The organism is Peristeroidobacter soli (genome assembly GCF_004138485.1).
Lineage (GTDB): Bacteria > Pseudomonadota > Gammaproteobacteria > Steroidobacterales > Steroidobacteraceae > Steroidobacter > Steroidobacter soli.
Window position 1 is genome coordinate 115,344 of sequence record NZ_RYEV01000009.1, and the last position, 57,671, is coordinate 173,014.

General features: G+C 61.5%; 52 protein-coding genes (2 of these 52 cut by a window edge). 14 read left to right on the forward strand and 38 right to left on the reverse strand.

What is annotated here, in order from left to right; all coding sequences use genetic code 11:
- The 3 genes in view from EKO19_RS33455 to EKO19_RS33465 are tightly spaced (at most 52 nt apart) and all read left to right on the forward strand, a layout consistent with a single transcriptional unit that may run on beyond the window.
- Positions 1 to 48, forward strand: partial view of a prolyl oligopeptidase family serine peptidase gene (locus EKO19_RS33455; protein ID WP_217705765.1) — the end only. Its footprint begins 2,115 nt before the window's first position; only the last 48 of its 2,163 coding nucleotides appear in the window; its start codon lies off the left edge, out of view; its stop codon occupies positions 46 to 48.
- Positions 49 to 100: 52 nt separating this feature from the next.
- Positions 101 to 1,015, forward strand: coding sequence for an MBL fold metallo-hydrolase (locus tag EKO19_RS33460; RefSeq protein WP_129781780.1), 915 nt, complete (start codon positions 101 to 103; stop codon positions 1,013 to 1,015).
- Entirely contained in the window at positions 1,012 to 1,806 is a 795-nt protein-coding gene (locus tag EKO19_RS33465; RefSeq protein ID WP_129781781.1) for a sulfite exporter TauE/SafE family protein, read from the forward strand. The genes EKO19_RS33460 and EKO19_RS33465 overlap by 4 nt, the downstream gene beginning before the upstream one ends.
- Here EKO19_RS33465 and EKO19_RS33470 read toward each other — a convergent pair.
- Complete coding sequence (locus tag EKO19_RS33470; RefSeq protein ID WP_407676675.1) at positions 1,763 to 2,236, reverse strand: Lrp/AsnC family transcriptional regulator; 474 nt, start codon at positions 2,234 to 2,236, stop codon at positions 1,763 to 1,765. The genes EKO19_RS33465 and EKO19_RS33470 overlap by 44 nt on opposite strands.
- A 320-nt stretch (positions 2,237 to 2,556) precedes the next feature.
- Here EKO19_RS33470 and EKO19_RS33475 point away from each other — a divergent pair, with 320 nt between their 5' ends.
- A complete protein-coding gene (locus EKO19_RS33475; protein ID WP_129781783.1) occupies positions 2,557 to 3,717 on the forward strand; it encodes an aminotransferase class V-fold PLP-dependent enzyme in 1,161 nt (386 codons plus the stop codon).
- A 455-nt stretch (positions 3,718 to 4,172) separates the two neighbouring features.
- Here EKO19_RS33475 and EKO19_RS33480 read toward each other — a convergent pair whose 3' ends face one another.
- The 17 genes from EKO19_RS33480 to EKO19_RS33565 all read right to left on the reverse strand — a co-directional run bounded on the left by EKO19_RS33480 (position 4,173) and on the right by EKO19_RS33565 (position 25,563).
- Complete coding sequence (locus EKO19_RS33480; protein WP_129781784.1) at positions 4,173 to 4,676, reverse strand: hypothetical protein; 504 nt, start codon at positions 4,674 to 4,676, stop codon at positions 4,173 to 4,175.
- A complete protein-coding gene (locus EKO19_RS33485; RefSeq protein WP_129781785.1) occupies positions 4,673 to 5,080 on the reverse strand; it encodes a helix-turn-helix domain-containing protein in 408 nt (135 codons plus the stop codon). The genes EKO19_RS33480 and EKO19_RS33485 overlap by 4 nt, the downstream gene beginning before the upstream one ends.
- Positions 5,077 to 5,532: a hypothetical protein gene (locus EKO19_RS33490; RefSeq protein WP_129781786.1), complete on the reverse strand. Its 456-nt coding sequence runs from the start codon at positions 5,530 to 5,532 to the stop codon at positions 5,077 to 5,079. The genes EKO19_RS33485 and EKO19_RS33490 overlap by 4 nt, the downstream gene beginning before the upstream one ends.
- A 401-nt stretch (positions 5,533 to 5,933) precedes the next feature.
- On the reverse strand, positions 5,934 to 6,116 hold the full coding sequence (locus tag EKO19_RS33495) for a hypothetical protein (RefSeq protein WP_129781787.1): 183 nt from the start codon (positions 6,114 to 6,116) through the stop codon (positions 5,934 to 5,936).
- Positions 6,117 to 6,396: 280 nt separating this feature from the next.
- Positions 6,397 to 7,302 carry a sulfite exporter TauE/SafE family protein gene (locus EKO19_RS33500; RefSeq protein ID WP_217705766.1) on the reverse strand — a complete coding sequence of 302 codons (906 nt, stop codon included), beginning with the start codon at positions 7,300 to 7,302 and terminating at the stop codon, positions 6,397 to 6,399.
- A complete protein-coding gene (locus tag EKO19_RS33505) occupies positions 7,299 to 8,738 on the reverse strand; it encodes an aldehyde dehydrogenase family protein (protein WP_129781788.1) in 1,440 nt (479 codons plus the stop codon). Before EKO19_RS33505 ends, EKO19_RS33500 begins: the two co-directional genes overlap by 4 nt.
- Before the next feature lie 21 nt (positions 8,739 to 8,759).
- Positions 8,760 to 10,058 carry an MFS transporter gene (locus EKO19_RS33510; protein WP_157995563.1) on the reverse strand — a complete coding sequence of 433 codons (1,299 nt, stop codon included), beginning with the start codon at positions 10,056 to 10,058 and terminating at the stop codon, positions 8,760 to 8,762.
- Positions 10,059 to 10,062: 4 nt separating this feature from the next.
- Entirely contained in the window at positions 10,063 to 10,971 is a 909-nt protein-coding gene (locus EKO19_RS33515; protein WP_157995564.1) for a dipeptidase, read from the reverse strand.
- 223 nt (positions 10,972 to 11,194) lie between these two features.
- Positions 11,195 to 12,667: a serine hydrolase domain-containing protein gene (locus tag EKO19_RS33520; protein WP_129781791.1), complete on the reverse strand. Its 1,473-nt coding sequence runs from the start codon at positions 12,665 to 12,667 to the stop codon at positions 11,195 to 11,197.
- Between the two features lie 21 nt (positions 12,668 to 12,688).
- A complete protein-coding gene (locus EKO19_RS33525; protein WP_175597283.1) occupies positions 12,689 to 15,397 on the reverse strand; it encodes a TonB-dependent receptor in 2,709 nt (902 codons plus the stop codon).
- Between the two features lie 111 nt (positions 15,398 to 15,508).
- A complete protein-coding gene (locus tag EKO19_RS33530) occupies positions 15,509 to 16,552 on the reverse strand; it encodes a FecR family protein (RefSeq protein ID WP_129781793.1) in 1,044 nt (347 codons plus the stop codon).
- Between the two features lie 7 nt (positions 16,553 to 16,559).
- Positions 16,560 to 17,081, reverse strand: coding sequence for an RNA polymerase sigma factor (locus EKO19_RS33535; protein ID WP_157995565.1), 522 nt, complete (start codon positions 17,079 to 17,081; stop codon positions 16,560 to 16,562).
- Between the two features lie 63 nt (positions 17,082 to 17,144).
- Positions 17,145 to 18,110, reverse strand: coding sequence for an MBL fold metallo-hydrolase (locus EKO19_RS33540; RefSeq protein WP_157995566.1), 966 nt, complete (start codon positions 18,108 to 18,110; stop codon positions 17,145 to 17,147).
- 1,471 nt (positions 18,111 to 19,581) lie between these two features.
- Positions 19,582 to 22,281: a TonB-dependent receptor gene (locus EKO19_RS33550; protein ID WP_129781796.1), complete on the reverse strand. Its 2,700-nt coding sequence runs from the start codon at positions 22,279 to 22,281 to the stop codon at positions 19,582 to 19,584.
- Positions 22,282 to 22,574: 293 nt separating this feature from the next.
- On the reverse strand, positions 22,575 to 23,636 hold the full coding sequence (locus tag EKO19_RS33555) for a FecR family protein (RefSeq protein ID WP_175597284.1): 1,062 nt from the start codon (positions 23,634 to 23,636) through the stop codon (positions 22,575 to 22,577).
- Positions 23,633 to 24,208 carry an RNA polymerase sigma factor gene (locus EKO19_RS33560; RefSeq protein ID WP_157995567.1) on the reverse strand — a complete coding sequence of 192 codons (576 nt, stop codon included), beginning with the start codon at positions 24,206 to 24,208 and terminating at the stop codon, positions 23,633 to 23,635. The genes EKO19_RS33555 and EKO19_RS33560 overlap by 4 nt, the downstream gene beginning before the upstream one ends.
- A gap of 188 nt (positions 24,209 to 24,396) precedes the next feature.
- A complete protein-coding gene (locus EKO19_RS33565) occupies positions 24,397 to 25,563 on the reverse strand; it encodes a 2-methylaconitate cis-trans isomerase PrpF family protein (RefSeq protein ID WP_129781799.1) in 1,167 nt (388 codons plus the stop codon).
- A gap of 220 nt (positions 25,564 to 25,783) precedes the next feature.
- On the opposite strand from EKO19_RS33565, the gene EKO19_RS33570 reads away from it, so the two are divergent.
- Genes EKO19_RS33570 through EKO19_RS33595 form a run of 6 tightly spaced genes read left to right on the forward strand, consistent with a single transcriptional unit; the run spans position 25,784 to position 32,576 of the window.
- Positions 25,784 to 27,208 carry an aldehyde dehydrogenase family protein gene (locus tag EKO19_RS33570; RefSeq protein WP_129781800.1) on the forward strand — a complete coding sequence of 475 codons (1,425 nt, stop codon included), beginning with the start codon at positions 25,784 to 25,786 and terminating at the stop codon, positions 27,206 to 27,208.
- A 49-nt stretch (positions 27,209 to 27,257) separates the two neighbouring features.
- A complete protein-coding gene (locus tag EKO19_RS33575) occupies positions 27,258 to 27,755 on the forward strand; it encodes a nuclear transport factor 2 family protein (RefSeq protein WP_129781801.1) in 498 nt (165 codons plus the stop codon).
- Entirely contained in the window at positions 27,748 to 29,703 is a 1,956-nt protein-coding gene (locus tag EKO19_RS33580; protein WP_175597285.1) for an enoyl-CoA hydratase-related protein, read from the forward strand. The genes EKO19_RS33575 and EKO19_RS33580 overlap by 8 nt, the downstream gene beginning before the upstream one ends.
- A 34-nt stretch (positions 29,704 to 29,737) precedes the next feature.
- The gene (locus EKO19_RS33585; RefSeq protein WP_129781803.1) at positions 29,738 to 30,547 is read left to right on the forward strand and encodes an enoyl-CoA hydratase; all 810 of its coding nucleotides are present in this window, start codon (positions 29,738 to 29,740) and stop codon (positions 30,545 to 30,547) included.
- A gap of 17 nt (positions 30,548 to 30,564) precedes the next feature.
- On the forward strand, positions 30,565 to 31,440 hold the full coding sequence (locus tag EKO19_RS33590) for a beta-keto acid cleavage family enzyme (protein ID WP_129781804.1): 876 nt from the start codon (positions 30,565 to 30,567) through the stop codon (positions 31,438 to 31,440).
- Entirely contained in the window at positions 31,437 to 32,576 is a 1,140-nt protein-coding gene (locus EKO19_RS33595; RefSeq protein ID WP_129781805.1) for a M24 family metallopeptidase, read from the forward strand. Before EKO19_RS33590 ends, EKO19_RS33595 begins: the two co-directional genes overlap by 4 nt.
- A gap of 36 nt (positions 32,577 to 32,612) precedes the next feature.
- On the opposite strand, the gene EKO19_RS33600 is transcribed toward EKO19_RS33595, so the two are convergent.
- Genes EKO19_RS33600 through EKO19_RS33645 form a run of 10 tightly spaced genes read right to left on the reverse strand, consistent with a single transcriptional unit; the run spans position 32,613 to position 41,760 of the window.
- Positions 32,613 to 33,614, reverse strand: coding sequence for a CobW family GTP-binding protein (locus EKO19_RS33600; protein ID WP_129781806.1), 1,002 nt, complete (start codon positions 33,612 to 33,614; stop codon positions 32,613 to 32,615).
- Complete coding sequence (locus EKO19_RS33605) at positions 33,611 to 33,934, reverse strand: hypothetical protein (RefSeq protein ID WP_129781807.1); 324 nt, start codon at positions 33,932 to 33,934, stop codon at positions 33,611 to 33,613. The genes EKO19_RS33600 and EKO19_RS33605 overlap by 4 nt, the downstream gene beginning before the upstream one ends.
- A 1-nt stretch (position 33,935) precedes the next feature.
- Positions 33,936 to 35,318, reverse strand: coding sequence for an amidase (locus tag EKO19_RS33610; protein ID WP_129781808.1), 1,383 nt, complete (start codon positions 35,316 to 35,318; stop codon positions 33,936 to 33,938).
- The gene (locus EKO19_RS33615) at positions 35,315 to 35,518 is read right to left on the reverse strand and encodes a hypothetical protein (protein ID WP_129781809.1); all 204 of its coding nucleotides are present in this window, start codon (positions 35,516 to 35,518) and stop codon (positions 35,315 to 35,317) included. Before EKO19_RS33615 ends, EKO19_RS33610 begins: the two co-directional genes overlap by 4 nt.
- Positions 35,519 to 35,548: 30 nt before the next feature.
- Positions 35,549 to 36,988, reverse strand: a complete 1,440-nt coding sequence (locus EKO19_RS33620) for a dihydroorotase (RefSeq protein WP_129781810.1) — start codon at positions 36,986 to 36,988, stop codon at positions 35,549 to 35,551.
- A gap of 5 nt (positions 36,989 to 36,993) precedes the next feature.
- Complete coding sequence (locus EKO19_RS33625) at positions 36,994 to 38,214, reverse strand: CaiB/BaiF CoA transferase family protein (RefSeq protein WP_217705767.1); 1,221 nt, start codon at positions 38,212 to 38,214, stop codon at positions 36,994 to 36,996.
- A 32-nt stretch (positions 38,215 to 38,246) separates the two neighbouring features.
- Complete coding sequence (locus EKO19_RS39615; protein ID WP_129781812.1) at positions 38,247 to 38,669, reverse strand: Zn-ribbon domain-containing OB-fold protein; 423 nt, start codon at positions 38,667 to 38,669, stop codon at positions 38,247 to 38,249.
- A gap of 5 nt (positions 38,670 to 38,674) precedes the next feature.
- Positions 38,675 to 39,802, reverse strand: coding sequence for a thiolase family protein (locus EKO19_RS33635; protein ID WP_175597286.1), 1,128 nt, complete (start codon positions 39,800 to 39,802; stop codon positions 38,675 to 38,677).
- Between the two features lie 2 nt (positions 39,803 to 39,804).
- Complete coding sequence (locus tag EKO19_RS33640; protein ID WP_129781813.1) at positions 39,805 to 40,578, reverse strand: enoyl-CoA hydratase/isomerase family protein; 774 nt, start codon at positions 40,576 to 40,578, stop codon at positions 39,805 to 39,807.
- A 3-nt stretch (positions 40,579 to 40,581) separates the two neighbouring features.
- Positions 40,582 to 41,760 (reverse strand): acyl-CoA dehydrogenase family protein, encoded by a 1,179-nt coding sequence (locus EKO19_RS33645; RefSeq protein WP_129781814.1) that lies wholly within the window; start codon positions 41,758 to 41,760, stop codon positions 40,582 to 40,584.
- A 232-nt stretch (positions 41,761 to 41,992) separates the two neighbouring features.
- Here EKO19_RS33645 and EKO19_RS33650 point away from each other — a divergent pair, with 232 nt between their 5' ends.
- Both EKO19_RS33650 and EKO19_RS33655 read left to right on the forward strand, forming a co-directional pair.
- The gene (locus tag EKO19_RS33650; protein WP_129781815.1) at positions 41,993 to 43,297 is read left to right on the forward strand and encodes a spinster family MFS transporter; all 1,305 of its coding nucleotides are present in this window, start codon (positions 41,993 to 41,995) and stop codon (positions 43,295 to 43,297) included.
- A gap of 24 nt (positions 43,298 to 43,321) precedes the next feature.
- Positions 43,322 to 44,563, forward strand: a complete 1,242-nt coding sequence (locus EKO19_RS33655; protein ID WP_129781816.1) for a CaiB/BaiF CoA transferase family protein — start codon at positions 43,322 to 43,324, stop codon at positions 44,561 to 44,563.
- A 3-nt stretch (positions 44,564 to 44,566) separates the two neighbouring features.
- Here the strand turns inward: EKO19_RS33655 and EKO19_RS33660 are convergent, their stop codons facing one another.
- The gene (locus EKO19_RS33660; protein ID WP_129781817.1) at positions 44,567 to 45,490 is read right to left on the reverse strand and encodes a hydroxymethylglutaryl-CoA lyase; all 924 of its coding nucleotides are present in this window, start codon (positions 45,488 to 45,490) and stop codon (positions 44,567 to 44,569) included.
- Positions 45,491 to 45,978: 488 nt separating this feature from the next.
- On the opposite strand from EKO19_RS33660, the gene EKO19_RS33670 reads away from it, so the two are divergent.
- Positions 45,979 to 47,910, forward strand: a complete 1,932-nt coding sequence (locus tag EKO19_RS33670) for a M61 family metallopeptidase (protein ID WP_217705769.1) — start codon at positions 45,979 to 45,981, stop codon at positions 47,908 to 47,910.
- A gap of 553 nt (positions 47,911 to 48,463) precedes the next feature.
- Here EKO19_RS33670 and EKO19_RS33675 read toward each other — a convergent pair.
- Entirely contained in the window at positions 48,464 to 49,489 is a 1,026-nt protein-coding gene (locus EKO19_RS33675; protein WP_129781818.1) for an aldo/keto reductase, read from the reverse strand.
- A 98-nt stretch (positions 49,490 to 49,587) separates the two neighbouring features.
- Positions 49,588 to 50,262, reverse strand: a complete 675-nt coding sequence (locus tag EKO19_RS33680; protein WP_129781819.1) for a type 1 glutamine amidotransferase domain-containing protein — start codon at positions 50,260 to 50,262, stop codon at positions 49,588 to 49,590.
- A 229-nt stretch (positions 50,263 to 50,491) separates the two neighbouring features.
- Here EKO19_RS33680 and EKO19_RS33685 point away from each other — a divergent pair, with 229 nt between their 5' ends.
- Positions 50,492 to 50,968 carry a DUF3237 domain-containing protein gene (locus EKO19_RS33685; protein WP_129781820.1) on the forward strand — a complete coding sequence of 159 codons (477 nt, stop codon included), beginning with the start codon at positions 50,492 to 50,494 and terminating at the stop codon, positions 50,966 to 50,968.
- A gap of 8 nt (positions 50,969 to 50,976) precedes the next feature.
- Here EKO19_RS33685 and EKO19_RS33690 read toward each other — a convergent pair whose 3' ends face one another.
- The 7 genes from EKO19_RS33690 to EKO19_RS33720 form a co-directional block, all read right to left on the reverse strand.
- A complete protein-coding gene (locus EKO19_RS33690; protein ID WP_129781821.1) occupies positions 50,977 to 51,549 on the reverse strand; it encodes a hypothetical protein in 573 nt (190 codons plus the stop codon).
- Positions 51,550 to 51,570: 21 nt separating this feature from the next.
- Positions 51,571 to 52,233: a response regulator transcription factor gene (locus EKO19_RS33695; protein ID WP_129781822.1), complete on the reverse strand. Its 663-nt coding sequence runs from the start codon at positions 52,231 to 52,233 to the stop codon at positions 51,571 to 51,573.
- 152 nt (positions 52,234 to 52,385) lie between these two features.
- The gene (locus EKO19_RS33700) at positions 52,386 to 53,441 is read right to left on the reverse strand and encodes an NAD(P)-dependent alcohol dehydrogenase (protein WP_129781823.1); all 1,056 of its coding nucleotides are present in this window, start codon (positions 53,439 to 53,441) and stop codon (positions 52,386 to 52,388) included.
- A 54-nt stretch (positions 53,442 to 53,495) separates the two neighbouring features.
- Positions 53,496 to 54,869 carry an NAD-dependent succinate-semialdehyde dehydrogenase gene (locus EKO19_RS33705; protein ID WP_129781824.1) on the reverse strand — a complete coding sequence of 458 codons (1,374 nt, stop codon included), beginning with the start codon at positions 54,867 to 54,869 and terminating at the stop codon, positions 53,496 to 53,498.
- A gap of 10 nt (positions 54,870 to 54,879) precedes the next feature.
- On the reverse strand, positions 54,880 to 55,302 hold the full coding sequence (locus EKO19_RS33710) for a GlcG/HbpS family heme-binding protein (protein WP_129781825.1): 423 nt from the start codon (positions 55,300 to 55,302) through the stop codon (positions 54,880 to 54,882).
- A 146-nt stretch (positions 55,303 to 55,448) separates the two neighbouring features.
- A complete protein-coding gene (locus EKO19_RS33715) occupies positions 55,449 to 57,545 on the reverse strand; it encodes a right-handed parallel beta-helix repeat-containing protein (protein WP_129781826.1) in 2,097 nt (698 codons plus the stop codon).
- 9 nt (positions 57,546 to 57,554) lie between these two features.
- A protein-coding gene (locus EKO19_RS33720) for a TonB-dependent receptor (RefSeq protein ID WP_129781827.1) crosses the window boundary here: on the reverse strand, positions 57,555 to 57,671 show its final stretch. The gene runs 2,568 nt beyond the window's last position; the window shows 117 of its 2,685 coding nt (coding positions 2,569-2,685); the start codon falls outside the window, past its right edge — the gene reads right to left on this strand; its stop codon occupies positions 57,555 to 57,557.

Sequence of the window (57,671 nt, forward strand, 5' to 3'; positions counted from 1 at the left end):
TTCCTATTCGACGAATTGAGTCGCGGCCGGCGGCAATCGTCAGAATGAAAGTGTCATCGCACCGGTGCGGTTCGCTCGACCGCTTGCGTCCAGAGGGATCATGAACGACGCGATACTGGCTCAGGCTGCCAAAACCATCCGTGCCGCGCAGCCTGGCGTGCCGATCGTGCAGGCGTTCTTTCACGAACCTTCATGCACGGCGAGCTACGTCATCCACGACCCTGCGACGAAGGCGGCAGCGATCATCGACAGCGTACTGGACTACGACGCCGCTTCGGGACGCACGGCCACTCGCTCGGCGGACATGATCCGCTCCTATATCCATCAGCAAGCGCTGTCAGTGCAATGGTTGCTGGAAACGCACGCACACGCGGATCACCTCTCCTCCGCGCCCTACCTGCATTCGATCCTGGGCGGTAAGCTAGCGATCGGACGCAATATCATTCGGATCGGACGAACGCTCGGCGCACTCTTCAACATGGCGGCCACCGACGGGATCGAGTTCGACCGTCTGTTCGACGATGGCGACTGCTTCAGCATCGGAGAGCTGACAGCCACGGTCCTGCACGTGCCCGGGCACACTCCCGCGGACGTGGCCTATGTGATCGGCGATGCAGCGTTTGTTGGCGATACGATCTTCATGCCCGACTATGGCACCGCCCGAGCCGATTTTCCCGGGGGCGACGCTCGTCAGCTCTACCGTTCGATCCGCCGCTTGCTCGCTCTGCCGGCCAGCACCCGAATATTCGTTGGCCACGATTACAAGGCTCCGGGCCGCGATCGGTATGCGTGGCAAACGACCGTCGGCGCACAGCGCAGCGACAACATCCACGTGCGCGATGGCGTCAGCGAAGAGGATTTCGCGCTGATGCGCGAGCAGCGTGATGCCACACTTTCGGTTCCTCAACTCTTGCTGCCCGCCGTCCAGGTCAACCTTCGAGGCGGTCGACTGCCCCAAGCGGAGACGAACGGCATCCGCTACCTGAAAATTCCTCTGGACGCTTTCGGCAAATGAGCTTTGAACTGGCGTACAGCGCACTGACTGTGGCTTCCGGTGCACTGGTCGGTTTCATTTTGACGCTCGTGGGTGGCGGCGGATCCATTCTCGCGGTGCCGTTGATGGTTTATGTCCTCGCTGTGCCGGATGCGCACCTAGCGATAGGAACGAGCGCATTCGCCGTGGGCCTGAGCGCCGCTGCGGGACTTCCGAAGTACGCTCGTGCCGGACAGGTAAAGTGGCGTTGCGCCGGACTCTTTGCCGCCATTGGCGTCATCGGCGCATTGCTTGGTTCGACACTGAGCATGGCGCTCGACGCTCGCAAATTACTCGGCGCATTTGCAGTCATGATGATGCTCGCCGGCATATTCATGCTGAAGAAACGTTGCGTGCCTGGCAATCCGGACGCGCATTGCGGCCGCAAGCAACTGCCAAAAGTGTTGGGCTTTGGCGGCGCAGCTGGGATCTTCTCGGGATTCTTCGGTATCGGCGGTGGCTTTCTGATCGTGCCGAGCCTGGTGGCCGCCACCGGCATGCCGACGCTGCATGCCATCGGCTCATCGCTCGTGGCGGTCGCGGCGTTCGGACTCACGACAGGTCTGAACTACGCGCGCGTGGACCTGGTCGATTGGCGACTGGCGCTGCTGTTCGTTGCCGGGGGAATCGCCGGCGGCTCAGGCGGCACTCACATCGCACGCCGCTTGTCGAATCGCACGGGCGCTCTGGAAACCCTGCTCGCGGTGCTCACCTTCCTGGTGGCAGCGTTCATGATTTGGCAGTCAGTGCGCCCAGCAGCGGCAGCGCCGTAGTGTGTTTGAGCTCTTCCATCGCGAACGCAGCGCTCACATCCGTCAGCCGCACCGCTTTGATGAGCTGTTTGTAAACCGCATCATAGGCCGTGATGTTCTGCACGCGCAGTTTCAGCAGATAGTCGATCTCACCGGTCATCCGATAGAACTCAACGACCTCCGGGATCGATCTCACCACCGTTGCAAAGCCCTGTAACCATTCCTCGGAGTGCTCGCTCGCGCGGATGGTCACGAAGATCGTCATGTCGAGGCCCAGTGCTGCTGGATCGAGCAGCGTCACGCGTCGACTGATCACGCCCACCTCTTCCAGACGCTTGATCCGGCGCCAGCAGGCATTGTGAGACAGATGAACATGATCGGCGACCGCCGCGACCGATAGCGTCGCGTCCTCCTGCATCACGCGCAGAATGCGGATATCCGCTTCGTCCAGACTCACCTTGCTCGACATTTCGTAATCTTCCGGAAGTGGGATCGCGACTCGACTGACATCGCCGCGCTTTCTGCAGAATGCTGCAAGCCAGACCGGAATTGCAACCTGGCGGCGTGGTGGTGGATGAACATCCCAAGACTGACCCGGATTCGAAAAATCTCGGTAAGGTTTTTTCAACGCCAACATGTTTCCATGCGACGCTCGAAAACATGGGGCTTGAGACATGCCGGCAAGCAGCTGGCAATTGCATTTTCATCCAACGGACGACGTTGCCAGGCCCTGCGAACCCTCTCAGCAACTCCAACCAACGACACGTCGCCATGACCACGGAATTTCCAATCTACCTGGACTACGCCGCCACTACGCCCATCGATCTACGAGTCGCTGAGCGCATGATCGAATGCCTCGGCGCGAGAGGCGCGCACGGCAACCCCTCGTCCACCGGGCATGAATATGGGCGGCGTGCGCGTAACCTCATCGAGACCGCGCGAGTACAAGTAGCGAAGGCGATCGGCGCCCAGCCTGCTTCGATTATCTGGACCTCGGGTGCCACTGAATCGAACAATCTGGCATTGTTCGGCTCGGCGCGTTTCAACCGCGGACGCGGACGGCACATCATATCCTCCCTGACCGAACACAAAGCCGTGCTCGATCCTCTCAGGCAGCTGGAGCGCGAAGGCTTCGAAGTCACGTATCTCAGGCCCGCCCCCTCGGGGGCAGTCAGCCCGGCGCAGGTCATTGACGCGCTCCGTGCAGACACTGTGCTGGTATCTCTCATGCATGTGAACAACGAGATCGGCGTCATTCAGGACGTGGCCGCTGTAGGGCGGGCATGTCGAGAGCGAGGCGTCGCGTTTCACGTCGATGCGGCCCAGAGCGCCGGCAAACTGCCGATCGACGTCGAGTCGGCGTGCATCGATCTCATGTCGTTGACGGCGCACAAGTGTTACGGGCCCAAAGGCATCGGCGTGTTGTATCTGCGTCGTCAGCCGGGACTTGGACTGCAACCGCTGTTCTTCGGCGGCGGCCAGGAATACGGTCTGCGCTCGGGAACGCTCGCGACACATCAGATTGTCGGCATGGGCGCGGCACTGTCGGTGGCGGTCGCCGACATGGCCACCGACAGTGCAAGAATCCGTGAGCTGCGCGACCGCCTCTGGGCAGGCATTCAGGCGCTCGGTGGCGTCGAATTGAACTGCGATCCGCGGCATCAAGTAGCCCACCTCCTGAACATCTCGTTTCACGGCGTCGCTGGTGGAAGCCTCCAGTTCGCGTTACGCGACCTCGCCGTCTCGGCCGGCTCCGCCTGCTCCTCCGGTTCAGATGCGCCATCGCATGTTTTGCATGCGATGGGTCGATCCAATGAATTGGCGCACAGCTCGCTACGCTTCAGCCTCGGCCGGTTCACGACCGCAGCGGAAGTAGACGCCGCCATCGCGACCCTGAGACGCGAGTTGCCACGACTGCGCTCGAGTATGTAGCGCCATAGTCACGACGACCGAAGGGGGCTTTGCTGTCGAAGCTCCTGAATCATTGCGCCTGGGAGTCAGGGCGTTCGTGGTCTCGTCACGAATAGCGTTGAATCGGTTGGTACAGAATTAACCGATTGATCTGCTAACTCGCAGCGCGAGTGCCGGTCCAGTCCATCATCGGCGCAATGGAAACGCGGCGATCTAACTCATTCATAACAAAGCATATTCTCGTGGCGGTCGGTGTAGTTGACGACCGGACCGACAATGGGACTCTAGGGGAATTCGCGCTTACGAACTAGCCGCGCCTTCGGAAGACCGGAAGACCTGGCATCCCCTACGCTTCTAATTTTTCGGCGATTTCTCTGATTGTGAACGGGAACGACAAACGACAATCAAGACAGGGCTGGACATTGCGAGGAAGCGAACACCTTACTACGACCACGCGGGCCGAGGTCGCGTCAATGTTAGGTGTCGCCAGTCGCAATCTTCGGGGCACTTTTTTTGGGTTGGAACATCGGCAGCACCGCACTTGGCAGCCTGAGGCGCGCGCAAGTGCTGTGGATGAACTCTCTCCAATAGGGCCATATGTGGTATGTCACGTTTTGAGCGAAGGCGGACATCGCCTCTTCTGTGATGACTTCCTCGTTGCTTACAACGTAATCTGCAGAAAAGGTGGCGCTGATTTCAGCTCGAATGGTCGGCTCAGCGGCTTCAAGGGAGTCAGTAACTACGAAGCGTACCCCCGTATCTACTGAGTATCGAAGCACACTGATCTTCCGGTGAGGCTCACTGTCTTCCGTTAATTCAAAGCGCTCGATGTCCGCAGAATTCGTGAACTTTATCTGGACGCCAAGCAAATCCTTCGAATACTTCGGGTCGAAACCATCCTCAGTGTGGGCTTCCGCTCGACGAACGAAGACATCTTGCAGCACAAGGGCCTGCTGCATCTGCCAAAGGAGGTCGCTCATGCAGCCTTGCAGCTCTCTTTGTGGAGAGGGATTACGTTGCTCCAGCGCGGATCGTTGCTCACTTCAACTTCTGCGAACCCAGCAACGCGCCTGCTGATAAGTACAGCATCGACGGATTGCCATGCATTTGACTCGTGGGCATCTAACAGGCGCACGCAGACCTTTTTCCCTAACGATGACGCGATGTCGGCGAGCGTTCGCAACGTCATGTTTCTCGAACCGGTGAGAATCTGGCTGACAAACGCCTTGCTCTTTCCCAAAGAGGCAGCCAGCTGGGCCTTCGAGACCTCAAGCTTGTCCATGGCTTCCCAGATCTCTTCAGCGGTGTCAACGATGAGCTTCTCCTGAGCATAGATTCGCTCGCGCTCGGGGGACGCTTCCACCCAATCGTTAAGCTTGCTCATTTCGACTCCTTACTCAATCTGTAACTGTCTTTCCGAGCGCTGGCCTTTGCCAGATCAGCTGGATCCAACTTCTGTTTCTTTTTCAGAACGACGTGACTAATGATGAATGCTCGGCGACCGCTCACCCGATCGAACCATCCATATGCACGCAAACCCGTATTGCCCTTAACCGCGTGAATCCCATCACCCTCGGAATTCATGTGGTCCGGCACACGTAACCGCCCGAACTCCGCCAATCGAGCTAAACGCGCTCGAAATTGCGCTTGATGCGCTTCCATGACCCCCACTTCCGCTTCGGCCCATGACGCCTCAGCACCCTCCCACAGCCAAATCGTCAAGCTACTTCCGCTGTGGTACTCGTCCATCGGTTGGCTGGAGTTAATATATAGATTAACGAGCAGATTTCTACTGATGTTTTCGACAGCGTGAGCTATTCGCAGGCTGTAGGCCATTCTTGTACGACCTGACAGCCCGCCTTCGTTCATATTGACCGGCGCTCTTCGGCGACCACGCCCCATTTCTCCCCAATTTTCTGGATACGACACCAGCCAGAGCGGGCGAGATACCGCTAGTTATCAATGGCTTGACCTCGTCATAACCAGGTAGCACGCAGCCCAAGTGTGATTATTGTTAAATCGAGTATCCTCAAAACTGCCCACCTTGGCAGGCAACCTCACCCCCAACCTCCAAGCCGTAAAAGAATCATGGCTCGCCACCTGGCCACCGGTGGCGACCATCGAAGCGGTCGTCGAGCTCGAAGTTCGGCCGCCAACATTGGGCGCTGTGGGCGATTCCATTTCGCATGAGGTCGCGCGCGTCGAACGCGATCTCTATTTTCAATGCATTCCTCCGATCAATGGGCCGCTTCGGACAGATGACGCTCAAGCCTCGGCCGTTCGTGAGCTGCCGCATAGTCGAGGACAGCGACATCACTTGCCGGCCAGCGCACCTCGCGATCCACCACGCAGCGCTGATCAATGCCAAAATGGTTCATCGCGTCCACGAAGCGCTGCGCGCTGAGCAGCCCTTTATCCACTGCCGCCGCCCATGATGATGATGATGCCGAACGCAGCCCTGGCTCAAACATCGCGTTGATCTCGGCGACCCGCGATCCTGCGGGGAGGCGCCGTTTATGCCGCGAAAGCTCGGCGGCCTTCGGTTGACGGCGAGTACGGTGTGGCAAGCTGATTAAGCAGGCAGCTTGACTGTCCTCCGGGCTCTCAGACGATCTGGGTGCGCGGTGTAGCTTCCGGATCTTCACGTGAATTCGGCCGCCCAGCCTCACTCAAATGCGTAATCGAGGAGTTGCGCGATCTTTAAGCAGATGCACTTGGTGCGCTCTTGGGGCGCGCCGAATACAGCATGAGCATGGCGGTATAGGCCACTACCACAGCCACCAGCCAACGCAGCCAGCCGATCGGAAGCGACTTGACGATGAACGCGGCGATCAACACGCCGGGGATCCCGCCGATGGCGAGCCCCAGCGCAGCCTTCAGGTCGTACCGGCCCACGCGGATGAAACGCACTCCACCGATTGGCATCAAGAAGGCGCACGAGCCCATCATGATGGGAAAGGCTGCCAGCGGATTCATTCCGAGAAGACTGATCAACATGAGACACGGCGCATACAGTCCCACTCCCAGCGTCATCAGGGCGCCCAGAAGGAAATTCACTGCTATTGCCGCAGCCAACTGAGCACCAGTGAGTCCGAGAGCGTCACCTCCGCCGGGCAGCCAACCCAAATTGGTTGCGACGAAGACGAGCGCCGCGACGAGCAGCGCCGCGCCCATGCCCGTCTGAATCAGCCTCCGCGGCAAACGCGCGACAACGTCCGCCCCGATCCACGCCCCCACGACTGCCGCAACGATCATGCTGATGAGAGTCGCGGGATCGAGCTTGACGACACCGACGAAGATCAATGCCTGCACCAGCGTCGGAAGCGCGTGTCCAGTGTTCAGAGTTCCGGGAATCTGCTCGTCCGGCATGCGAACGCAGAGCTTGAATACTGCGGTGGTAGGTGCGAATGAACCGATCCCGAGTGTGTCGAAGAAATTAGTGACGAACCCGAGCAGCGTGTCGCCCGGCCGCGGCTTGCGTGTGACCGCGACAGGCCTGCCGCGTTCAGTAGACCACCAGCGCCATGCATACCACACCGCAGTAAGCGAGAGCGCTCCGATCAACCCGTGCGTTGCGATTGTCGTTTGTTGCAACTGTGCCGTCACTGCTCGCGGGCATCCGAAACGTAGCCCAACACCGCCTTGACCTCGAGAAACTCATTGAAGCCGTACTCGCCCCATTCCCGGCCATTGCCACTCTTCTTATATCCGCCAAACGGCGCCAGCAAATCACCCCCAGCCCCATTGATCGACACGCGGCCCGCACGCACTTGCGCGGCTACCGCACCAACCCTCGCCATGTCGGCGCCCCAGATGTAAGCGGCCAAGCCATATTCTGTGTCATTGGCGATTTCGATCGCCTCATCGACCGAGCTATAGCTGATGATTGAAAGAACCGGGCCGAATATCTCCTCCCGGGCGATCGTCATGTCGTTCTTCACGTGCGCGAAGATCGTGGGCTTGACGTAGCAGCCCGCATTCAATCCTTCCGGACGACCCAACCCGCCCGTGACAAGAACGGCTCCTTCTTCGATTCCGCTGGCAATCAGCTCCTGAATTTTCAGCCAGTGTGCCGGCGAGACCACCGGCCCCATGTCCGCGCCGCTACGCGGATCGCCCACCCGCATGCCCTCGGCGACCCTTTTTGCTATGGCAGTCACCTCGTCCAATTTGTCGGCGGGCACCAGCATCCGACTCGCCGCATTACAGGACTGGCCGGAATTTCCCAACACGTGCTTGACTCCCGCCGTGACTGCCCGCTCGAGATCGGCATCGTCGAGAATGATGTTCGGTGATTTCCCGCCCAGCTCCTGCGCGACCCGTTTCACGCCGGGCGCCGCGGCCCTCGCCACCTCCACCCCTGCCCGCGTAGAGCCGGTGAATGAAACCATGTCCACTCCCGGATGGGAGGCGATAGCCGCTCCAACGCTAGCGCCCGCACCGTTGACGAGATTGAAAACACCCGCGGGAATCCGCGCTGCGTGGAGTATTTCGGCAAACAGATAGGCCGAGAAAGGCGCAACTTCAGAAGGCTTGAGCACGATCGTGCAGCCGGTTGCGAGTGCTGGAGCCACCTTGCAGGCGATCTGGTTCATGGGCCAGTTCCACGGAGTGATCAGCCCACAAACTCCGATCGGCTCCTTGACGATCCGCGTAGTTCCGCGCATCTGCTCGAAAGCGAAATTCCTCAGCACGGCGAGACCTGCCTCCAGATGCGCCAAGCCACTGCGCGCTTGCGCCTGTCGGGCCAGGGATATCGGGGCGCCCATCTCTTCGGTGATCGCGTCTGCCAGCTCATCGTGACGACGTCGATATTCCTCGATGACCCGCTCGAAAGCTTCGATACGCTCTGCGCGGGTGGTCCTGGACCAGCTGACGAACGCGCGGCGGGCGGCCTGCACCGCGCGGTCGACGTCTGCAGCCGAACCCATGGAAATCCGACCCGCGATGTTCCCGTTGGCGGGATTGATCACGTCCAATGTTTCGGGGCGTGCGGGCTCGACCCAACCGCCGTCAATATAGAATCCAAGATACTCGCGCATGTCGCCCCTTTGAGCCGCTACTTATCTCTTAACCGGGACCGTCCGATTGTCGCCGGTGGCGCAAAACAATCGTCGTTGACAGGGCGCGGTCTCGGGCATGGCGCGCATGGCGACCAAACCGACGATCACGCCGCCAATCATGTACCACGCCGGTGTCAGCGGGTTTCCAGTGACGCGAGTGAGCCACGCAACGGTGAACTGCGCGGATCCGCCGAAGATCGAAACGGCTAGTGCGTAGACCAACCCCAGCGCGCCGGACCGCACCCGTTGCGGCAAAGCTTCAGCGATGACGACGAAAAACACTGATGTGGAAAGCGTCGACGCAGTCGCGAGCACAGCACAGGCGGCATAGAGCGCCACAGCGGTCCGCTCGCGCTCGAGCATCTCGAAGCACGGAAACACCAGGATCGCCAGGAATAGCCACGGGATGAGCATCACTCGCTTGCGCCCATATCGGTCGGAGAGTGAGCCGGCCAATGGAGCGCATATCGCGCCACATAATCCAACAACCACCGTTGCACCGAACGCGAGTCGGGAAGTCATCCCGAGTGTCGAGTTGGCGTAAGTGGTCATGTACTTCAGCAAGTAGTTTGTCGTGGTTGCGGCGGCCACGAGGCAGACACCGGCCACCGCTACGCGCGCGTAGCTTTGCATCGGCGGAGACTCCAGAGAAACGCCAACCGGTTGTAAGGTTTCATCGAGCGTCCGACGTAGCATCAGTCCGACAGGAATGATCACCGCACCGAGGAGTAGCGCAACCCGCCATCCCCATGCATCGAGCGCCGCGGGCTCCAGCACGCTCGCGAGCGCGACGCCGACAATTCCAGCGGTGAGCGCAGACATGTCCGCGCTCATGGCTTGGAGCGACGCATATAAGCCGCGACGCGAAGCCGGAGCCGCCTCCACCAAAAATGCGGTACTCGCGCCTACTTCGCCGCCGATCGCGAAGCCCTGTAACAAACGAAACATCAACACCAGGATCGGCGCGGCGATGCCGATCGATGCATAGGAAGGAATCAATGGCAGGGCGAGCGCGGCGATACCCATCAGCGCGAACGATAGGAGCATCGCCGGCTTGCGGCCGGCCCGGTCGGCGAACCTGCCGAGCATCAACGCGCCGAGCGGTCGCGTGAAGAATCCCATGCCAAACGTCGCGAGCGATGCCAGCAAGCTCACGCCGGGTGTCTCAGAAGGGAAGAAGGTTCTTCCGATCTGCGCGGCGAAATAGGCATACGTCACGAAATCGTAGAACTCGATCGCATTGCCGAGGCAGACACCGGCGACCTGGCGGTTCGAAATCCGTATTCTGGTTTGATCCACGATGTCAGGCACCCCACACCGCTTCATAGACGCGCAACCAGTTCTCACCCAGCACTTTGCGCAAATCTGCGTCGGACCATCCTCGTTGCAGCAGGCCCTGCGCGACGTTGGGTAATTCGTCGATGCTCTCGAATCCCTCGATGTAGAACCAGGGTGTTTCCTGGCTATAAGCTTCCGCCGCCATGACCAGCTGATCGGCGGCCGACAGGCGTCCCGGATCATTGCGGCCGCTCAGGAAATCCGGGCCAAGGCCGATGTGATCCGTACCCACGAGCCGCTTGAGATAATCATACTGATCGAGATGGCGATCCAGGCTTGCCTGCGGTGTGCGCATCACCTGCGCGTCGCTCGCTTTCCTGACGTGAAAGTCGCTGAAGGCCGTAACGCCGATGACGCCACCGGTCCTGGCGATTGCTTCGAGCATTCGGTCGGTGGAGCAACGTGGATTGTCGTTCAGCGCCCGCACATTGGTGTGGCTGCAGATGACGGGGACGCCGGCTGAGATCGCGATCGCATCGAAGGACGTTTGCTCGTTCGTGTGTCCGCCGACGTCCAACACGATCTGCGATCGGTGGATCTCCTCGACCAGACGGTGCCCGGCGCGCGTCAGGCCGACCTGAGGGTCGAGACACCCTCCTCCGAACTGATTCGCGACGTTGTAGGCGATGCCGCAGATCCGCAGGCCCAGTTCGCGATACGCGCGCAGGTTTCCGAGCTCAGGCTCACCGGCGACGATCAGTCCCTCCGCGGATTGCCAACCGGACACGAGCGAAATGATGCCTTGATGGTGGAACTCCCGAATGTCACGCACGCAGCCTGCAGGGGCGATGTTCGTTTTGTATTCGTCGCAGAAGCTCAGCAGCGAAGCGAAGCTAGCGAAATCGTCGCCGACACTGCGGTGCCAGCAGCTCACTCCACCCGCTCTGAGATGATCGAGGTACTCCGCGCTGAGGCTCGAAGGATCGAGCCCGTTGACTACAAGCGCGAAACGCCGCAGCCCCAGAGCATCGCCTTCTTGCGTGCTCGGTCGTGCGGCATCTCCTGCCCAGAGCGTTGAAGTCGCGCCTGCCGCGCCGATTGAGAGCGCGCCACGAATAAACTCACGCCGGTTCGTTCCGATCATAGCGTTCGCGGCCTTATCGGCTTCGAGCCAGCAGCCGGTCTCCGCTAGCGAGAAACCGCATTTGCCCGCGAACGTCAGGCCGGACGAAGCGGATTGCCAGCTCCGAGCCGGTCGCCGTCATTCCTTCGAACGTATCGTTGCCGACCGGATAGAGCGCCGCCGCCGGCCTTTGCTGATTGGAATTGTCGAACGTGCTCAATTTGTCCGCGGTGCGCAGAGCGAGCCCGCCTTCACGGGCAGTGACGATGTAACGATCCGCATTGTTTTCGTAGGTCCCTTGGTAAGGCCTGGGGTCGACTTGCCCCTTCAGACGATGCGGCCGGGAATGTTTGATGCCGGTCCAGGATTCGAGAATCGGATCGAGGAAGGCCGACTTCAGAGCCTCGCCCTTGTCGCAGTTGGTCAGCAGAGCCAGGGCACGGCCGCTGGCAGGATGCGCATACAGCTGCGAGCGCACGCCCGGCCCGCCGCCGCCATGGCCGAGCACGCCGCCCGCCGAGATCATCCATCCCAGCCCGACCTTCAAGACCGAAGTGCCGATGGCTACAAATTCCGCCGTAGGTTCCATCATGCGTTTGGACGAAGCGTCGGCGAGAATCCGAGTGCCGTTCACGCCTACCCCGCCGTTGATCATCGCGCGAGCGAACATCACCAGATCCGCAGCCGTGGTCATTTGCGTGGATCCGGCTGGCGCAAAGCTCGGAGCGAGAAACGGCCGCGTCGTTTGCACGAACTTTCCCGTTGCGACGTCCGTCAAGTCGCCGATACTTGCGCGAAAGCGCGGCACCTCCAGAGGATCCACGAGAGCATGATGCATGCCGAGCGGCTCATAGATGCGAGTCTTCATCAGCGTGTACCAGCTCTTGCCGCGCAACCTCTCGGTCATATGGCCTGCGATGACGGTTGCGAGGTTGCAATATGAAGTCGCTTCTCCCGGCGCATACAACTGGCCCAGATCAGCGCAACGCTTGACCGCATCGACGATGCGCTCCCGGTCCGGTCCGTATTCCGGTAGCCATTCGCCATCGATGCCGCTGGTGTGGTTCACGAGCATCCCGCAGGTAATTCGCTGCAACGCCTGCATGTCGCGCAGTCGCAGCTCGGGGAGATGCTTCAGCACCGGATCGGCAAGTGCGATGACGCCGTCGTCCACCAACTGCATCATCAATGCAGCGTTCATGACTTTGGTGATGGAGCCGACGTGCATCACGGTGTCGACGGTCACCGGATCCCGGGTCACGCTGTTGCGCAGACCAGAGACGGCAGTGTGAAGCGCTCTGCCATCCCAATAGGCAAACGAGGCTCCAGTGATCCCGGTAGCGACGCGCGCCGCCTCGAGCCGCTGCGCGTAGTTATCGGTTGCGTCGACCTTCGTGCGCCCCTTGGGCTCGAACTGTGAGTCCGCCGCGGCTGCTGATTGACCCAACGGTAATGCAGCTGCCGCGACGCCAACCGTCCGCTGCAGGAAGTCGCGACGAGTAGACATGGATACCTCGGGGGCGAATTCCTAGAACGCCTTCGTGAAGCGCAGCCCGACCAGCCGAGGTGGCAGGACGCCGGTGGAGAAGCGTCGATCGTAGACCGGATCACCGAACACATCCGAGACGACTTGATTGAAAAGCGGCGTGCCGCGCTCGCTAACCTCGACGAACTTGTTGAACACATTGTCGGCGTAAAGCGTTACCGAAAATTCGTTCTGCGTGTCGGTGAGACCGATCCGCGCGTAGCTGATCGAGTAGGACGGGAGGGTTACGCTGTCGCCGCGCGCACCGGCCATGCTCAGCACATTGCCGGAGAAAACCGTCCTCCAGCCAAAGTCGAGATCGAACCTGGCACTGATCGGCTCTACATAGGAAGCGGCAATGCTGCCGCGGTGCCTGGCTGAGCCGGGCAACCGGTCACCCGCCTCGCCATCGATATAAACAGCAGCGAAACCTGGCGGAACGACCGTACGGATGAGCCTCGGCGAGCGTTCGTCCAGCTGCGCATCGGTGTACGCGTAGTTGCCCTCGATGCGCAGTTTGCTGGTGACTTTCGCGCCGAGATTGAATTCGGCGCCGCGGCTGGAAGCACCCTCTCCGTTGACCGTGATTCCCACGGCGCCGACCTGGGTAGAGGAACCGAGCTGCACGTCCTTCCAATCGATATAGAAGACCGCCGAGTTGAGTGTTATACGACGATCCAACCATTGGCTCTTGAATCCAAGCTCGTAGTTGGTCGTTTTGTCGGGCGTGTAGAGGAGCTCGTTGGGCTGACCGCAGACGAAAGTATCCGGCGGGAGCGGTACAGGGCAGAGCGTCAGAGCGTTCGAACTGCCGCCGCGATAGCCCTGGCTGATCGTGCCATAGGCCAGTGTGTCCGCCGAGACGCGGTACGAAGCGTTGAGCTTGCCGAGCACACCATCGTCCTTCTGCCCGGCCCGGGAGAAGTTGAATTGCGGTCCGGTCGCCGGAAAAGGCGGGAACGTCGCGGCCGACGCCAGCCTCAGGTCGTAGTTGTAGTATCTACCGCCGACCGTAACGGACCACGCATCGGTGAGTTGATACGAGAGCTCGCCATACAAGGCATATTCCTCCCGCTCGCTGCGGTCGATCGAGAGATAGTCACGGTCGTCGCCCACGGCAAAGTCGAAGAACTCGTGGAGGCCGGGCGTGAGCTCGACGTAGTCGATCACCCTTTTGAAACGGTTGTAGAACCCGCCGACCGTCCAGCTGAATGGCCCCTCGCCCTTGGACACGAGGCGTAACTCCTGATTGGTGCGCTTCTCCTCGATTTGCTCGTCGGTGAAATTCACCAGGCCCGGGAACAGCTCGTAGCCGAAGCCGAGCTCGATCGCGAGATCGGTCTGATCGCGCTGGCTGCGCGAGGAATATTCCGAATAGCTGGTCGCCGAGGTCAGCTCCGCGAAACCGAGGTCGAAGGTTCCCTCCAGCGTCAGCAGCTGGTTGTCTCGCTCGGCCGGCTCGAGCACGCGTAGCGCCGATTCATACTTGCCGAACGAAACCGGCAGGCTGTCCAGCCGGTGCGACGAGGACTGCCGCCCGCCGATATCCTGATTCTGGAAGTAATAGGTGAGGTTGAGATCGACCGCATCGGCAGGTGCCCAGCGCGCGGCAACGCGACCCGACCAGGTCTTTTCGTAATTGACGTCGCGCTTGCGGCGGAAATTTTCGGCAATGGCCTCCGGGCTGCCAAATGCGCTGGACAGCGATGTCCCGGGTTCCCGCAGGACATAGCGCTGGTCGATGAAACCCGAATCGTCGAGCCGATCGACCGAGGCCCGAAATGCAAACTTCTCGCTGAGCGGAAGGTTGACGGTCGCTCCGCCATCGAAGCTCTGGGTGGACGCCGCGCTGTAGCGATAGGTGGCACCACGAACTTCCACGGACGCCTCGGTGAAACTTGGCCGTCGCGGGATGTATCGAATCGCGCCGCCGAGCGTGCCGGCGCCGTACAGCGTGCCCTGCGGCCCCAGCAGAACCTCAACGCGCTCCATGTCATTGAGCTTGAGCTCCATGAACACCGGGGTTTCACCAAGATAGGTGGCAACGGTGCCGCCACCATCGTTGCTGTTGTCGTTGTTGGCCAGCGGTTCCGCGTTGAGGCCGCGCACGACGATCTGGCTGCCACCCCTGCCACCCTGATCGATGACATTGATACCGGGAATGGCGCGCGTCGCTTCGGACAAAGTCCTCAGGCCTTCGCGCTCGATCTGCGCGCCGGTCACGGCAGCGATATTGATCGGCGTATCCTGGAGCGTGGTGGTGCGGCGGGTCGCCGTGACGACGATTTCCTCGAGGCCTGCCGCTTCATCGGATTGCGAAGCAACGCCGGCCTGCGCGCGATTCTGGGCCAAAGAAGTTTCATCGCTATCGAGCCGCGCGCTGATACGCAGCTGTGAGGCGCTTGCGATCGGCACGATCGTGACGGTTTTGTCATCGAGATAGCGCCAGGTCAGACCGGTACCTTTGAGAAGTTGGTGGAGCGCTTCTTCGGAGGTGAGGTCGCCTACGGCACCTCCGGTGCGCAGGTCCGCGACGACATCGGTGCGGTACACCACCTGTATGTCCCGCTCCTTGGACAACAGCTGTAGCGCCGGACGCAGCGGCTGAGCTGAAATATTCGTTGGCTTGCGCATCATCGCGTGTGCGTTCTGAGCGGAAGCCAGACCCACCGTCGCACAACACATCAAAGCCGCACTTACCATCACGCGCATGAGATCCCCTCCGCCATTCCCCAGGCTTCTTGTGATTGCCGTCATTCGAAATGACCGGCTCATGCACGTATAGACAGGAACGCGCGGCAAACCGGATACCGCGGCGGCGATCTATTTGCGAAGGGCGACGCGGATCTCATCGTCGGCGGTCGTGACCTGGATACCGGGCTGGGCCTCGAGAAAGCGCAGCAACGAAGCGGAATCCGTGGAGGAGAAGGATCCAGTGATGGGAAATCCATCCAGGCTGGCGTCGACGACCTTGATCGGTCTTACGTTGTATCGATTGAACTCTTCGACGACCTCCGACAACGTCGAGGCGTCGAACACCAGCCTGCGCTGAGTCCACGCGGTGGCCGCCGCCGCATCCGCCGTTCTTGACTGTTTGGGCTGATTTGCCGGATCAGTGCTGACCGTCACCTGTTCGCCCGCGGACAGGAAAGATTTTCGACTCGCCTCAGCGCCACCGCTCGGCGAGGGTTCCAGAATGGACACGCGGCCCTCCACAACCGTGACGATCGTGCCGCTCGCCCTTCTATTCACGTCGAACTGCGTCCCGACCGCGCGGACACTGAGCGTGTCGACGCTTACTACGAACGGGCGATGCGCGTCGGCCACGACGTGAAACAGTGCCTGACCTTGCAACAGATCGATCCCGCGTTGCTTCTCAGTGAACTCGATGCGCACTCTGCTTCGTGCGTTGAGCTCGAGCGTTGATCCGTCAGGCAGCAACACGGAACGCTGTTCGCCGATGCCGGTCGTATAGAGCGGCGCCTGGAATTCGCGCCACGCGAACAATCCACCCACTACCACGAAGGCTATTGTGGCAGCCATCGCGGCTGGCCAATGCGTGCGAGTCCTCGAACGTTGCCCAGGCTGTGCGCTACCGGTCAAAGCAACGACATTTCCTTCCGTATTGGCGTAGGCAATCAAAGATTCCGGTCCCTGATCTCGTGAGAACTTCGCGACCGAGCCCTGTTTCCAGAGCGGCAGTAGCCCGAGATAGGCGCGCACATGCTCCGGCGACTGGCGCAGCCAGTCGTCGAACTCACGTCGGGTGTCGGAATCGGGTTCACCGGCCTCGAATTCGATCAGCCATTCGCTGGCTTCCGCCAGGATCTGCGAATTCGTCGATTCCCTGGAAGTCTCCCTGCTCATGATGGCGTTACCGAACTCCTTCAAAATGCTGTCGGCAATGCTCTACCGCCTTGGCCAAGTATTTCTTGACCATGGGGCGCGAGACGCCCAGCTGCCTGGCGATCTCATCTAGGGTGTAGCCGTAGCGCCGCTGTAGCACGAAAGTTGCGTACGCCCGCGGCGATACCCCGCTCAGTGCCTGATCGAATTGCTCGAGCTGCCGAACCGCGTCGATGTAAGCACCGGCATCGTCCTGCACGTAGGCCTCGATCTCGGCCAGCACTTCGTCCATCTCCACGGCCTTGGGCGCCGACGCATGGCTCAGTCGATGTTCGTAGAGGACATTGCGCGCCACGGTGAACAGGTAAGCCTGCGGGCTGCGGATGGTCTCGTGGCGCGGCATCCGCAGCAGCCGCAGATAGACGTCCTGCACCAGATCCGACGCATCCGCCGAAGCACCCCGGAGCTTCAGCTCCAGAAATCGGCGCAGCCGAGAACCATGCGCCCGGGCCAGCGCGGCGATGAAGGCCTGTCTGTTCTCTGTCCCCATGGCAGTCCGAAAATGCATTCTCCCATCACTGTAGACAGCTCTGGGCCGAAAAGTGGATACCGGTCACTTCGGGGCTGGCGCCGCCTCTGGCGGCTGGGCCATCAGGATGGAGAAATGCTCGAAGCGAAACACGCGGCGATTCCCGGACGCAGGTGTCGACGGGACGGAACCCGCGAGAATCTCCCGCAGAGCCGTCTGGAGCTCGACCAGTTGCTCGGGATCGGCCGTCGGCGCCCCGTGGGCCGGCAACAGTACCTTGAGACTGGGCCGCAACGCCACCAGCCGATCGATCGATGCCCGATACGCGGCCAGATCCGTGCCGGGCGCCCAGAGATAAATCTGGTTTGAATAGTACGTGTCGCCGGTGAACAGCAGGCCGTGCGCGCGGTCGAGCACGGTGATCGAATCCGGCGTATGACCCGGGGTTCGCAGCACTTCGAGCGTTCGATTCCCCAGGTCGATCCGTTCGTTGTCCTCGATGTAGCGTGAGATGCGCCACGTTGGAATCTTGTATTCGCGGCTCGTCACCCATGCCGGAAGTGAACCGCAAACATGATCCTCGGCGAGTGTGGGCCTTGCATATTCAGCCAGTGCCGGATCGACGTGTCCGCGCGAGCTCGCGAGGCTGTAGGGAATGTTCAGATTTCGCACGTCAGCGAACTCGGCATTGCCGCCGACGTGATCGAAATGAGTATGCGAGTTGAACACGGTCACGGGCAGTGGCGTCAGTTTCGAGACGATCTTGCCGATGCGACCGATACCAAGCCCCGAGTCGAACAGCACGGCGCGCCGGGACCCTACGATCAGGAACGAATTGACGCCCTCTGCCTGGCGCGGCTCGGTAATGGCAAACACGCCGTCGGCCACGACATAGATCTTGAACCAATCCTCGCCCGAGTCGACTTGAGTGAGCGCAGCCAGCACCGGCAGCGGCGCGGCGTCACACCAGGATTCTGCTCGAGCGCTGGTGGCCAACAATGAGCCAACTGCCAACGCCGAATACAAGCACCTCACCGCGAGTTCTTTCACGAGCAGCCCCTTAAGTCGATTCGCAGACTCTACGCGAACGGCAGGTAACAAAGGAAATGCGAAAGGATCGCGGCCGAGTAGCCAAGCCGGATGTCTGGGCCTGACTTTATTCGAACCAGCGATGTCGAGATGGTCGCCTCGAGGGCGGTTCCGTGGACTCAAGTTGATTCGATGACTGTGGCAATCACGGAAGTGCCGCGACTTGTGCGATCGCGTCCCTGATAATGGTGTACGAGTGAGGCGTGATCGCTGAAGCGGCGGTCACCGTGAGTCTTGATAAAGTTTGGTTACCAGTGCGCCGGGAGACCGGCAAAGAGTAGGTGGTGAGAGTCCACTGCGATGAGGATCTAGCGAGTCACATCGACCCCAAGCCGTGCGCAGGTCTGCGTGAGGAGTCCGGCGAAGCGTCGGTCGGGGTATGAGCAGGCCAGCCATTGAGCCGCGTAATTAAAATCATCCCGGGTGCCGACGCGGTTGGTAACGCGGAAGGCAACATCCACAGGTGCGTCATCGCAAGCGCCTCGCAGAGCCCGGCGAGGTCGTAGAACCTGGCATGCTCAGAAGCTCTTTGTACGGGAACCGGGAGATCTCCAGCTTGACCGTTGCAACTACAGCGGTCCGCATCGGGAAGGTGAGGAACCGAAGCCGATGATGCACGAGGTGGAGAAGTCAGACCTTTCCACACGAGCCCGCGTTCTCAGATAGCGGCAACGGCACTGTGAGATGTCGAAGTTATGGCATACAGCAAAGCAGTCCTGACCGAATCACCAGATTTCGAACGCGAGGCGGGTCAGGTCATCGGCCTGAGCCAGTCCGGTACAGTCTTTAGCGACGGAAGAGTTAGTGCTGCTCGACGCTGCTTGCCGCGCCTGTGAGTTGATAGACAACAGCCCGAGGAGGAGCGCTGCAGGAAGCTGGTGGATGAATGCCATGGCGGTTACTCTCAAGATGACCGAACTAGAAACGTTGGTCTCGCGAGGTGAGTTCTGCCGACAAACCTACGACGACGAAGTCAGCAGCACCGCCTACTCGGAAAGAGCGGCGGTGTGCCAGGTGAACCCGGCTCCGGGAGGACCGCCCGATCCCACGGCCACTTTATAGAGATCGATATTGGCATCGTCGGGACGCCCCATGACGAGCACGAGTTTATTGTTGCCGGCGATATCGCCCGGCTGTCCCGGAGTTCGACGAACTCTGGCTCGCGGCGCTGGAGCCATTCAGCTCGAATGAATTCTTCATCTCACACTCCGGGTTCCTGCAGCCCGGGAGTTTGCAGCTCGGTGACGCCGAACGAATGAGCGTGGAGCCTCTCAAACAGCTGCCCGACTTCTTCAACGCCAGCAGCCTGGAAATCGCACAGTTCGACGCCTCATCAGAATCTGCGCCGGCAGACACGCTATCCACGCACGCTGCTGATCACTTCGACTCGGACGCCCGGGCTCGGCACCGCCGAACCCGGGGCCGCGGGCCATCACATCTTTGCGCGCAGGGTCACGCCGAAGGTTCGCGGTTCGGTGTGGTTGTCCATCAAGCCACCGGCGCGAAGCGTGGAGTTATACGGTCCCTTGCGATAATCGACATCGAACAGGTTCTTCGACCACAGCGAGACGTCGTAGCGCCCGCCGCCGAACTCATATCCCAGGCGCAGATTGGTCAGCGTATAGGAATCCACCGTCTTGTTCGGATCATTCTCCGGTCCGATGGGCGTGTCGTCTCTCCAGGAAACGTCCAGTTGCCCATACAGCATGTTGCCGTTGGCAACGTAACGTTTCGCGTAGGCCGAACCGTAACCCGCCCACTCCGGCGTTCCCTGCACGCGTCGGCCCGACAGGTCGCAGAACGTCGGAAAGTTGGGTTGCCCCGCATCGGGTGAGCCAACCGCCGGTGTTTGAATACACGGCCCGCGATCGAAACGGTCGTAGATGGCATCCACGTAGGCCCCGCCGGTGGTGAGCGTCAGCCAGTCGGTCGCGGCGAACGACAGATCCAGCTCGGCCCCCTCAGAGGTGATCTTGCCGGCGTTGCGCAGGATGAAGCCGCCGGCGCCATTGAAGCTCTGCGCCTGAAAATCGTCGAACTCCATGTGGAACACCGAAGCATTCAGACGCAGGCGATTGTCCAGGAAGTCGGCTTTCAAACCGATCTCGTAGCTGTCCACCGTCTCCGGATTGAACGTCACCGGTACGCCCGGCGGCAGTCGCCGGCCGTTGGTGCCGCCGGACTTGTAGCCATGACCGTATGACATGAACGTCATCACGTCATCGCTCCAACGGTAGGCCAGCTTGGCGGTGCCGGTGAGCGCACTGTCGGAGAACTTGCGGCCATCGATATCGACCGGCACGGGCGAGGTGAAGCCGATCACCGCCCACGCGGGGTTGTAGCGGCTCTCGATGAAGCGGGTGCTCAGCTCCTTCTGCTCATCCAGATAGCGCAAGCCCAGCGTCAGAATCAGATCGTCGGTCAGACCGACGTCGCCCTGGGCGAACAGCGCCCAACTGCTCTGCTTCTGATTCTCGAAGTTGGTGATCAGATCGCCGTCGCGATACACCGGCGCCGTGCAATCGGCCGGAGCAACGCCGGCGGCCGCACAACTGGTTCCCAGCGCCGTCAGATAGCTCGCATTGGTCGGATTGCCCAGCAATGGATTGAGGTCCGGCCCGAGCGGCAACTCCTGCCTGGCATCGAGCTCTTGATCGAAATAATAGGCGCCACCGATATACTTGAAGCGCTTGCCGACCGAGCCGGTGACGCGAAATTCCTGGGTGAACGTGTCCTGGCTGGCGAACCAGTTGTTGTTGAGCGTGAACAGGTCGGTGCTGTCGCCATCGAAGAAATTCTCCGAGTCGAACTTGCGATACGCGGTGATGGACGTGAGCGTGACGGCATCCAGGCGCCAGTTCACCTCCGCCGACAGCCCGGACTCCTCGATCAGCGCACGATTGATGACATCGGCGGCGCTGATGTCGTCATCGAAGCGATCCTGCAGAACGATCGTCGCCCCGAGCGTGTCGCGCATGTACAGATCGCGAGGGCTGTTCAGCACCACGCTCTGCGAGCAACACTTCTCATCCATCTGCTGATAGTCGGCGATGATCCTGACACTCAGCGCCTCGCTCGGCGCCAGCAGGAACTGACCGCGCAGCGCGAATCGATTCAGATCGTTCTGATCCTCGCCGGTGACGATGTTCCTGACATAGCCGTCGCGCGTGGATATGCCGCCGGAGATGCGGGCGGCCGCCTTGCCCTCGACCACCGGAATGTTGATGGCGCCATTCGCGTTCAAATAGGCGAGATTGCCGGCGCTCACTTCGCTGTAGCCGCCGTAGTCGTTCAGATCCGGAGCGACGGTGATGTACTGGATCGCGCCGGACGTGGTGTTCTTGCCGAACAGCGTGCCTTGCGGCCCCTTCAGCACTTCCACGCGCTGGATATCGACCAGATTGTTGAGCGCCGAGGACTGCCTGGAACGATACACGCCGTCGACATACAGGCCCACGGAGGATTCCAGGGCCCAATTGTCGCCGGGCGTGCCGACACCTCGCAGATTGATACTGGTCTGCACCGGCGAGTTCTCGCTGACCACCGTCAGGCCTGGAACGAACAGCTGCAGGTCGCGGATATCATTGATGCCCAACTCATCCAGCGACGCGCTGTCGAACGCGCTGATCGCGATCGGCACCTCCTGGATATTCTCCTCGCGCATCTGCGCCGTAACGACGATCTCCTCGAGTTTCGCGCCGCCCTCGCCAGTGACGGCCTGCGCTCTGACGGAGACAGGATTGGCCGCCACGGACAGCGCCAAAGCCGCGAACATAGAAGACTTGACTGACTTACTCGACATCTCATCGCCCCCATCTGTTTTCTGTGTTGCCGAAACAACGATCACGTCTCTCTTGGTGACGACAGAATGGAGGCCGGTATCAGCCAGCAGGGTCTTCAGTGCGTCCCGCACCGTATAGACGCCTTCCAGCGGCTTGGTCTGGATGCCTGGAACTTCACTGGCCAGATAGAACAACGAATGGTTGGTCTTGCTCGCCAGGTAGTCCAGAGCATCGTTCACCTTCAACGAAGGCATATCCAACCGATATAGCGTTTCCGTGGCTTCGCCGCGAGCGGCGAAACTCAGCAGGATCATCAACGTCGCACAAGTTGCCTTTACGCCGTCAACCATAACGCTATCGATCGGTATCGCTGCCAGTCGCTACCCTTGACCTCATGATTACTGTCATGCAACAGCTCATAAAGAGGGTCGGCGACGAAATACCCGTAACATCCTTGCACGAGCGACGATGAGGTGAGATTCGATTCATCGATGAGGCGGTCATGACATCGAAGCCTCAGCTCCCCCGAAGAACTCTCGCGCGCCATGCGCGCTTTGTTGTCGACTCAACTACGATTCAGAGCAGTTTCCCGCCCGGCCTTCGACTCGAGGCTTCACCGCAGCGCCGTTTTGGGCGGAGCGGTTTACTTCTCACGCGAGACGCGCACCGTCGAGTCGCTGTCGCGCTCCATGCGCACATCGAAGGACGTCTCGATGGCGTCGAACATCGCCTCGCTATCGCCGATCTTGAAGCGGCCGCTGATGCGCAGGTCGCGCAGCTCGGCATCCTCGATGACGATGTGGTTGGGGATGTAGCGATTGATCTCGGCGATCACATCCTCCAGCCGCTCGTTGCTGAACACGAGCTGGCCGTCGAGCCAGCCGAGTTGACGCTTCATTTCCTCGGCAGTCAACTTTCGGGGCGGCGCCGGAGTGCCGTCGTCGAGCTGGCTGACTGTGGCGCCCTCGCCTTTGCTCACGAGCAGCACTTCGTCCCGGGCACGGCCATCCGCATCGGCGGACGTCCGCTCCGCCCGCTGAGCTTCGCCCTTGGACTGACGCTTGGACAACTGCACCTTGCCGTCGGTGACGGTGACAACCACGTTCTGCGAGGTCAGCCGGACGACGAACTCGGTGCCGAGGGCTTTGACCTGGCTGTTGTCTGCGTAGACGATGAAGGGCCTTTGCGGTTCGTGCGCCACATCGAACTTGGCCTCCCCCTGCAACAATCGAACGATGCGCGCTGCATCGGAGTACTCGACCTTGACGATGCTGTTGGTGTTCAGATGCACCACCGAACCGTCACCGAGCCGATTCGATTTCTGCATGCCAACGCCAGTCAGCAAAGTGGCCTCGACCACCCGCGGCGCCGATTGCCAGAACCAGCCGAGACCCAGCGCGCACAGGCACACGGCAGCCAGCGCGACCACGGCATACCGTCGCACGAATCCCGGTGTCACGACCGGTTCGGCGACCGCCTCGACGTTCGCCGTGAGCGCGTTCAGCACCGAATCCATCTCGCTCCACATGGAACAGTAGCTTCGGAGCGTCCGTCCGTGCTCGGGATCCTGGGCCAGCCAGTGCTTCAGATCGCTGCGTTCCTGTTCGGACAGAGTGCCGCGATCCAGTTTCGCCAGCCAGTTGCTAGCCTCGACTTCGCGCAGTTCGCGAGTGCGCAGTGCTACGAGCGGTGCACGATGTTTCATACATCCCCGCCCTGTTCGCCAGTCTGTTGCAGCCCGCGAGCAGGACACTCCTCCGTTGAATCCTCGAACTCGTATCCTTGCGTGATCAGATGACGCCGGCATTCTCTCAGCCCGCTCGCGATGTACTTCTCCACTGAGCTGACCGAGACTCCCATCTTCCTCGCGATCTCGTTCTGCGAGAAACCGCAGAATTTTCGTAACAGAATGGCACGACGCTTGTCCGCCGACAGCGTCAGCAGCGCTTCGCTGAATCTTTCCAGTTTCTGCGCGTCGTGCAACTGCTGATCGATGGGTACCGCATCGACATCCGCCTGGGACTCGTCGATCTCGGCGGAAATCTCCCGCGAGCGTTGCGAGAGTTTCTCCAGCACCAGATTCCGGGACACGACGAACAGATAGCCTTGCGGCGACTGGATGCGCTTCTTATCGTTCCCCTTCAGGACGCGCAGCAGCGTCTCCTGCAGAATGTCGTCGACGTCGGCGGGTCGGATCGACATTCGCAGTATCGAGCGGACCAGCCCATTACGGCAGGCCAGGAACGCCTTGGTAATCGGATCGTCGTTTCTATTCATGTCGCAGCGGCCAGCATCGCGCCCCTCGCCGAACCGCCCTGGCCAATGTAACCACTTGAATCCAAGGCATTCTCCGATCTTGCGCCGCCGGATCGGCAGGCCCCCGGTCCCGGTCTCCGCCCGGCTCGCCATCTAAAGAGGGTTTGGACGAAGAAATCCGTAAGAGCGGTCAGCGACCGCCGGCGCTGTCAGCGTCGAAAATAGGCATCCCCCGCCATGAGCCGGCGGGCAGTCCGGCTGAAGCCCAGTTCCTCGAAGTGCACGAAGGGAAAGCTCGCGATGGCGCTGGCCCTCACCCTGGCTGCCGTTATCCCAGAGGGATGACCGATCAACAAGACCTCTGGCGACTCACGGGCGACGGAGTGGATCACCGAGCCCGGAATGCGCGAAGCCGCTGCCAGGCAGATCGAACCCGTGCCGGCGATGCTCTCGTGCAGGCGATCCATGAAGATCAGCCTCACCAGCACATCCATATCGGAGGCGAGAACCGCGGCGCCGGACAGAGAGAGATAATCGGCTGGTGGAGCCACCAGCCCGACGAACGGCACCGTCGGTGATAGCTCCGCCGCGCGCTGCCATTCATCGCAGAACCCAAGGAGAACCGCAGCCTTGCCACGCACTTCGCGCAGCAGGCTCAACAGCGGAACGTTGCGATTGAGGTCTGCCGACAGGACGCTGGTCTGCAGTCCCAGATCGTCTGCCCGCACCCAGACACACGGATTGGCGACATCGCATAGCGTGGCGACGATGGCGCGGCCGTCCTCCAGCACGATGCGATCTGTCACGCTCCCGGTCGGCAAGAGCCGGCCGGTGCTGGAACCGATCGTGCCCACCCAGTTCATGCGAATCTCCGCGCCTTCCCCCGGCACTCCGGGCACACGAAAGCGCCCCCCGACCTGAGCTTTGCCGCCGACCGTCGGCACCTCCGCGATGATGATCTTCGAGGTGTTGGTGTTGTAGATGCGCACGCGGGTCGAGCCGGGCTGCACTTCGACCAGTCCCTCATCGAGCGCAAAGGGACCGACCCCGGCGCAGATGTTTCCACAGTTGGCATCGTAGGTAACGGACGCTCTCTCCAGCTCCACCTGGCCGAACGTGTAGTCGACATCGGCGTCCGCGCGCGTCGACGGCGCGATGATCGCGACTTTCGATGTGATGGGTCGCGAGCCGCCCAGGCCGTCGATCTGCAATACGTCCGGAGATCCCATGAGCTCGAGCAACAGTGCATCGCGCGCCGCGGCCGTCGACGGCAGATCGCGCGCATGAAAGAACAGCCCCTTGCTGGTTCCCGCTCGCATGATGACGCAGCGAACCGTGGCTTGCTCAACGCTCTTGCCAACTTCGATGGATGACATGGTGGTACCACAACCGATGGCCAAACCGGCGACGGATAGTTCCAGAACGTTTGGAAGTGAGCAATAGCAAATGCATCACGATCGCCCTGCCTGTGCGTCGGTAACGCGGCGTTGCGAATATTTGCTGACGTCGTTACGGAAATTGTTCGCCGCGCCCTCTTTATGCCCGATGACAGGTATCGTCCTGCCGGATGGAAGCTGCGCCCAGGCAAGATAGAGAATGAACAACCGACACGCGATCTATATCGACGGCAGGTGGCTGCAGATTCAGGCCCCATCGTTTTGCGTCAGCGACGCCGCGACGGGCGAACCGATGACGAGCATCTGCCTCGCATCCGCGGAGCACGTGAACCTCGCGGTACGCTCGGCCCAGAAGGCACTGCCGATCTGGGCCGCCGCCACGCCGGAGCAACGCAGTCACGTACTGAATCAGATCGCGGACGGTCTCGAAGCCCGCGCCACCGAACTTGCTCACGTCATCGCCCGCGAAGTCGGAATGCCGCTACGTCTGTGCGAGATGATTCAAGTGGCAGCGCCCATTGCCGCGTGGCGATCCTATGCGGGCCTCGCCGCGCAGGCTCGTAACGAAAGGTCGATCGGTCACTCGCTCGTGATCGACGAGCCAGTGGGTGTCGTTGCCGCGATCACGCCTTGGAACTATCCGCTACACCAGATAACCGCCAAAGTCGCCGCCGCATTGGCCGCTGGAGCGACAGTCGTGCTGAAGCCTTCGGAGATCGCTCCCTCGAGCGCGCTGATATTGGCGGAAATCATCGATGGCTCCGACCTGCCCGCCGGCGCGTTCAACATGCTGACCGGACTCGGCAGCGAAGTCGGCACAGCGCTGGTCGAGCATCCGGACGTGACGATGGTGTCCTTCACCGGTTCGACCGAAACCGGCAAGCACGTCGCGGCGCTCGCGTCCCGCGGCATCAAACGCCTCTCGTTGGAGCTGGGCGGCAAATCGCCGGCCGTCGTCCTGGAAGGCGCCGACCTTACGCAGGCCGTCAAATCCACCCTCGCCTCGTGTTTGCTGAACTCCGGCCAGACATGCAACGCACTGACACGGCTCATCGTCCCGGAGGCGCGGTTCGAAGCGGTCGCGCAGCTGCTGCGAGAATTGCTGCCGAAGTACATCGTCGGCGATCCGATGGAACGAACTACTCGCATGGGTCCGCTCGTCTCCGAACAGCAGAGGCGCAGAGTGACTGCGTTCGTCGACGACGCGATTCGTGCCGGCATTCCTGTCATCGCCAGAGGCAATCTTCCCGAGCAGCTGACCGGCGGATTCTTTTTCGCGCCCATTGTTTTCGGTCCGGCTCCCGAGCACTGCGCGCTGGTACAGCAGGAAATCTTCGGACCGGTACTGACAGTGCAGACTCACCAGGGTGTGGACGACGCCGTGCGCTTGGCCAACGGCACGCCGTTCGGTCTCGCCGCGGCCGTGTGGGCCGACACCGATGAGACTGCAATCGCCGTCGCCCGTCGCATTCGCGCAGGACAGATAGATCTGAACGGTGCTCCGTTCAATCTTGCCGCGCCATTCGGCGGCTTCGGTGCATCGGGCCTCGGCCGCGAGAATGGCGAGGCCGGTCTCAGCGAATTCCTCGAAACAAAATCCTTGCAGAGAAAAGCGACCGCCTGACTTCACGCCGCGGAATGACTGGCGACCGACTCCCAACATCAGGTGACGCTTGCGAACCGAGCCGATCGAGATCCTGAGCAGAAGAATCTTCCGCGCGTTCTCCGATGCGGTAGCACTGCATGATGGCCAGCGCCTCGCCCGGCTGTTCACGGAGCAAGGCACCTATACCGATTGTTTCTATGGAACCGCCACGGGCCACGAGCAAATCGCGCGCCTCATCGATCGTGAGTTCTTCGGCACAGCGGACGATTTTCGATGGACCTTCCATGACCCGGTCGGAAGCAGCGAGCTGCTGTACGCACGCTACGCGTTCTCGTACCGCTCGAAAGTTGCCACCGCGCCCGCGTCACGTGTCGGATTCGAAGGTGTCGCGATCGTATCGCTACACGGCGAGCAGATCGCCTCCTACCGGGAGATCGCCAATACAGGGCCCATGCTCGCCTCGCTGGGCTACGCCTCGGATCACCTGCGGAAGATTCTGTTGCGAGAGAACCAGCGAGTATGGTCGCAGCCGCAGTTTCGGAGTCACACAGATGCCGGTGAGTGAAGGAACTGCCCTCGGGACGCAACTCGCCGCGCCGGCGCCCGAGACATCGTTCAGCAGCACCGTGGCTGCGCGCATCGATGCAAACATCGGGTTCATCTACATCGACAACCCGCCGGTGAACGCGCTGTCTCACAGCGTGCGCTCCGGTTTGTCCGCGGCGGTCCGAACATTCTCCGATGCGCCCGGCGTTCAGGCGATCATAGTCATCGGCAAGGGACAAACCTTCCCGGCCGGGGCGGATATCCGCGAGTTCGGCCGGCCCATTGAAGAGCCCGCGCTCAATGCCGTCAATCTCAGCATCGAAGCGTGTCGCAAGCCCGTCATTGCCGCCATTCACGGCACAGCGCTGGGCGGCGGGCTGGAGATCGCGCTCGCCTGTCATTTCCGAATCGCTCTCGCCTCCGCCCGGCTGGGACTGCCCGAAGTGAAGCTGGGGGTCATCCCGGGTGCCGGCGGAACTCAGCGGTTGCCACGGCTCATCGGCATCGAGCAGGCCCTGCGGGCAATAGCGACCTCTCGCATCCTCGATGCCGCGGAGGCGCTGCAACTCGGACTGGTCGATGCGATCGTTGCCGACGATCTGCACGCTCACGCCATCCGCTTCGCCCAACAGGTCATCGCGGAAGGCCGCCCGCTCCGCCTGGTTCGCGACCTGCAAGACAAGCTCGCTCCAGCCAGTGCCGGGGTGTTCGACGAATTCGAGAGCAACTTGCCGGCGCGGCTGCGAAATCGCCTCGCCGCGACCCGAGCCATTCGCAGTGTGCGCAATGCCGCTGCATTACCCTTCGATGAGGGCTTGCGCAAAGAACGTGAGTACGTCGAAGAGTGCAAGGCCTCGCCGCAATCGGCTGCTCTGCAATACGTGTTCTTCGCCGAGCGGGCAGCATTCAAGTTCGATGGCTACATTGCCGGCGCTCTCGCCGGACCCGAGCCGCTCGTGGGCATCGCCGGGGCCGGCGCGCTGCGCACGCCGCTCGCGGCTGCCCTGCTGATCGGCGGCTGTCGAGTGCTGCTGTTCGATCAAAACGCTCGTGCGCTGTCCGATGCGTCGAGCGCGATCGTCGAGCGCCTCGAGAGATTGTCATCCAAAGGCCGCATCGCTTCCCGACAAGAACTGCAGTCGCTCACCGCTGCGCTCGAAGTCACCAGCGAGGCCGCTTCGCTGCGACATTGCACCGCTGTCATCGAAGTGGAGCCGGATATGCTTTCGAGCAAGTCCGCAATAGTCGGTGCATTGAGCGCCCTGGTTGGCGAGAAAACCGCGCTCATCACAACTACCGCGCTCCTGTCCGTGGATGAGATCGCCGCCGCGAGCCGGCGCCCCGCGAACGTCGTCGGCATGCATTTCTTCATTCCAGCATCGACGATGCGCCAGGTGGAGATCGTGCGCACCGACAGGTCCAGCAACCTCGCGGCATCGATCGCCGTCGAGCTGAGCCGGCGGCTCGAAAAAATTCCCGTCGTGAGCCGCGACTGCGACGGTTTCGTAGGCGATCGAACCCTGCGCGCTTACTTGAAAGAAGCCATCGCGATTCTCGAGGAAGGCGTGCCGGCCGCGCACATCGACGCCGCGCTACGCGACTTCGGCATGGCCCACGGCCCATTCGAGCTTTGTGACTTCATCGGCTTGGATCTGGCGCAGCGGATTCTGGACGGACGCAGCGGGCCTGGTGAGACCGGGACGAAGCTGATCGATCTGCAACGCGCCGGAACGCCGGACGGCATGCCTGCGCATGCAGGCACATCCATCCCGAAGATCCTCGCAGCAGCCATCGTGGAGCGCTGCCTGCTCGCCGCGGCCGCCGAAGCGAAACGACTCGTGGCCGAAGGCATCGTGTCTCGCCCCAGCGATGTCGACATCGTCTGGGTCAACGGGCTCGGCTTTCCAGAGCATTGCGGCGGGCCGCTGTTCTGGGCCACCCAGACCACGGCCAGCGTCCAGCGCTGAGCCGCAATGTTTTCGATCCGATCAGGAGACTCTCATGTCCGACGTTGCCCTCTATCATGAAATTGTTTGCGAAACGCTCGGCCCGGTGCGCCGCATCCTGCTGAACCGCCCGCAACTGCGTAACGCGCAGAACCGCACGATGCTCGATGAGATCGACGCCGCCTTCGCCGCTGCCGCTGCGGATCCCACGATCCGCGTGATCATCCTGGCAGCCGCCGGAGATCACTTCTCCGCCGGACACGATCTCAAGGAAGCTCAGCGCGATCGCTCGCATCAGTCCGCCGAACAGCGTTTCCATCAGGAGGAAGCCAAGTACTACCAGATTTGCATGCACATCCACGATTGTCCGAAACCGACGCTTGCGCAGGTGCAGGGAGCATGCCTTGCCGGTGGCCTGATGCTGGCGGGTATGTGCGATCTGATCGTCGCCGCCGAGGACGCTTTCTTCTCCGACCCGACCGTGCACAGCGTCTCTCTGGCCAGCCTGGAGGTGCTCGCCTATCCGTTCTATCTCGGGCCGCGCAGAGCCAAGGATCTGCTGCTCACAGGCAGGCGCCTGCCAGCGAGCGAGGCGCTGCAGTTCGGGTTGGTGAACCGTGTCGTACCGCGCGCAGAACTGGAGAGCACGACACTGAAGCTCGCCGAACACATCGCGAAGGCGGCACCGTTCGCGGTGCGCCTGGCGAAGCGCTCTGTCAATCGAATGATGGACATGGCCGGCTTTCGTACCGCGCTGGAGGCGCATTTCGACACGCATCAGGTCACCCATCACAGTGACGAGTTCGCTGCCGTGATCAATGGCAGCCTCGCCAACAGCATCGATCGCGGCAAGGCGCTGCGTTGATCGTACGGAGCTCGCACATGTCACAACCAGTAATCATCACCTGTGCCGTGACCGGTGGCGCTCCGATCGTGGAGAAGAACCGCGTACCGGTGACGCCGCAGGAGATCGCGGACTCGGCGCTCGAGGCGTGGCGAGCCGGCGCGGCCATCGTTCACATCCATGTGCGCGACCCGAACACGGGACAGCAAAGCAATGAGTTCCGTTACTACGAAGACGTCGTCAATCGGATTCGCCGCAGCGGCTCGGACGTCCTGATCAACCTGACCACGGGCTTCGGCGGACGATACATTCCCAATCTGGAGGATCGTGACCGGATCGGCCCAGGCTCGAATGTCATCAGCCCCGCCGACCGCTGCCGACACGTGGTCGAGTTGCGGCCGGAGCTGTGCTCGCTCGACATGGGTTCGATGAACTTCGGAAACATCGTGTTCGTCAACACGCCGGCCATCGTCGCCGAGATCGCCAAAGCAGTCACCGCGGCCGGCGTGCTGCCGGAGCTGGAAATCTTCGAGCCGGGCCATCTGCGGCTCGCCCGGGAACTGCTCGCCAACGGCACCCTGCCCGCTCCCGGCTATTTTCAGTTGTGTCTGGGCGTGCGATGGGGCAGCGCTGCCGATACCCGGACCATGCAATTCCTGGTGGATCAACTGCCCGCCGAGGCGCGGTGGTCGGCGTTCGGCGTGGCGCACAGCCACTTCGCCATGGCTGCGCAGTCACTGATCCTGGGAGGCCATGTGCGAGTCGGTCTGGAAGACAATCTTTACATCGAGCGCGGCGTTGCCGCTCCCGGCAACTACAGTCTGGTGGAACGCGCCGTGGTGCTCGCCAACGCGCTGGGCAGACCCGTGGCATCCGCTCGAGAAGCCCGAACCCTGCTTGGAATATTGTCATGAGCTGGCCATGCACTCCTGACGATCGGAAACTGCAGCAACCCTATGCAAGGCGGCGCACGCGCCTCGCCGAGGCATTGCGCGAGCGCGGCTTGGGCGCGGCGGCCATTTTGCCCGGACCTTCTTTCTACTATTTCACCGGCCTGCATTTCCTGTTGCTGGGCCGACCCACGATGATTGTCATCACCGCCGACGGTGAGCTGCTGGCCTTGCTGCCGGAACTGGAACGGCTGAAATGGCTCGAGCACTATCACGACACACGGACGTTCTTCTGGCAGGACAGCGACGGCCACCAGGCCGCATTCGATGCTCTGGTTCGCACTCTCGGCCCGATGCGTCTCGGCATCGAGAGCCGGCGCATGCGGACTTTCGAAGCTGACGAGTTCCGCTGGCGGCTGGGCAGCGATGCCTTGATCGACGTCGAACGCATCCTGGAACGCCAACGCATGGTCAAGGAGATTGCCGAGATCGAATGTATCGAGCGCGCGATCGCGATCACACAGCGTGCGTTGGGCGAGACGCTGGAACTGATCAGAACGGGCCAGACCGAGCTGGACGTGCAGAAGATTCTCAGCATCCGCATGCTCGAAGGCGGTGCCGACGGGCTCGGCTTCGAGCCACTGGTGCTGTTCGGAAGCAATGCCGCGAATCCCCATGGCACCTCGGCAGATCGGCCGCTACGGCCGGGCGATCCGATTCTCATCGACTGTTCCGCACGCATTCAGGGTTATCACTCCGCCTTGAGCTGCAGCGCGTTCTGCAAATACGTGAGCGACGAGCATGCAAAGATTCATGAGGCTGTGGTGACCGCGAGCAAAGTCGGCCTGGGCGCGGTCGAGTCTGGCATGACCGCACATCAACTCAATGGCGCTCTCATGGATTCGCTACGAAGCTCGGGGTACGCGGACATGATCGTTCATCGCGGCGGTCACGGCCTCGGGCTCGCGATTCACGAGGCGCCGTACATTCAGGAGAGCGAGCACGAAGTGCTGCCCGAGGGCGCCGTGGTGCTGCTGGAGCCGGCGTTGTATCGCCAGGGAGAGATTGGCGTGAGACTGGAGGACGTGGTTCTGGTGCAAGCAGGCACCTCGCGAGCGCTGACGAGCTTCAGCCGGGAACTGAAGATCGTGGGCAAGTAATCGCGGCGGCGTGCTTCGGCTGCGCATCGGCCGAGCTCACAACTGCCTCGAGCACGCAGCGTCGTTGTGTTCGATCTCCTCCAACTCCGCCCACAACAGCTGGAACAGCAGCTGGGGCCACGCATCGGGCAGCCCTCGGCCGATGATGGAAATTCTGGTCCTGCGATCCGGCGAGGGCCATGTCGACAGTCGGGTCACCTCCGCCTTTCGATGGCTCGTGCCTTGAACGACGATGGGATAGTCGGCCGCGCCGGCGACATTCAGGATGCCCTTGACGCGCAGCAGCCGGCTGCCGGCGTTGGCCGACAACCCTTCCAGGAACAGCGACATCAATGCCGCCGGCAACGGCCGCTCCTCGATGATTGCGATGGCTCGCACATCCCGCAGATGATCGCGTCCCACGCTTTCGCGCGGCAAATACTCACCGAGCGGAGCGGCGAAGTCTTCACCCTTCCGCGAGCCGAACAGATCGTCACGGGACAGCTCATCAGCGTCGCTGCCATCGATCGCCGCGGTGGGATTCAAAGCGCGAATCAGCGTGACCAATCTCAGCGGCAACGGATGTGTATCCAGCTTGGTCAACTTGATCCGGTCCGCGAATATCACTTGCTGTCTGGCCTCCGCACAGCCCTCGAGGGTCTCCAGTCCCACGTCCACGGTCACGACCACATGACCGCGTGAAAACATTCCCGACATCGGCCCGCCCGGCCCGATGAGCTGCAGAACCGCCAGCGGGTCGGCCAGACCGGAAGTCTCGACCACCACGCGCTCGACGTCGATCTCTCCTCGCCGGGCGCGGCTCCAGAGCGTTCGCAACGCATTCTCCAGTCCACTGCGAGCGCTACAGCACAGACATCCATTGGATAGCAGGATGGTCTGGTCCTCGCCGGTCTCCAGCAACTCATGATCGATGCCGACCACGCCGAACTCGTTCACGACCACCGCGGTACCGCTCATGTCCGGCTCCTGCAACAGACGGCGCAGACGCGTCGTCTTGCCGCTGCCGAGGAATCCGCTGAGGATGCCGACCGGAATCATCCCGCCTGCTCCGATATTTTGTCACGCGGACTATTCACGGCCAGGAGCCGCCGGAGACTTGCGAGGGTGGCGAGACTGCTGTTGCATGGTTTTTCGCGCACGCTCGCAATGCCGCCGCCCGCTTGTTTCGCGATCCACCAGAGCGCGACCGCATTTCCTGGATCGTACCGGACGACCACGATGCACGTTCGTGCGCGTACGGTGATGATGTTTCCTGCTCGAACCACATCGCCGTCGACCTGCCACAGCTCGAGACTGTGCCGAAGCAGGTCGTGCAACAGTGCGACCTTCTCGACGTCGGCAATGACCCCGGCCAACACGCTACGCCGCCCTCAGATTCGCAGGACGCCTGCTCGTCCAATCCGTGGCTCGCTGGTAGGCGTTTGCTATCCGATAGACGCCCCGCTCATCGAAGTAGTTGCCGACGATCTGCAAGGACAGCGGCAGGCCCGCGGAACTGAATCCTGCCGGCACGGCAATCGCCGGATGTCCGGTGACACTGAATGGATGACGACAATGTCTCGCCAACGCGCGAGTCTTCGCCGCGCTATCGCTCAGCGGATAGGCCGGGTCCAGATTGGTAGCCGTGATCGCCGCGTGCAGTCCGTCGAATGCTGCGTTGGTGGCTCTGGTCAAACGGGCTCGCCAGCGCTGCGCGTCGATATAGTCCGCCGCGGACACGGTCGCACCCGACATGATGCTGGTTCTGGCATGCTCACCGAGCTGCGCAAAACGCTGTGTCAGCAAGCCGCGAAAGATGGCATAAGCCTCGGAGAACAGGATCAGCGCGCAACAAGCGCTGAACTCTTCTCTCCGAGGTAGACGAATCTCGACGATCTCAGCCCCCAGCTTCTCCAGCAACGTCGCTGCCTGGTCGAGGGCCGTGACCTGTTCGGGATGAGCTGTCTCATCGCCCGCGTAGAAGTGACGTATGAGCCCGATTCTCAATCCCACCACACCGCGGTCGAGTGTCTCGATGTAGTTGGTGCGAGCTTTCGCGTTCGTCGCCGTCAGGCTCTGCAACACCAGAGCGTTGTCTCGTACGGTTCTCGTCAGCACGCCGACGCAATCGAGACTGTGAGCCAAAGGAATGATGCCGTTGCAACTCAACAGGCCGCGCGTCGGCTTCATTCCAACGACACCGCAGTTGGCCGCTGGACTTCTGACCGAGCCCCCCGTGTCGGTGCCGATCGCGGCAGGCAACATGCCCGCGGCGACCGCGACCGCGCAGCCGCTGGAGGAACCGCCCGCGAAATGATCGTCCGCCCAGGGATTGATCGGCACGGGCCACGGCAGATCGAAGGAAGGACCGCCAATCGACAGTTCGTGCAGGGCGAGCTTGCCCATCATGACCGATCCAGCATCGATGAGCCGGCGGGTCACCGCCGCATGTGCGTCCGGAATGTTGTTGACGATCGCGGCGGAATTGCCGGTCGTCGGCATGCCGGCGTAGTCGATGACGTCCTTCAGGCCGTACGGAATGCCATGCATCGAACCGCGCCACTGACCCGCCATGATTGCAGCTTCAGCGGCTCGAGCATCGCTCAATGCCTGCTGCGGACTTTGCATCAGGAATGCGTGCAACCGACCGTCGACGGCGGCGGTGTGATCGATCAACGCCTGCGTGTATTCCACTGGCGAGAGCCTGCGCTGCCGTATCAGCGATCCCGCCGTGGCCAGCGGCATGAAAGGCAGCACGCTCATTCCGTCTGCTCCGGTTCGCCCGGCGACATCCAGAATGGCGCTTCATGCCATTGCAGATCGCGAGGCAAATGCGCGAGCAACGATCGGGTGGCAACGTATCGGCCGCCGATGGCCGTCACGATCCCGGCATCCGGGTCGACGAATCCCGCATCCGTGGCCAACCGTCGATACAATTGCTGCTCGATGCGTTCGTCTTCCATTGGGATACCTGCTGACGCCATCCCCACGCGTCAGCGCCGACCCGCCCGGATATGCTCCGGTATCGAGCGGTGCAGATACCTGCCGCCCGCGGCCGGGATGAATAGTTCACCGCGCTCCATCACGACCGCTCCCCTGAGCACGGTGACGATGGGCCATGCATGGATCTCGTGACCTTCCCAGGGCGAGTACTGGGCCTGATACAAATCCTGCCTGGCGAGTGTGCCGCGCCGGTTCGGATCGAGAATGACGATATCCGCGTCGCTGCCGGGCAGCAGCACGCCCTTGCGCGGATAGAGCCCCATGATCCTGGCTGCATCCGTCGCGACCAGATCGACGAATCTTTCTAAAGAGATTCCTCGTCTCACCACCGCCTCGGTGTACATGACGGCGATGCGCGGCTCGACGCCGCTGAAACCGCCGACGGTGTCGACGATCTGCGCACCCGCAGTCTTCTGCTGCAGCGAGCAGCAGATGTCATCCGTCGCCAGCGTCTGAATCGTGCCGTCCGCCACGCCATCCCAAAGCGCATCCTGGTCCTGCTGGGATTTCAAAGATGGGTAGGTGTGATAGATCTGGCCATCGGGCCGCAGATAATCATCGGCAGTGAAGCGCAGATACTGTGGCAAGGTCTCGGCGTAAACCGGTAGCGACCTGGCTTGCGCCTCACGCACTGCCTGCACACCTGTGCTCGCCGAGACATGCATCATGTACAGCGCCGTGCCGGGGACATTCTCCGCCAGCCGCAACACCTGGCGAAAGCTCAAATCCTCCGAGAGCCGGCTATGCACTTGCGCGAGATGCTTGAAATGCCCCTGGCCCTGCGCCATGAGCTTGGCAGTCATGTGCATGACCAGCTCATCGTCTTCGGCGTGCACGACTCCCAAGCCGCCCGCTTTGGCGAGCACCTGGAAGATCTCCCACAGGTCGCCGGTGTCGATCTTGGCCCCGCTCCACTGCGGCAGGATGTTCGTCGTGAACATTTTCACCGTCGGATACCCGGCTCGGATCGCCTCGGCGAGTTCATCCAGGGTCCGCTGCGACGGATCCGAATGCATCATCAGGTGATAAGCGTAGTCGCAGGGGCATTTGTTGGAAAAGTCGGCATCGCGGGCGCGGATGCAAGTCTCGATGCTGTCGGTCGCCGTCACGCGAGCGAAATCGATGAGCGTAGTCGTTCCGCCATGTAATGCCGCGCGGCCAACGTGATCGGTGCCCTGAGATCTCGGTCGTTCCGAGCCGCTGCTGTGACCAATGGGCCAGTACATGTGCACGTGAGGATCGATGCCGCCGGGCATGACGATCATTCCGGTGGCATCGATCCGCCGCTCCGCCTGGCACTCCACGAGGGATCGCGGCGGAAAGATGCCCGCGATTCTCTCACCCGCGATGGCCACGTCTGCGATATTCGAACCGCTCGGCGTGACGACCTTGCCATTGGAGATGATCAGGCGATACATCGCGTGCTGCATGACATTCAGATGACTCCCTCGGCAGCGAGCCGGCTCAGTTCCTCGCGGTCCAGCTCCAACATCTCGCCGAAGATCGCGGTGTTGGATGCCCCGAGCGATTCGCTAGGAATGGCAGGCTCGCGCATGCTGCCGTGAAAGCGTAAGGGACTGCCCGGCAGCACGACTCTGCCGAGCTCCGGATGATCGATCCATTCGAGCATGCCGCGCTCGTGCATGTGCCGATCGTTGACCACCTCGGGCAACTCCCGCACCGGGCTACAGATGAACTTGTATTCAACGGAAAGCTCCGCGAGCTGTTTGCGACTCTTGGTTGCCGTCCATGCCGCGACGACAGCGTCGGTCTCGTCCATGTTGGCAACCCGCCGCGCGTTGTCCGAGAAGCGCGAGTCGGTGGCGAGATCCGGCCTGCCCATCGCATCGGTCAATCCCCGCCAATGACTCTCCAACTGGCAGATCAATGCGACGTGGCCGTCGGCGCAGGAATAAACATTGTAGGGCGCGACCGATAGGCCGCCGTGACGATTGCCGGTGCGCGCCGCGCCCTTGCCGCCACTGCTGTACAACATGCCGAGATTGGAAGCCAAAGTGGGAAACACGGCTTCGAGCATCGCCACCTCTACCAGCCGGCCTTGCCCACTGCGCTCCCGATCGAACAGCGCAGTCACCACGGCTCCGTAGAGATGCACGCCGCTGATGATGTCGGCGAATGCCACGCCGGATTTCAGCGGTCCACCGTCCGCGAAACCCGTGACGCTCATGGCGCCGCTCGCCGCTTGAATCGTCAGGTCCATCGCCAATTGCTCGCGATCCGGCCCGGACAGACCGAACCCGGTGCCCGAGGCATAGATCAGCCTCGGATTCATGGCCCGCAGTACCGGCCAACCCACACCGAGCCTGTCCAGCACGCCGGGCGCGAAATTTTCGATCAGCACGTCGGCCCGTCGCACCAGCCGGAGCAGCAGATCGCGGCCGCGTTCCGTCTTGAGATTGATCGTGACGCAGCGCTTGTTCGCGTTCAGCATACAAAACGGCAGCGATGCACCCCGCCCCACGGTGGAGCGACGACGAGCCGGCTCTCCGGCAGGTGGTTCGACCTTGATCACCGTCGCGCCGGCCTTCGCCATCAGGAACGTTGCATACGGTCCCAAATAGATCTGACCGAGATCCACCACGACGACGCCATGCAGCGGCAGCGCGCGAGGCGGCCCGTCGCTCGTCGCACCCACGGACGTATCGTCAGAAGCAGTGTCGCTTCCACTCATTTGTATCTTCCGTCCCGCGCAGTCGAAGGAGTGAACAGCGGCACGTCCACCGATCGTCGTCGGGTCACCTGCAAGCTGAGCTCCTGATCGATCCTCAGCTGCTCCGGATCGTCGACGCCGACGATGTTGCTGATCAAACGCGGACCTTCCCGCAACTCGATCAGCCCGACGGTGTACGGAATCGAGTCCGCAAAGGCCGGCACGAACGCGTGGTGATACACCACCCAGCTCACGAGCTTCGCGGCCCCACACGCGTCCAGCCGATCGATGCGATTCCCCAGACATCCCGGGCACTCGGTTCTCTCTGGAAGCCAGCAGTGCGCACAATCGCGGCAGCGCTGATAAGTGAGCTTGCCATCGCGTAGCGCGTGGTACGCCGCCACGTGCTCGGACTCGGGCCCTGCTGAATCTGCTTGCATGATCTTCAGTTACCCAGAATCAACGTGGAGTGAGTGTGCATGACGCCCCCCTGGTTGCTGATCACGCAGGTCTTCGCGTTCGGCACTTGTGTAACGGCGTCGCCGCGCATCTGACGCACGCCTTCGATGATGAGCTGCATGCCCGGCATACCGGTTTCGGCCAGCAACCCGCCAGCGGTATTGATCGGCAGACGGCCGCCGACTTCCAGAGCGCCGTCCTCGACGAATCGGCCGCTCTGCCCCGGCTTGCAGAAGCCGTAATCTTCCAGCGTCATCAGCACGACGATCGAAAAGCAGTCGTAGAGTTGCGCGACGTCGATGTCGGCGGGCTTCAGCCCAGCCATCGCGAATGCGGTCGCCGCCGAGGATGACGCCATGGTCGAGGTGAGCCTCGGACGTTGCGCGATATCCAGCGACGTTTGTCCTTGTCCGAAGCCGAGAATGGGCACCGGCCGTTGCACTTTCAGCTCGCGAGCCCGCCTGGCGCTCATCACCACCACACTTGCGGCACCGTCGCTGACCAGCGCGCAGTCGTCCCGTCGCAATGGCGAGACGAGATAGTCACGCGCCAGGTACTCATCCAGCGTGATCGGCTTGTTGCGTAGTTGGGCGTTGCTATTGGCGGCGGCGTTTCTGCGGCTGTTCACCACGACCGCGCCGAGATGCTCGGGTCGCGTGCCTAACTCGCTCATGTGCCGACGCGCGACCATCGCATACCCGGCTGGCACACCGCCCCAACCAAACAACGCGCCTTCGCCCCGGGCGCGACTGTAGACACTTCGATCGCCCGTCTTGGGATTGTCGGCGAACGTGACGACCGCGATCTCGCATTGACCATGCTCGATGGCCATCGCTGCATAGCCGATCAAGCTGGCGTTGGCCGCCCCGCCCTGATCCCACACGCCGCCCACTCTCGGGCTGATGCCCAGGGACTCCGCCAGCCTCTGTCCATATAGAAGTTCCGGAGCCGACGTCGGTCCTTTCACCAGCAAGGCATCGACGTCCGATTTACAGATATTTGCATCGTACAAGGCATTGCGAACCGCCTCGGCATGCAGGGAGTGCGTGGAGCGGCCCGGCAGCGATCCGTATTTGGTGTGACCGACACCGGCGATGACGTATTTACCGCGCATGTTCAGGACGCCGTGAACTTCGGTTCGCGCTTTTCCTTGAACGCCGCCTGTCCTTCCTTTGCATCCTCGGTTTGCAGCAGCGTTCGACCGACCAGTTGCTCCATTCGCAGGCCTGCCGCCAGATCCATGTCGCGACTGCGAATCGCCAGCTCCTTGGTCGCCTGGACCGCGAGCGGCGCATTCTTGGCAATCCGCTCCGCGATCGCGCGCGCCTCGACCATGAGACTTTCTCGGCTGGTGACGCGATTGATCAACCCCCATCGCAACGCTGTCTGCGCGTCGATTGCGTCTCCGGTAAGGAGCATTTCCATTGCAATCGCATGAGGCAACTGGTGGACCACCCGTTGCGTGCCGCCATTCGCTGCGATGACGCCACGCTTGACCTCGGCCAGGCTGAAGGTGGCGCTCGCGACGGCCAGCCGGATATCGGTGGCGAGCATCAAAGTAACGCCGCCGCCGATACAGAAGCCGTTGATGGCACTGATGACGGGCTTCCATACCTCCAGGCCGCGATTCAGCAACTGATCTTTCTGGGTCAGCCACTGCTCGGCCCAGTGAAAGTCGCGCGACAAGTAGGACTTGATGTCCGCACCGGCCGTGAACGACTTCTCACCCGCTCCGGTGATGATCGCCACGCGAATCTCCGGATCGTCGCGCACTCTCGTCCAGGCCTGCGACAACAGACGGTAGTGCTCCGCGTCCATCGCATTGAGGCGCTCGGGCCGGTTGATGGTGATGGTGGCAATATGCTGCGAGAGTTCGATGTCGATGGCCATGGCTCACCGGTACTGGCTGATGAGGCTGCGGGCGACGACCATGCGTTGCACCTCAGAGGGACCCTCGCCGATGCGACGAATACGCAGCTCTCGATACCATCGTTCCAGGGGCAGTTCCTCGGAAACACCGAGCGCACCGAAGATCTGCACACAGCGATCGATCACCCGTCCGGCCGTCTCGCTGGTGGTGAGCTTTGCGATCGACGCATCCACCCCCGGATCCTGACCAAGATCGGCCTTCCACGCAGCTTGATACGTAAGCAGCCTCGCGGCGCGAATTTCTATTTCACTGTCGGCCAGCATCCACTGGATGGCCTGCTTGTCGGCGAGGTACGAACCGAACGTCTTGCGCTCGGTCGACCACTTGACCGCCATATCCAGCGCTGCCTGTGCGACCCCGAGCGTCGTGATCGAGTAGGGAATGCGCGTTTCCACCAGCCACTTCTTCGCGAGATTGAAGCCTTCGCCCTCCTCGCCCAGTCGATGCGCGACTGGAATCCGGACATCTTTGAAAGCCACCTCGCAGGGCGACCACGAGCGAATGACCGGAATCGGACGGACGGTCATGCCTTCCGGCCGGCCATCGACGATGAATGCGGTGATGCCACCGCGCGAGGTATCGTCACCGGTGCGTGCGAAGAGAATGCCCCAGTCCGCTGTGTCCGCCGCAGAGATCCACATCTTGCTGCCGTTCACCACGTAGTGGTCGCCATCGCGAACGGCGCGCGTACGAATCGAGCGCGCCGGGTCGGATCCTCCGGACGCCTCGCTGATAGCCACATAGGCCTTCTTGCCCTGAGCCACCGAAGGAATCCCGAATCCTTCTATCTGTTCGCGCGATCCTTCCCAAATGACATTCGGCGGGTCTGCGCCGAAAGCACCGCAACCGGCGCTGTACAAGCCCATCTTGCATTGGGCTGTTTGCTCGGCAACCACCGTTTGCGCGAGCAACCCAAGGCCCGCCCCTCCGTATTTGGCGGGCGTGCGGTAGCACCACAGCCCCATCTCGTCTTTCACTTTCTTCTGCAGGGGCGCCAGCTTTTCCGGCGGCAGCTTGTAGGCATCGTGCTCGACACCGTCCTCCACCGGCCGCACCTCGGTCGCCATGAACTTGCGGACCGTATCCCGCAGCAGCGCCAGCTCCTGCGGCAACTCCCATGCCCCCAGACTCACATCGTTCATAGATAACTCTCGATCCACCTTGCGCAATGTTTTTTATGGCGGCTCGTCCAGCGAGCAGCCGCGACACTCTGTGACGCTCTTAAAGAGTGTCGTCGCTCGAGAATCCGCAAAGCGCCCCGGCTCGATCGGCCACCGCCCCACCGATTACGGCTCTCGACCGGCAAACACTCTTTAGCAGAACGACGTGGCCGGGCCGGCTGCGCCCTGTGAACACACTGCGCGAGAGTTGCCCATGAACGGGGATACGACGATGACCGCCGCCGAAGCCTCGCCTGAGGCAGAAGCGCCAGGCTTGCGAGCCCACGCGGCGCTGATCGTCCTGGGCCTGGTGAACATGTTCAACTACATGGACCGCACCGTTTTCTCGGTGCTGCTGGAATCCATCAAGAGCGAGCTGCTGCTGTCGGATGCGCAGATGGGAATTCTCGGCGGGCTGGCCTACGCGGCCTTCTATGCCATCTTCGGCTTGACCGTCGGCTGGATGGCCGATCGCTATCACCGTGTCAGGATCATCTCGACCTGCCTTGCGGTCTGGAGCCTGGCTTCGATCTTCTGCGGCCTGGCGCGATCGTTTCTGCAGCTGTTCTTTGCTCGACTCAGCCTGGGCGCGGGAGAAGCCGGCTGTATTCCCTCAGCGCATTCCATCATCGGCGATTGCTTTCCGCCCCAACGGCGTGCGCTCGCCATCTCGGTATTCACCGGCATCGGCTTGATCGGCACTCTCATCGGCCTGACCGCCTCGGGCGTGCTGCTGGAACGGGTCGGCTGGCGCAATGTATTCATCCTCTTCGGCCTGCCCGGACTGGCGCTCGCATTGCTGCTGCCACTGCTGCTCAAAGAGCCGGTACGCGGCAGATTCGAGCGCACCGGCTTGCCGACCCGATCGCCGCCGTTGATCCAGGCCATCCGAAGTGTGTTGGCCGTTCGCACCGCGCGCCGCCTCCTGATCGCGACCACCCTCTATTACTGCATCTTCGGCGCCTGGGTATGGGTTCCGACCTATTACCTGCGCGCCTACGACATCAGCGCCGCGCAGTTCAGCACGCTCGGCGGCTTGTGCCTGGGCATCGGCTCCATCGTCGGCATCATCGTCGGGGGCATTCTGGTCAATGCGCTGATCGGTCGTAATCGACTCTGGGAATTCTGGTTCCCGGCGCTGACCGCATTGCTCACCGCTCCGCTGTTCCTGCTGGTCTACCTCACCGAGAACATCGCCGCTTCCTATGTGTTCCTGTTTCTCGGCGCAACGGCGGTGGGGCTGGGCATGGGACCGAGCCTCGCTTGCATGCATATCGTGACGGAACATCGGGTTCGCGCAACGGCAATCGCGTTGGTGGCATTCTTCACGTCCATTTTCGGCTACGGCCTGACGCCCGTCGTGATCGGCCTGCTGAGCGACGGCTTTGGCGCCTGGTTCTCCGTCGATGTCGCCACTTCACTGCGCTGGGCGATGCTGTGTCCGCTGCTGCTTTCGATTGCAGCGGCGCTGATGTACTTCGTCGCGTCCAGGTCCGCGCACCAGGACGAAGTCAATTGACGGAAGCTGCATTCATCTCCGGCCATGGCGCGGCGTGAGCCATCAGGTACCCATGTGAACCAACGAAACTTTGCCAACGGTCCGCTCTCCGATCTTCGCGTGCTGGAGCTCGGCACGCTGCTCGCCGGACCGATCTGTGGACAACTGCTCGGCGACATGGGCGCCGAGGTGATCAAGATAGAGCCGCCGGGCCAGGGCGACCCGCTGCGTGTGTGGGGGCGCGAGACGGCTGGTGACAAGTCACTGTGGTGGCCGGTCGTCGCGCGCAACAAGAAATCCATTACGCTCGACATGCGCCAGCCGCAGGGCCAAAGCGTGTTCAAGGATCTGGTACGACAGGCCGATTTCGTGCTGGAGAATTTTCGGCCGGGCACGATGGAAAGATGGGGCTGCGGTTACCAGCAGCTGGCGCAAATCAATCCACGCCTGATCATGATCCGCGTTTCCGGCTTCGGCCAGACCGGGCCGTACTCGAGCCAGGCCGGCTTCGGCGCAATCGGCGAGGCGATGGGTGGGCTACGATACGTAGTGGGCGATCCAAGCACGCCGCCCTCGCGCACGGGCATCAGCATCGGCGATTCGCTCGCAGCTGTTTACGCCTGCCTGGGCGCACTCTCCGCACTTCACTATCGTGAACGGACCGGTCGCGGCCAGATCGTCGACTCCGCCATCTACGAAGCCGTTCTCGCCATGATGGAATCGTTGGTCACGGAATACGATCAGACCGGTTATATCAGGGAGCGCACCGGTGCGATCCTGCCGAATGTCGCGCCGTCCAATGTTTATCTCACCATCGACCAACAAATGGTGCTCATCGCCGCCAATCAAGACACTGTCTTCAAGCGTCTCGCCGCAGCGATGGGGCGACCGGAACTGGCGCAGGATCCGAGGTATGCAACTCACATCGAGCGCGGCAAACATCAAGAGGAATTGGACGCGCTGGTGAACGAGTGGACCCGCACACTGTCACGCACCGAGCTGCTGCAAACGATGCAAACGCATGGCGTGCCGGCCGGACTGATCTATCGCGCCCCCGAGATGCTGGCGGATGCCCATTTCAAGGCGCGCGAAGCCATCGTGAGCGTGCCGCATCCGGATTTCGGCACGTTGCAGATGCAGAATGTCGCACCGAAATTATCCGCGACACCAGGCCGCATCCGCAGCCCCTCTCCGGCGCTGGGCGAACACAATCAGGAAATATTTCTGGAACTGCTCGGCATGAGCGCCGAGCGCTTCGACGAACTGCGCACCGCCGGGGTCATCTGAGGCTCACTGCGCCGCCGGGACGCAAACCTGTGAGGCTCGCGGAAAGCCGCCGGTCTTTACCAGCATGCCGGGCACCGCTCGGCCGAGCTGTTGTTGCAGCCATTGACTCGTCTCGATGAGCGCATCGAGACGCAGGCCGGTGTCGATGCCGCTGCGATCGAGCATATAAAGGAGATCTTCCGTCGGAATATTGCCGGTGGCAGCCGGCGCGAAGGGACAGCCGCCGATGCCGCCCGCGCTCGCGTCGAGCGCGTCGACACCCGCTTCTACTGCCGCATAGGCATTGGCGATGCCCGTGTTGCGCGTGTTGTGAAAGTGACAACGCAGACGCATGCCCGGCACCACTTCACGCACCCGCGCGATCATCTCGCGCACTTGCGCCGGCACGCCCACGCCAATGGTATCGGCAAGCGCGATTTCGTACGGGCCACCTGCGGCGACCTGTCTCACAACATCGAGAACGCGTTCGATGGGCACTTCACCTTCGTACGGACAACCGAAAGCGGCAGACACCGTCACCTGAGGACGCACACCCACGGCACGCGCAGCCTCGGATATCTCCAGCCAGGCATCGATGGATTGCTGAGTGCTCATGCCCTGATTGCGACGATTGAAAGTATCGCTCGCGATCACAGCCATGCCGATTTCGTTACAACCGGCGGCGACGGCGCGCTCGAATCCGCGACGATTGAGCACGAGCCCTACGTAATAAACACCTGCGGTTCGCCGCAGGCCAGCCAGCACCGCCTCTGCGTCGGCCATCTGCGGCACGCGCTTCGGATGCACGAAGCTCGTGACCTCGACCCTTCGCACGCCCGCATCGATGAGCCGCTCGATGAACTGAATCTTGATGTCGGTCGCGAGCATGCTCGACTCGCTCTGCAACCCATCGCGCGGTCCCACTTCGACGATTTCTATTCTCGGCATGCCCGCATGTATCCTCTGGTAACTCGCGCTTGCGTTGTACGAGCAACGCGGACTTCATTGTATCTTATTACGAAATGCGCTTCAGGGTTTCATCGAAGACCTTCAGATCCTGACAGGCCAAGTCGCTGACGCGCTCACTGTCGGCACACAAAGTGCGTAGCTGCCACCCGGCCTCGCTCAACTCGAGCATGCGCGGCGTTTTGGATCAGTTCGATTGCAACTGAGCCAGGACCGACCCTAGCGAATTGATACCCCAATGTTCGACATAGCGACCGTCTCGAACCCGAACGATGTGCGGGCCACTAACGCGCTTGCTTCTTTCTAACATCTGCGCCTTCCAGACGTGTGGAACGGTCGAGGGATCGTGGATCTCGATCGGACCGGCAGACCACGCCATCCTCGCTAGCCACTGCGTGCGCGGAATTCAGTAGAATTAGGGGGCTTGCCCCGTCAGCCACCAACGCGCTCGAACGAACCGTATCTGCAATATGACCTTCAGTCGACCGAAGTGTCTTTCCGCCTCGCTACTCGCCGCAGCCTGTGCGATCGGCGCCTTAGCCGCTATGTCGGTCCAAGCGCAGTCCGTGAAACAGCCGGTCCAAGTTCTAAACTCCTTGCCGGTGCCAGCGCCGGTCGATCATGAGTTCGCCGGTGTCATCGAAGTGAATGTCGAGGCGACTGACGTGGCACGAAAGCTGTTCGTCGTTCGTGAAGTCGTGCCCGCTCAACAGGCAGGCTCGATGACACTGCTTTACCCCCGCTGGGAAGCCGCGAGCCACGGCCCGAGCTTGACGGTCACCGATCTCGCCGGCCTGGCCGTGGAACTCGACGGACGGCCATTGTCATGGCGCCGCGACCCGATCGAGCCGCATGCCTTCCATCTCGACATCCCACAGGGCGCACGGACAATCGAACTGCGCTATCAGATCGTCGCTGCCGAAGAAACAATGTCACCGGACATGATCGTCGTGCACTGGCAGCGGCTCATTCTCTATCCGGCGGGATGGTATGCACGAAATCTTCCGATTGCGGCCACCATCACGCTGCCCGCCGGTCTGCAGCCCGTCACGGCGCTGGATGTCATACCGACACAGCGAGGCGCAGTATCTCTTGCCACCGTGTCGCTCGAAACCTTGCTCGACTCACCCGTCTATGCGGCCCGCTATCTAACGCGGATTCCCCTTTCCTCGGCCCCCAAGGCGCGAGCGACGCTCGCTCTAATGGCAAGCCGCGCGGACGATCTGGCCGTGGCGCCCGAGCGGATCGACTCGTTTCGGCGAATGATCGCCCAAACTTCTGCGGTGTTCGGACCTGCTCCCTTCCGGCGCTACGAATTCCTTGCAAGCATGAGCGATGACGCCTCCTCAGGTGGGACGGAGCATCGCAACTCCAGTGAGATCTCGCTGCCCTCGAACTACTTTCGCAACTGGGATGCCCAGCTCAACAACCGCGACATCATCGCCCATGAGTTCGTGCATGCGTGGAATGGTCTCTATCGCATCCCCGCCGACCTTTGGGCGCCCACGCCGAATGTGCCCCAGGGCGGCGGCCTGCTATGGGCCTATGAGGGGCAGACCGAATTCTGGGGGCGCGTCTTGGCGGCGCGCGCCGGCCTGCGCAGTCCTCAGGAGACCCTTGACCAACTGGCGCTCGACGCCGCAGCAATCGCAAACCGACCCGGCCGCGCGTGGCGAAGCTTGTCCGACGACGTAAACTATCCCTCGTTCATGCTTCGCAAGCCCGTGCCATGGCCGGACTGGCAGCGTCGAAAGGATTATTATCATGAAGGCGTCATGCTGTGGCTCGCGGTCGACTCGCTCCTCCGGGAGCGCAGCGCTGGGCATAAGGGCATCGATGACTTTGCCGGGCTGTTCTTCGCGGGTGCCTCCGCAGAAGCGCCATCGCAAACATATATTTTCGAGGAGCTGTGTGCCGCGCTGAATACCGTCGTGCCTCACGATTGGGAAACCGAGCTGCGCCGATGGGTCAATGGCCATCAGGAAGTCGATACAACCGCCGGGCTGGAGCGACACGGCTGGCGGCTCGTCTACACCGAGACCCCAACGACCGCTTTCCGGCAGAACGAAGACGAGCAAGGCGGCGTGGATCTCTTCTATTCCATCGGTTTGAAGGCGACCAACGGCGGCGTGGTGAGCGCAGTCGCCTGGGAGAGCCCAGCGTTCAACGCAAGTCTCGCGCCGCGCGCGAAGATTGTCGCCGTGCAGGGCCAACCCTTCAGCAAGGAGCGCCTGGTGGAGGCAGTACGCGCTGCTCAACAATCTCCGGTTCAACTGACGATCGAGCAGGACGGTCGCCGCGCGGAGCGAACCATCGCCTATACAGGAACGCTGCGTTATCCACGCCTCGTGCGAATTCCAAGCAAACCGGATACGCTGACCGAGCTACTGTTGCCTCGATAGGCGTACTCGGAATTCGAGTGCCCCCGGCCATCGGGGCGCGGGTCGGACCCGTAGTGTCTGAAAATTCCGTCGTCAGGCCGCTTCTCGATGATAGAAGTTGAGCATTCCACCGAGTCTCTCCCGGCGCTCTACCCGACCAACTAGATTGATAGGGCCATCAGAACGCTTCAGCAAGCGATTCTGCAGCCCCTGGTGATTGCGCTCTTCGTGATAATGCGCCACATAGTGCGTCAGCGCGCGTCAGGTATCTCATCCTGGAGAGCCTCGCCAGTAAGGAATGCACCAACGAGCAGATCGCAGCGAGACTCTGCCTGCATCCGCGCATGCTGCAGCGAAGGCTTCGCGCGGAACACACCTCGTTTGATCTCATAAGAGACGAGGTTCGACGCGAAGTCGCATTGCGCTATATCAAGGCCGCAACATGCCGTTGAAGCGCGTCGACAGCTGCGGCGCAGACAGTCAGCCGAGCTCGCACCTCCGCCTTGTTAGTTGCGCTTCCCACCAGGGCTTGCAGACGTCTAGGAACGAAACAGCAAAGATCGCCATGTGTCCGTCAGGCGATGGCCTCGGCGACGAGCCGGTCTGACATCTTATGGTTGAACCAATTCGGGTAGACTGGCGCGAGTGCGGTAGCTGAGTCGAGGCTGGCCACCTCCTCCGCGGTTAGCTTTACTGCTATGGCGCCCAAATTGTCCTTCAATTGATCCGGCTTCGCAGCCCCTAGAATCACACTCGTCACAGCGTCCTTCGCGAGCAGCCAGGCGAGTGCGACCTGCACGACCGTGCTCCCATGGCTGCGTGCGATGATTCGCATCTGATCCAACACTGCCAAGCCATGCTCCCTGTCAAAGGGCAGCAAATCGAATCCAGGGTTGCGCTTACTCGGATCGCTGAGACTCTCGCGAGTGTACTTGCCACTAAGAAATCCAGAAGATAGTGGACTCCACACCGTGAGCCCCAATCCGTACATTCGCATCATCGGGAGCACTTCCCGCTCCACATCCCTGCCTAGCAGTGAGTAGTGCATCTGCCCATGTGTGAATGGCGCGAGGCCGTTTGCCTTTTGGCATTCAAGGGCTGCTGCGGCCTTCCAAGCGGGCCAGTTGGAAAATCCGAGATAGCGCACCTTGCCAGCGCGTACCAGCGAATCAAGGGCGCTGAGTGTCTCTTCCATCGGGGTATGCGGGTCTTCCTTGTGCGCGATGTAGACATCGATCCAGTCGGTCCCCAAGCGGCGCAGGCTCTGCTCCGCTGCATCGAGGATGTGCCGACGGGACAGTCCTGCCTGGGTCAGCGGCGTGCCAGTGCGAAAGCCGACCTTTGTAGCGATCACAACTTGCTGACGGCGCCCCTTCAACGCGGCACCAAGTAGTCTCTCGGATTCGCCGTCGGCATAAATGTCCGCTGTATCGAACAGGGTGACGCCGGCATCGACAGCCATGGCTACCAGGTCCTCCGCGACCTGAGCACCCGCTTTAGCCAATGCACCTACATCTTTGGCGCCTGCTGTGAACGTCATCGTTCCAAACGCGAGGCGGGAAACCAACAGGCCAGTGGAGCCAAGAAACTGGTGCTGCATGAGTGCGGTTCCTTCAAGACATGATGTTCTCTGGCTGACACGCCGCCGTGCGAACCGCGGATCTCGCGGCTCGCACTGTGTTGGGTTCCAGCGAAGCCTTAGACTGTCTTCTTGAGCGCTGCGGCCAGTTCCTTGCCCAGCGGCCCGGCGGACGCGGGGTTCTGGCCGGTGATGAGACGTCCGTCCACCACCACATGCGGCTGCCAGTTTGCCGCGGAGGAATACTCGGCGCCCTCCGCTCTCAGCGCGTCTTCCAGCTCATAGGGAACGTCTTCGCGAGCGTAGTCATACTCTTCTTTCTTGGAGAACGACGTGAGCTTCTTGCCGCGCACGAACGGCACGCCGTTACCGAGATCCACGCCTAGCAATGAGCAGGGACCATGACACACGGCAGACACGATCTTGCCGGTGCTCCACGCACGCACGACTGCATTCTGCACCTCGGCGTTACGTGCGATGTCGACCATGGGTCCGAGGCCTCCGGGAATCAGGATGGCGTCGTAATCGGCGGCGTCCACCTCGCATAGCTTGCGGCTGCGGTTCAAGCGGCGGAATGCCTTGCTTCCCAGAAACTCTTTCTGCGCCGGATCCTTCTCGTCATAGGCATCGTACGGAGTCCATCCTCCGGAGGGCGATGCAAACTCCACGGCGATACCCGCCTTGTCGAGTGCTTCGAACGGATGAGCGACCTCGGCGAAAAAGAAGCCGGTCTTGCGACTGTGGGGCCCGATCACGGGCGCGTTGGTGACGATGAACAGGACATGCTGGGTCACGGTGATGCTCCTTCGTTGTGTATCGAGACGGTCAGGAGGCAGCGAAGCGCGAACGGTGTTCGTGAAACGCCGCCTCTGGAGTTCGCTGTGGCATCAAGATTAGGAGCGTTCCGGCCGTGTCGAAATTATATAAATCGTTTACGCAGGAGTAACACATCCCGATGATTCTCTACGCGCGCACGGCGCGTTACGGTTCTGCAAAACACCTTCCATGACATGAGGAATGCAGATGACCGACACCGCCACCTTGCCCGCTCCGCTTCAATCCATTCGCTGCAATCATTTGTTGGTGCTGGAGCTGGACATCAAAGCCGTGCAGCGGATCGGCACGGATACCCTTGTTGGAGTGGTTGGCGGCGGACGTTTCGAAGGAGCGCGCCTGCGAGGTCGCGTGCTCGACGGCGGCAGTGACTGGCAACGAGTAATGCCGGACGGCACCGTTCTGCTCGACTGCCGCATCGTTCTGGAAACAGCCGAGGGCGAGTTGATTGCGATGACCTATCAGGGAGTGCGCTCCGGTCCCGCTGAGGTCATGGCTCGCCTCGCACGGGGTGCGGAGGTACGCGCCGACGAGTACTACCTGCGAATCGCACCGCTGTTTCGTACCCAATCACCAAGTCATGTGTGGCTCAACGAGATCGTGGCGGTCGGAGCCGGGCAGCGTCTGCCGACTGGCCCGATCTATAACGTCTTCGAAGTGCTCTGATGCCGGCACTACAGCAGATGTACAGTCAGCATCAGTAGCAGCAGGGAAGCAGTTCGCTTGCCATCGTCGTCCTGCTGCAACCAGTAGGCGTCGACGGACACAGCGCTTCCAGCATCGACGCCGAGGCCCGCGCCCCACATGTTACGAAACCAGCCAGGTCCACCCTTCTCGTAGAACGCCTCATCGAGCAGCTGCCAGCGAACGACGTATCCTCCATAGTTGGCGGGCTGGGTGAGGCGAATTCTGTTTCGATAGCGCATCGTGCCGGCATCGCTGAAGACGCCGAGATTGCGGTCATCGATCCTGATCGTACCCAGGTCCAAGAAGAACGTCGCAGCCGTGCGCAGTTGCTGCTCAGTGTTGCCTCCTTCGGCAATCACAAGCGTCGGCGCAGCGGTCAAGTGCAAGTACGACGACACTGCGGCCCGCGCTTCCAGCATCTGGAGCCCCAGATCGGTGGGGCCGAGTACGCCAATGGTCATCGCACTCAGCGAAACACTCGGAAACTCATCCGCACGCGCAGAGTTCGTAACAAAGAGACCGACCGCGATACCCAGTGAACAGACCAGCTTGCCCGTCATCGCTTTTCCACTGTGTGCACGTCAGTTGAGATAGGCACGCGAAGCGCCGGCAATTGCGACCGCTATCCGTACCAAAGCGGCCAAAGAGCCCGCAGACATCTTTCGCATGACACGACTGCGATGTATCTGGACGGTAATGTCTGCAATCTCCAGCCGCCGGGCAATCTGCTTGTTGGAAAGGCCGTCGGTGACCAGCTCGAAGACCTGGCGCTCGCGTGCCGTCAGCTGTTCGTACCTGGAACGCAGCTCCCGAATCTGCACACGTCGGATCAGCGACGATCGGGCTTCTTCCAAAGCGTCACGCACTGCGCTCATCAGTTGATTCTCGTCGCAAGGGACGGTGAGGAAATCGACAGCGCCCGCCTTCACCGCCCGAACGCAGGAGGAAATGCAATGCTCTCGTGTAAGAAACATGATGGCCACTCCTTCCCGGGCCAGCGCATCCTGTAGCTCGAAGCAACTGGCATCCTGCAAAGTCACATCGAGAATCGCACACGCCACCGCTCCCGGCGTGAGACGAGAAGTCAGCTCGGAGGCCGAGCTCAAGCTGATGGCGCGCAGTCCCGCGGAGGCGACCGTGCTCTCGACCCACGCGCGAGTCGACTCATCCCTTTTCACAATGAATACGACCGGCTCGATACTCTTGCAGAGGTCCCGCTGGTCGATGCTGGATGTGAGAATCATCTGCCACCTCACTGAGGTCGATTGTGAGGTCGATTTTTATTCTTCGGGGCACGTTAGCCAAGTTAGTTGTGGTAAATCGCAGTACCGCTTGCTGCTTGCCAGGGGCTCATCCACATGGATGAACCCCTATCCCGGTCATGCGCGGCGGCTCTTCACCACGTCATCACGGCGCGGCCAATGATCTCGCCTGAACGCATGAGATCGAGGTACTCGTTGACCTGTTCGAACTTGAACTGCCTGGTGGTGTGACGGATCTTGCCCTCCGCGGCGAGTGCCAGCACCTCCATCAGGTCGATGTTGTTACCCCAATACGAGCCATGAAACGTCTGCTCGCGATTCACTCGCGGCAAGAGCGGCACATCGATTCGATCGCTCACCAGGCCAACGTTGGCATAGTGACCACTGATGCCGAGCAGGCTGAAGCCGAGCTGCATCATTTCCATGGCACCCGCACAGTCGATGATCGCATCCAGATCGGCTTGACCGGTGGCCTTGTCGAGCTCCTTGGCGACGTCCTTTGAAGATTTGCCTTTGACGGCGATGACGTGGTCGGCACCATAGTCCTTGGCAATGGCGAGCTTGTCGGGATTGCGAGCGAATGCGACGACCTTCGCCCCGCCGCCGAGCAACTTCGCATACTGAACGGCGTAAGCGCCGAGTCCACCGATACCGAGGATACCGAGCACTCTATCCGGGCCCAGTGCGCCAGCATCGCGGAGCTTCTTGATGCCTCGGTAAGGCGTCAGGCCCGCATCGGTCAGTGGTGCGATCTCATCGAACTTCAGGCGCGCATCGGCTTTGACCAGATATCGCGCTGGCACTGGCAGATATTCGGCGAAGCCGCCGTAGGGCCCAAACCCAGGCCAGCGCACATTCGCGCAAATATGAGTGTTGCCAGCCAGGCAATGCCGGCACACGCCATCGCCCCAGCCCGGAGCGACACCGACGTGATCGCCTTCCTGGAGGCCCGTTACTTTGGGCACCGCCTTGCCGATCTTGTGCACGACACCGGAAATCTCGTGGCCGATGGTGATCGGTGTGGGGATGTCGGCAAACGGACGAAAATAGCCGTCGATCAGCTGCGAGTCGGAGCGGCACATGCCGCATGCCTTGACCTGCACCAGGACTTCATCCGGTTGAATGTCCGGAACCGGCACGTCCTCGAGCACGACCGGCTTGCCGTACTCATGAATTCGAGCTGCTTTCATTGGCTTCTCCTCTTTCGCAATATTTGCAGTACTGGAACGCTCTGTTGGCTGACGTCATTCAGGAGCAACGACGATCATTTTCTGGTTGACCAACTCTTTGATGCCGAACTGGGACAGCTCGCGGCCATAGCCGGAGCGCTTCACGCCGCCGAACGGCAACTCGGCCGCAGTGGATGAGCGCGTGTTGATCCAGACAGATCCTGTCTCGATGCGCGCCGCGAGCTGCCTGGCGCGATCGGTATCGGCTGCGAAGATCGCGCCCGACAGGCCAAAGTGAGAATCGTTGGCTAGCGCGATCGCTGCGTTGTCGTCTGGAACGACGTAGATCTGCGCGACCGGTCCGAAGAACTCTTCGAAGTAGGCGGGATTGGTGCGCGAAATGCCCGTGAGAATGGTCGGCTCATAAAAGGCACCCGGACCGGCGATAACCTTGCCGCCGTGGTGAAGCGTGGCACCGGCCCGCACCGCTCGTTCGACCTGCGCGGCGATCTCGTCACGCGCAGCGATCGAGCACAGCGGCCCCATGTCGGTGCTCTCGTCCATCGGGTCGCCGATCTTCATGCGGGCAACGCGCTCCGTGAACTTGCTCATGAAGCGGTCGGCAATCCCGCCGTGGACGATGAAACGTTTTGCAGCGTTGCACGCCTGCCCCGCAACGTTGAAGCGTGACGCGACGCCGTGCTCCACGGCTCGGTCGAGATCCGCATCGTCCAGCACCACGAATACGTCGGCGCCGCCCAACTCGAGCACGGATTTCTTCAGATGCTTGGCGGCCTGGGAAGCAACGATGCCGCCCGCCTTCTCGGACCCGGTCAGGGCCGCGGCCTGCACGCGGTCATCTTCGATCAGCCGGGCGATCTGGTCGCCTGATGCAAATATGTTTGTCCATGCGCCACGTGGCGCACCTGCGGACAGCAACAACTCTTCGAATACAACCGCTGCCTGCGGGACGATACTGGCGTGCTTCGCCAGGACAGGATTGCCGATGGCAACGTTGGGCGCGGCGACGCGAATCAACTGGTAATAAGGAAAGTTCCACGGCTCGACGGCAACGACCACGCCGATCGGGTGATACTCGACCCAGGCTTCGCCATGCGTCGTCTGGAGTTTCTCCGGCGCAAGAAAAGTCGCAGCGTGGCGAGCGTAGTATCGAGCGATCTCGGCCGTGATGTTCACTTCCCAGCGCGCTTCCGAAATGCGCTTGCCCATTTCGTGCACCAGAATTCGCGCCAATTCTTCGGCTCGCTTGTCGATCTCATCGGCCAGACGCGCGAGCACGTCGAGCCTGGCCTGCCTCGGCTCCCTCGACCACGGGGACTGATATAGAGCGTAGGCCTGGGCTAGAAACGATTCGAGCTCAGCATCGCTGTGATTGGCGAATGTCTTCAATACTTCGCCGGTGACCGGACTGATACTTCGGTAAGCCATGGATGTTTCCTCATGAAGGCGCCAGCGCGGCTATCGCAGCTTCCGCGACGGCTATGTCCTGTTCGACTGTGCCGGCGCTGGCTCCCACCGCACCGACGATGTTTCCTGCGATAACGACCGGTATGCCACCGCCGAAGATGACGACTTTCCCGGAATGACTTTGTTGGATGCCAAACAGCGGCTGGCCGGGCTGAGCGAGCGAGGACAGGTAGGCGGTGTTTTTATCGAAGATGCGCGCGGTCGCCGCCTTGTTGATCGCAAGCTCGATACTGCCGATGAGCGCGCCATCCTGCCGCAGAAATGCCAGCAGATGACCGCCGCAATCAACGACCGCGACGTTGTAGGGAACCCCCAGGTTGCGGGCCTTCGTCTCGGCGGCCGCGAGCATCCGCTTGGCGTCTTCGAGCGTAAGGCTTGGATACTGCGCCGGCATTTCGTCCTCACTCACACATCAACAGCGTGTGAGAACGAATTTAGGATCGCGATACTCGACCCTCAATCATGGTCATCTGTTACCGCAAATGGTGGCAGCTCACGATTTGCGCTTCGCGCGGTGGATCCCGCAGACCCGACATCAGCTCATGGGCTGATGGCCGTGCGATCCGCGATCCGTTTGAGCCGGTCGCTGGTCACACCGAATCCGCTCATCGGGAAATTCTCGAAGCCGATTGCAATCGCCGGACTGTCCGGCGGCACGCGAAAATCACCTGCAGCCGGATTCGCGAACCGCGGATCACCCTGCTGAGAATGTCGATCTACCCCGAGGGCCTTTGCTCGTTCGAGCGCGGACGGACTGCTGAACAGATTGAAGTCGACCGCCGCCCCCCAGTAATGCATGAGTACGGGTTGGTGCGTCGCCATCACGATGTTGTGCTCGAAGCGATCGCCGCTCGCCTCGAGCCAGACATGCGGATGAAAGCCGTTGTTCACGATCGCATTGTTCCAGGCGGCGCGGTCGAATCCCTCGCGGAACTTGAGGCCGCCGCCCAGCAGGATGTTGTTGTAGATGCGATAGCTGGATGAGCCATCGTCCAGATCGATGTCCCAACCGTGCGCGCAGCTCAAACGATTGTTCCTGAGCGTGATGGGCTGCAATACATCGAGCTTCCACAGCTCCGGATGCCGGCCATTCATTTGCTCCAGGATGCCGCGATCCGGATGCCAGAAGCGGTCGCGGCCCCAGCTGTTGAAAGCGCCGTGGTCACCCGTTTCGAGCACGGTGTCGAACACATCGTTGTATTCGATGAGGTGCCCGCCCCAGGTGCCATCGCCGATGTTTATACCGGCGCGCGGCGTGCGGTAGATCGTGTTATGCGCGACCCGGATGTTCATCGCAATCGCGATCTGGACGCCGGCAACCTGCTTCTCCATGGTGCCGATGTCGTGGATCAGATTGTCCTCCGCCACCGACTCCGAAGGGTACTCATCGGTCTTCGGTCCCGGCGTGAGATCGAGATCATCGAAATTCACGAACTGCTCGTAGCGAAAGCTTGGCGAACGAACCGCCTCCGGGCGGCCCGTGAAACTGATGCCGCTACCGCCGATGTCGTGAATGTGGTTGCCGGCGATGCCAATGCGCCGGGCGTAGCCGCTGACGAATACGCCATTGCCACCCAACTCAGACAGCGTGTTGTCCGCAACGTGGACATCCTCGGCATTTTCGATGTAGATCGCCCCTTCGCGCGCAATCATCCAGTCACTGCGCAGCAGCGGCTCGGTCGCCTGCAGGAACGAATGAGCGGTGCGTTGAAGCTCGAAACCCTCGATGCGAACGAATTGAACCGGTGACTGTCGCGCACCGAGCACGTTGAGGATGCGTGCTGGTCCGCTCGCCGCGAAGGTCGCCTGGTGGATATCAATATGCTTCGGCGGCATGTAGTACAGGGTCGACTCCGAGGAGCTGAAATACCATTCACCATCTGCGTCGAGCTCTTCGAGGACATTCTCGACGTAGCGATACGTTGCATGCGCAGCGGAGGGTCGGTTGTTGCCAACCGCCGGACCCAGTGCGGCCGATCCATCGCTGTTCTTTCCAAGGATCGGAATGTGCATCCCGCCCCAGAGATGATCATGGATCGCGTGCAGGATGCCCCCGGCCGGATTGCGCCAGTTGCGAACTCGCTCTGGCGACAGTGCATCCGCTGCGTAGCCATTGAGTATTCGAATGTGCGCGTCGTAGTTTGGATAACGTGCTCTGACCTGCCGTTTACCATTCACGAACAACTGATCGAACGCGGTTCCCTCGACCGGCCAATCGGTAAGTCGCGCTCGGAAGATGCCGTCTCGATAGGGTTGCCAGACCGGCCGCAGCAGGCGTCCCGACAACAGTCGGGGTTTCTGGTTCGCAGCCGCGGTGATCAATGTGGGAAAGCTCTGCGTCCCCGACAGATCAGCGCCAATCTGCAAAGGTGCATCGATGTAGTAGTCACCAGTCGCAACTTCAATACGCAGCGGGACGCCCGGTTGCTCACGACGTAATCGCGCTGCCGCCGCGAGCGCAAGATCGAGCGATCGATAGCCGCCGGCAGGTGCGTTCGCAGACACACGAAGCACGACGTATGTTTCATCGGGCAGCGCAGATCTTGAAGGAGCGGTACAACTGCTCGTCCCAATGATCGTCACCAGCGTGAGCAGCACTTGCGCCAGCTGGGCGCGCATCAATCTGTTGCGAACCATGTTCAAGAATCAGAATTTCAAGCGCAACCCGAGCGCGAGTCGTCTATCGCCCGCGGCCCATGACAACGGCAGACGACCTGCTGCGCTGTCGATCGGGCGCAAGCTTGAAATAGTTTCCTTGCCGAG

Bases quoted from the DNA above. Each gene is read 5' to 3' on its own strand.
- EKO19_RS33460 (WP_129781780.1), top strand. From the start codon at position 101: ATGAACGACGCGATACTGGCTCAGGCTGCCAAAACCATCCGTGCCGCG.
- EKO19_RS33465 (WP_129781781.1), top strand. From the start codon at position 1,012: ATGAGCTTTGAACTGGCGTACAGCGCACTGACTGTGGCTTCCGGTGCA.
- EKO19_RS33475 (WP_129781783.1), top strand. From the start codon at position 2,557: ATGACCACGGAATTTCCAATCTACCTGGACTACGCCGCCACTACGCCC.
- EKO19_RS33480 (WP_129781784.1), bottom strand. From the start codon at position 4,676: ATGAGCGACCTCCTTTGGCAGATGCAGCAGGCCCTTGTGCTGCAAGAT.
- EKO19_RS33485 (WP_129781785.1), bottom strand. From the start codon at position 5,080: ATGAGCAAGCTTAACGATTGGGTGGAAGCGTCCCCCGAGCGCGAGCGA.
- EKO19_RS33490 (WP_129781786.1), bottom strand. From the start codon at position 5,532: ATGGCCTACAGCCTGCGAATAGCTCACGCTGTCGAAAACATCAGTAGA.
- EKO19_RS33505 (WP_129781788.1), bottom strand. From the start codon at position 8,738: ATGCGCGAGTATCTTGGATTCTATATTGACGGCGGTTGGGTCGAGCCC.
- EKO19_RS33520 (WP_129781791.1), bottom strand. From the start codon at position 12,667: ATGTCTACTCGTCGCGACTTCCTGCAGCGGACGGTTGGCGTCGCGGCA.
- EKO19_RS33525 (WP_175597283.1), bottom strand. From the start codon at position 15,397: ATGCGCGTGATGGTAAGTGCGGCTTTGATGTGTTGTGCGACGGTGGGT.
- EKO19_RS33530 (WP_129781793.1), bottom strand. From the start codon at position 16,552: ATGAGCAGGGAGACTTCCAGGGAATCGACGAATTCGCAGATCCTGGCG.
- EKO19_RS33535 (WP_157995565.1), bottom strand. From the start codon at position 17,081: ATGGGGACAGAGAACAGACAGGCCTTCATCGCCGCGCTGGCCCGGGCG.
- EKO19_RS33550 (WP_129781796.1), bottom strand. From the start codon at position 22,281: ATGGTTGACGGCGTAAAGGCAACTTGTGCGACGTTGATGATCCTGCTG.
- EKO19_RS33555 (WP_175597284.1), bottom strand. From the start codon at position 23,636: ATGAAACATCGTGCACCGCTCGTAGCACTGCGCACTCGCGAACTGCGC.
- EKO19_RS33560 (WP_157995567.1), bottom strand. From the start codon at position 24,208: ATGAATAGAAACGACGATCCGATTACCAAGGCGTTCCTGGCCTGCCGT.
- EKO19_RS33565 (WP_129781799.1), bottom strand. From the start codon at position 25,563: ATGTCATCCATCGAAGTTGGCAAGAGCGTTGAGCAAGCCACGGTTCGC.
- EKO19_RS33570 (WP_129781800.1), top strand. From the start codon at position 25,784: ATGAACAACCGACACGCGATCTATATCGACGGCAGGTGGCTGCAGATT.
- EKO19_RS33585 (WP_129781803.1), top strand. From the start codon at position 29,738: ATGTCCGACGTTGCCCTCTATCATGAAATTGTTTGCGAAACGCTCGGC.
- EKO19_RS33590 (WP_129781804.1), top strand. From the start codon at position 30,565: ATGTCACAACCAGTAATCATCACCTGTGCCGTGACCGGTGGCGCTCCG.
- EKO19_RS33595 (WP_129781805.1), top strand. From the start codon at position 31,437: ATGAGCTGGCCATGCACTCCTGACGATCGGAAACTGCAGCAACCCTAT.
- EKO19_RS33600 (WP_129781806.1), bottom strand. From the start codon at position 33,614: ATGATTCCGGTCGGCATCCTCAGCGGATTCCTCGGCAGCGGCAAGACG.
- EKO19_RS33610 (WP_129781808.1), bottom strand. From the start codon at position 35,318: ATGAGCGTGCTGCCTTTCATGCCGCTGGCCACGGCGGGATCGCTGATA.
- EKO19_RS33615 (WP_129781809.1), bottom strand. From the start codon at position 35,518: ATGGAAGACGAACGCATCGAGCAGCAATTGTATCGACGGTTGGCCACG.
- EKO19_RS33620 (WP_129781810.1), bottom strand. From the start codon at position 36,988: ATGCAGCACGCGATGTATCGCCTGATCATCTCCAATGGCAAGGTCGTC.
- EKO19_RS39615 (WP_129781812.1), bottom strand. From the start codon at position 38,669: ATGCAAGCAGATTCAGCAGGGCCCGAGTCCGAGCACGTGGCGGCGTAC.
- EKO19_RS33635 (WP_175597286.1), bottom strand. From the start codon at position 39,802: ATGCGCGGTAAATACGTCATCGCCGGTGTCGGTCACACCAAATACGGA.
- EKO19_RS33640 (WP_129781813.1), bottom strand. From the start codon at position 40,578: ATGGCCATCGACATCGAACTCTCGCAGCATATTGCCACCATCACCATC.
- EKO19_RS33645 (WP_129781814.1), bottom strand. From the start codon at position 41,760: ATGAACGATGTGAGTCTGGGGGCATGGGAGTTGCCGCAGGAGCTGGCG.
- EKO19_RS33650 (WP_129781815.1), top strand. From the start codon at position 41,993: ATGAACGGGGATACGACGATGACCGCCGCCGAAGCCTCGCCTGAGGCA.
- EKO19_RS33655 (WP_129781816.1), top strand. From the start codon at position 43,322: ATGGCGCGGCGTGAGCCATCAGGTACCCATGTGAACCAACGAAACTTT.
- EKO19_RS33660 (WP_129781817.1), bottom strand. From the start codon at position 45,490: ATGCCGAGAATAGAAATCGTCGAAGTGGGACCGCGCGATGGGTTGCAG.
- EKO19_RS33670 (WP_217705769.1), top strand. From the start codon at position 45,979: ATGACCTTCAGTCGACCGAAGTGTCTTTCCGCCTCGCTACTCGCCGCA.
- EKO19_RS33675 (WP_129781818.1), bottom strand. From the start codon at position 49,489: ATGCAGCACCAGTTTCTTGGCTCCACTGGCCTGTTGGTTTCCCGCCTC.
- EKO19_RS33685 (WP_129781820.1), top strand. From the start codon at position 50,492: ATGACCGACACCGCCACCTTGCCCGCTCCGCTTCAATCCATTCGCTGC.
- EKO19_RS33690 (WP_129781821.1), bottom strand. From the start codon at position 51,549: ATGACGGGCAAGCTGGTCTGTTCACTGGGTATCGCGGTCGGTCTCTTT.
- EKO19_RS33695 (WP_129781822.1), bottom strand. From the start codon at position 52,233: ATGATTCTCACATCCAGCATCGACCAGCGGGACCTCTGCAAGAGTATC.
- EKO19_RS33700 (WP_129781823.1), bottom strand. From the start codon at position 53,441: ATGAAAGCAGCTCGAATTCATGAGTACGGCAAGCCGGTCGTGCTCGAG.
- EKO19_RS33705 (WP_129781824.1), bottom strand. From the start codon at position 54,869: ATGGCTTACCGAAGTATCAGTCCGGTCACCGGCGAAGTATTGAAGACA.
- EKO19_RS33710 (WP_129781825.1), bottom strand. From the start codon at position 55,302: ATGCCGGCGCAGTATCCAAGCCTTACGCTCGAAGACGCCAAGCGGATG.
- EKO19_RS33715 (WP_129781826.1), bottom strand. From the start codon at position 57,545: ATGGTTCGCAACAGATTGATGCGCGCCCAGCTGGCGCAAGTGCTGCTC.